This is a genomic window from Streptomyces sp. NPDC111507 (genome assembly GCF_055638955.1).
In genome coordinates this window covers 1-53,694 of record NZ_JBVKBU010000031.1, presented here as the reverse complement: position 1 = coordinate 53,694, position 53,694 = coordinate 1, and the positions used below count along the sequence as shown (strand labels likewise).

Below are 53,694 nucleotides of genomic sequence, written 5' to 3'. Positions count from 1 at the left end.
ACGGCGGTCAGACCACCGCTATCCGCGTACCTCATGACGAGGATGTAGCACCGCCAACGCCGACTGTCACCCCACCCTTTCAACCTCAGCGTCAGAGGGTCCTGATATATAGAGGTTGCTTGTAGGTCTCCTGCCACACTCCTCGGCTGGGGAAGCGGTGCTGTCGTTGGTCGGGCAGGCTGTGCCCGTCGAAGGGTTCTCGCCGGGGGCAATGCGCGGGTTTGAGGGTGAGGTCGACCGCAGGATCGTCGAAGGGCCCAGCGCGACTATCACATGGGTGCTTGACAGCAACTGAGTGAGGGTCGTCAGCGAGGCGTCCTCCCGTGCAACGCGCGGGAGGACGCCTCGCTGTGAGGGTTTAAGGGTCGGTCACTGCCCGGCCGCGCGCCGTCGTCGGTCTCGGCCTGCCGCACCAGCCGCGCAGGGCCTCGGGGTGGATGTCGAACTGGTCGGCGATGTGACACCACGAAGGGCTCGGAGGTCGTTTACTACGTGGGCAAGGAAGTGCTGGTGGTGAAGACGCCATACAACATCCACGCCTTCCAGTACTCCGTCGATCAGTGGGCGCAAGGTGTCCATGACGGCCGGTGCGTCTTGATAGACCCCGGAGGCACACCGTGAGGTCTAGGCCATTCGTACGGCGGGAGGGAACGGGTTACTCCGTCCGGTTCGTCGGCGAGCAGTGCACCGTCGTTAGAGACGCCCTGCTGTGGCTTGCCCATCGACGTGGGGAGGAACCGGCCCTGACTGTGCGAGCAGGTTGCGGCAGGCAGCGGTTGGAGCAGCTCCACGAGCGGCTCGTCACAGGCGAGACCGCGACCTTCTCGCTGGAGGAACTGCACACTCTGCATGCCGTCCTGCTTGAAGGTCCCCTCGAGCGTGGAGTCCGTGATACCAGGGGAAGTTGAGGTTCATGGGGTCCAAGCAACGGAAGTACGACGCGGAGTTCCGTGAGGGTGCTGTACGCATCGTGATCGAGACCGGGAAGCCGATCCCGGAGGTCGCCGAGGATCTCGGGGTGCATCCGGGGACGCTGCACAGCTGGGTCTCGCGGTGGCGCCGCAACGGCTCGGCCTCCTCCGACCGGCCCGCGCCCTCCGCCTCGGGCGGCCGGCTGCGCGATGGCGAACGCGCGGAACTGGAGCGGCTGCGGCGCGAGATGGCCGAGAAGAACAAGCGCATCGGCGAGCTGGAGATGGAACGTAATGTCTTCAAACGCTGCATGGCCTTGTGGGTGAAGTAGCTGCGGCGGACCCGGCCCAGCTGGCCGGAGTGATCAGCGACTGCAAGGCCGAGCAGAACATTCCGCACACCACAGCATGCCGCGTGCTGGGGGTATCGGAGTCGTGGTTCTACAAATGGCGGGATCGGCCCGTCACTGCCCGCGAGGTGCGGCGACAGGACCGGGATGACGGCGTGCATGCCGACGCCCAGGTCGGTGGACGCGGCCCTGTTGCTGGCCCGTTCGGTGACTCCGGCGCCGATGCGGCCGGGCTGGCCGGGGGCGGCGTCGTACACGCATCCGCGTGAGTCCAACCGGCCGCGGGTAGGAGTGCCGGGCCGCCCGGTGTCACCCCGAGGGTCGTTAGTGTTGCCCCATGAGCGCATTGGGCATGGCGGAGCTCGAGGCCATGATCGAAGAGGCGACTGTCGACGCCTACAACGAGGACGAGCAGCTGACCGGTCTGTTCACCATGCTTGAGGAGCATCTCGACCTGCCCTTCACTACCGTGATGCTCGGCGTCGAGGCGACCGTGGGCGGCATCGACCTCACGCCGGACGGGAGGATCGTCGCCCTGTGCTCTCGCGGCGGCATGCGGCAGTCGATCGGAATCCTGGATCTGCCTTTGCCCAGCCCGGCGCCCGAGGGTGCGCAGTGGATCGAGGCGTACCGTCACTGGGCCGCTTGAGGTCGGGCACCTCACACCCACGCGGAACCGGTTGTGTGGAAGGGCTGGACATGGTTGACGCCGAACAGGGCACGCATCAGGAAGTCGGAGAACGGTCGCTGACCGACCTCATCGAGCGCAGTGCCGAGTTGAAAGGGCAACTGGTCGCCTTCGGGCAGAGCTCCCGCTTCGACCGGTGGTTGACGCCCCTCCTGCTGGAGGCCGCAGGGCCTGAGCGGCAGCTGGACGAGGGCGAGGCGATCCGGATCGTCGACCACTTCATCCTGCGGTACCGCCTGCCGGACGGTTCGACCGTGGCGGACCGGTTCGTCGCCGGACGGAAGGACTTGACCGCGGTCGACCGGGAGATGCTGCTCGGCTGGCGCGACCCGGTCGAGGGCATCTTCGAGATCCAGCGGAAGGAAATGGATGCAGTCGTTCTGCTGAACCTGATCGACGACCTGGAGTACCGCACGTACTCGAATGTCGGGCGGGCGGCGTTCCGCGGAGTGTCCAAGGGGGACTTCCTCCACACCTGCCTGGTACCGGTGCACCCGGCCGACGGGGCGTGGCTGGTATCCGGGGCGATGTCGAGCTACCCCAAGTCCAGCGCGACCGAGATCGCCCAGGCCGCTCTCCAACTGGCCACCAGCCGACCCGAACTGGTCTTCCGCAACCCTCAGAAGATCGAGCAGGGGTGGCAGGGGATGCGGGAGGACCGGGCGGCGTTCGTCGAGTTCTGCGGCGGCGACGAACTGGTCCTTCAGCCTGCCGAAGCCGAGGATCTCCTCAACGCCTACTACCGCCACCGCCAAGAGGCCGCCGTCGCCGGACAGCCCGACCGCGCCCGGGGCAGGCGACTGCCCGGCCTGGACCTGCCCTTCTTCGAGTTGCCATCGGAACTGGCGGGCTCGGACACCATCGGTGTCATCTACGACCAGGTCGACGGTCTCAACTTCTACGCGGACTACGGAATGCTCCGGGACCTCTTCGTGGAACCGGCGCTCGGGGGCCGCAGGCAGTACCAGGACCTGCTGCGCACGTACCTGCGCGAGGAGTCGATCGGGCCGCTGCCGATCCGCCGACTGGCTACCGCTCACCCGGAGACAGCCGACGTGGTGTTCCGAAAGCTGCTGCGGAAGCCCGGATTCACCTGGAGTGAGCACGGCGAGGCGCTGCTGCGTCGACGTAAGCCCTGGTACTACGCGCACGAGCCCTGCCCTGGTGTCTCCGTCATCGGCGACCGCCTCAGTGCGCTTGCCGCCGACCGTCGACAGTCACCGTTCCCACGGCCGTGACTGCGGCCCAACACCGGGCGGTGCAGAGGGTGAGGCCGGAGGCGCTGCCGGTCTTTCCTGGGGCGGGCCGGTCCGTGAGGCGGCTGCCGGTGCGGGGCTCCCGAGCCGGGCCCGGGGCCCCGGCTGTGGTTGGCGTCACCAGGTGATCGCGCGCGGTGCGGAAGTGGAGCCGCAGGCGCGCCGGGCGGCCCCAGCTGTCGTGATCGGCATGCCGTCCACGCACCTGCTGATCATCGGAGACCGCGCCGCCCTGAGCTGGGTGGTGACCGAGCAGCGGATGGCGTTCCCGGCGGGCCGGTCCAAGGCGGCCCGTGCCCTGGAGGAGGCCGACGAGGTCTTCCTCTACACCACACGGGGCTGCTTCCGGAACCCTACGCGCGACCTGGGACGTGTCATCGGCCGGGCCTTGGCTGCCAGTTCCGTGCGGGTCCTGGACGAACCGGTCGTCTTCGGGGAGCGCACCTCCACGGAAGGCTGCCGCCTGGAGGTGTCCGGCCTGGCCGGCTTCCGTGAGGGGCTCGTCCTGCGCGACCTGGTTCCGCGGCTGTCCGTCTTTCCGGACACGGCCACGTGGAACGTCCGTATGCGGCGGGCATCGCTGACTTTGCCGCCGGGCGACGCCGACGTCGTGCGCACGGACCTGGAGCCGCTGTTGCGCCCCTACGGCGAGGCTGTAGAGGGGTACCGCTGGGAGTCGGCGTCGGCGTAAGTCGGTCGCCGGCTACGTCCTCGCTGCGGCGGCTTACCGGTAGTCGGCGGGGTGGGACTGCATCCAGGTGTTGACCTTGTCGCGGGTGCCCAGCAGGAGTTTCTGGTGCCGTTTGAGGTTCGGGAAGGAGAAGTCGCCCCTGAGGGTGTCCTGCATCGCGCGGATCCAGGTGAGAGGCCCGGCGAAGTGGCCACTTCCCTTCGGGCTGGCTTTCATCGATTTGTACAGGTCGTCGAGGTTGCTCAGCACCCGGGTGAGGAAGTACTCGCAGTTGCCCGGCGTCGTGCAGCCGTCGTTGTACGTAGCCTGGAGTACGGCGAAGGCGTCCCGGACCTGCGGCACCGCGGCTCCCGGCGCGGCCTCCGCGGTCGGGTAGCCCGCCGCCCTGGAAGGGTTCGTCGGCGACGAACTGGGATTCGCCCCGCTGCTCGCAGAGAGGATCGGCGCGGTCGGTGAGCCGCCACCGGGTGCCGCCGGCGTAGTGCTGTCGTGTCCGGACGAGCACGCCGCCAGCAGGACCGCCGTCAGCAATATCGGAGCTGCGCGACGCGCGGCTGCAGCTGAGTACACGAGTGTCCCCCCGGTTGATCGACTTCCTGTGATCACTTAACTAACAGCCGGAGCAGGGACTGTCCACCCGTTTGCTGGATCAACCGGGCCGGTGTCGATGTGAGCTCCGCCGCCTGGCCATAGTGCCTCTTCGGTCAGGCTCGCTGCCTGAGGGTCCGCAAGCCAGCCGTACGGCTATTGAGGGCGCCAGGGCGGGCCCGGCGGGCGTCGGGAGGGGACACGACTCACTGACCCGGCCCTGGTTTGCATGTGAGCTGCACTGAGATTTGTGGAGGCCTTGATGCCAGGGCTACGGCCCGGGCGGGCTCCCGCTGGGCACCTGGTGTTTTGCCGCGCAGTGGGAGAAGTGGGGCAGCAGGGTGCGGTTCACCAGCACCCGCGGATAGCCCGGCCTTGTCCGAGATCGGCAAGGCCGGACCGCGCGTCAGCCCTGCTTCTCGCCGAGCGCCGAGCGCAGCCAGTCCAGCGAGCCGGTTTCCAGGACCGCGTCCGCCAGGGTGTTCCCCGACTTGGTGACGATGCGGCCGTGGCTGTTGTCGATCCAGCGCTGTGCGTTCTCGTAGCCCTGGGCCTTGTACTCGATGCCCTGGATCATGCACTCCAATTTGTCTGCGTCGCGGGCGCAGATCGCCTCTGGGGAGTCTTTGGCCTCGTACTCGGTGACCAGCTCGGTGAGGGCCTCGGCCAGGATGTCCGGCATGCCGGCGACTTGGTCGGCGGTGATGTCGCGGGGGTCGGCCTCCCCGGCCGTGTACTTCTTGCCGAGGTGGTTCACGTCACCGGTGCGGGTCTCTCCGGTGTCGTGCCACACGGCGAGGAACGCCGCCCGCGCCGGGTCCGCGCCTTCGAGTTTGGCAATGATCGTCGCGATCAGTGCAGTGCGCCAGGAGTGTTCTGCCACTGTCTCGGGCTGGCGTACACCCGCCATCCACCACCCGGTGCGAGCGGTGTGCTTGAGCGTGCCCGCCTCGTACAGGAAGTTCGCCACCGCTGACAGGTCCTCTGCCACCTCGGACTCCTTTCACGCCTCGGCGAGGCGGATTGCGTACGGGATGCTCTCCAGCTCCCGGCGAGCGCGTGCCGACAGCTCCCGGCTATCCAACATCACGGTGAGGCGGTCGCGTAGGGCGCGGCCTGCTGCACCGGATCGCAGTAGGTTGGGGCGGATCTGGAGAAGAGACCATACGCTGTGGACGTTCAGGTCCACGTACCCGTGATGCAAGGCGAGGCCGGCAGCGAGGTGGGCGAGGAGCCGTTCGCCAGGCCATGGGCCGGGCGTGCGGCGTGCGATGAAGTCGTCGGACAACTCCAGGTGTGGGGTCTCCCCGAGCCAGTACGCCCAGTAGTTGAGGTTCGCGGCCTCGCCCGCCTCGTCACCTGTGAGGTCGTTGTCGATGAAGTAGTTCATGCGGTCGCGGTCGCCCTGCCGGGCGGCGACTGCCGCGACGGAGCGGCTGTTGAGCCAGCGGGTGAGCCAGTCTTGGGGCCGCTCGATGCTCTGCTGGTAGGCGAGCCATTCCGAGGTGTCGGCCTGGTTGTCGTATCCGGAGAGGTAGAGGGCTTGGCGGCGGAGGAGGAACTGCTGCTGGCCACGGGCCTCCTCGGCCGTACGGCGCATCTGCCGGAAGAACGTGGCCCGGTCGCCAGACGGCAGCTCGGGCCCGGCGGGCGCAGGGCCTCGGCGCGGCCGGAGAGGCGAGGGGAGCTCACGTACGGGCTGAGGCGCTACGCCGTTGAGAGGCCAGACCAGCACCTCGACCAGGTCGCGTTGCATCACCCAGGCCCCGAGCGGGCTCTCCTGGACTGCGGCCTCGTCGTCTAACGCGCTCGCGAGAAGCACGTCCGCTTCCAGGGCGCGCTCAAGGGCTTGGAGGAGAGCGGGCGCGGTGCTCATCTGCATGAGCCGGTGGCGGTGCATGAGCATCTGCCCGGTAGGTACAGCGGTCAGGGGGCGGCGTCCGGTTTCCCAGCCGGCGATCGTGTCCGCGCTGACCTTTAAGAGCTCGGCTGCCTCCTCCTGAGTGCGTCCCTGCTGCTCTCGTGTCACGCGAAATACGTAGCCCGAGATGACGCCGGCGCGGGGGCGGCTGGATGAACCCTGACTGCCGGTCAGGGTGGGTGGCGAACTCGGCCGCATGACTGCCCCAATCCCGGTGACGGACGGCAACCTACCTGTACTCCCGGTCACTTCAGCAGCTGAGCGAGGGTTTCTACCGTCGTAGTCCTCACCAGACGAGCCTAGTAGGGAGGCTCTCCGCATGTGCTCCGATGCTGAAGCCCGCCCCCCGATGGAGGCCGCCTCCGGGGGTGATGTTCCTCCCCGGCCGTCACCGAGGCCGGCGGTCGGTGCCCGGGCCTCTCATTTTCCGCCCCGGCCAAACGGAGCGGACCACCCCCGACGGGAGACCTCATGCACTCACTGATCGCGAGCCCGTTCCTGGACCAGCACATGCTGGTACGGCCGGGAAGCCGCGGCGGAGCCCTCCTGCCCGCGGCCCGCTACGAGGAGCTGCGCTCTCTCGACCCGGCCGAGCCGGCCCCGGCCTGGCTCGCGGACACCGTCCGGGACCAGTGGAACGACCTGGACGTGGCGGGCCGCCCTGCGGGCGAGTACCTGCTCGTCCGGCAGCCGTCCGCCTGGGGCTACTCAAAGGCCAGCTGGGAGGTCAACCTCGGCTGCAACTACGCCTGCAAGCACTGCTACCTCGGACTCAAGGTCAACTCGGGCATGCCGCTGGAAGAGAAGCTCCAGTGCCTGGAGGTGATAGCCGCGGCCGGGGTGCTGTGGCTCCAAATCACCGGCGGTGAGCCGACCATCGACAAGGACTTCATGCGGTCCTACCGCCGGGCGTTCGAGCTGGGCATGATGCTCACGCTCTCTACCAACGGATTGTGCAACTGACGATCAGCGATTACGCCTGGGTCGTGGTCTTCTGCTTGAGGCGTTCGTAGGGTGTCTGGCCGCCGAGGCCGCCGTGGGGGCGATGGTAGTTGTAGTAGTCCTCCCACTCGCGCAGTTTGTCGTTGAAGACCTCGGCGTCGTCGATGATGACGCCGTCGAGGAGCCGGTAGAACTCCTCGGCATCGATGCGGTGGGAGCGTTCTACCTTGCCGTTCAGCCGCGGAGTGCGGGGCTTGATGTAGGTGTGGGCGATGCCCTTGTCCAGGACGTGCCAGTGGAAGGCGGACTGGAACTCGGCGCCGTTGTCAGTCTGGATGACCTCGACCTGGAACGGCAGGCGTTGGACGACGTAGTCGAGGAACTGGATCGCGGTGGCCTGGTTCAAGGTCGGATAGATCCGCAGGACGCGCAGGCGGGTGCAGTCGTCGATTGCGGTGAATTGGAAGTACTTGTTGCGTCCGCCGCGCCGGCCCTGGGGCATCGAGGCGAGCGGTTCGATGAACTTCACGTCGATCTGGACGCGGTGGCCGGGCAGTTGCTTCTCGTACCGCTTCCATCTGCGGTCGTGCCGCTTGTAGCGCTGGGAGGCCGGCAGGCGGCCCATGTCGAGGCGGTTGAGGATGCGCCAGACGCCGGACTTGCTGATGGTGACGTCGTGGTACCGCTTGAGGTACATGGCGATCTTCTCGGGCCCGAAGTGGTAGTTCTGCCGCAGATAGATGATCTTCCCGACCACCTCGACGTGCGTCGCGTTCGGGCAGGTCTTCGGCGCCTTGGACCGTGTGCGCAGGCCTTCGACGCCCTCGGCCTGGTAGCGGCGGTACCAGGTGTAGTAGGCCTGCCGCGAGATGCCGAAATAGCGGCAGGACATGGCGACGTTTCCGCTGACCTCTTCGACATGGCGTATGACGGCCAGGCGCCGCTTGGCCTCACGGTCAAGCGGCGGGGTGGGATTGGACTTCGACATGCAGATCTCCGTAGTGACCGGAGGCTCAGGTGTCAACGATGATCGGCAGTTTTATATGACAGATGCTGACCCCCGTCCGTGTGTTTGGGCGGGGGTCAGCCCATTGTGCCGGGGGGGTTGTGGATCAGGCCCTGTCCTCGGATCCCTGCCCCAGCACCCGAGGAAGCCCCGTCGTCTGATTGCCGAGGCGCGCGTATCTGTGGATGCTCCGGCACAGCCACAGCGTGAGGGGCAGCGGTCGTTCATGTTGCGAGTTCCTCACGCTGTACCCGCAGCCGGCCGGTACTGGTAGCTCACAACGGCCGCGCCGAAGGTGCCAACACTCGCACCAAGGGGATCACGAGGCTTATGCACGGACGCGCCAGCTTCGACTTCCTCCGCCACCGTAGCCTCCTGCCCTAACAGACACCCAGCGTCACCACCGACTACGGGCCAGACCGAACGTCTTACACTCCCGCCCCTCGTCATCGATGACCAGCGCCGAGACACCAGGCAGCCGGTTCTGCGCGGAGCAGGGCTTGGGTTCGCCCGACGACATGAAAGAGCGGCTCAACGTCGGGGTGGACATGTCGATAGGTGTGGGGAACGGGTGTCGCTCAGTGCAGAGAACGCCTTGGGTTGAGACGGGTGGGTATCGGTGAGCCTCGGCAACACACGGTATTTCTGGACGATCTTGCGGCACGTGATTTTCTCCCAGCCCCTGAAGGAGGCGTTGGCGGCGGTCGCGGTCAGGGGCGGCCGAGGGCACGGAGGGTCCATCCGGCTTCGCGCCAGCAGCGGGGGTCGAGAGTGCCGCGGCCGTCAACGGCCTTCGTGCTCGCCACCCGGCTGGCGAGCCGGAGCGGGTCGATGCGGGAGAACTCCGGCCATTCGGTCAGGTGCAGAAGCAGGTCGGCGTCCTGGGCGGCGGCGATCGGGTCCTCGACGTAACCGAGTTCGGGGTGTGCCTTGCGGGCGTTGTCCAGGGCCTTGGGATCGGTGACGGTGACGGTCGCGCCCAGCTCGTGGAGTCTCTGTGCCACGGCCAGGGCGGGCGAGTCGCGGATGTCGTCGGTCTCGGGCTTGAAGGCGGCGCCCCAGACGGTGATGCGCCGGCCAGCGAGGTCGCCGTCGAGTTGTTCGCGGGCGAGGGTGACCACGCGTTCGCGGCGCCGGTTGTTGATCGCGTCTACCTCGCGGAGGATCGTCAGAGCCTGGTCGGCGCCGAGTTCTCCGGCACTAGCCATGAAGCCGCGGATGTCCTTGGGCAGGCAGCCGCCGCCGAAGCCGAGGCCGGGCCGCATGCCGGCGCGGCCGATGCGGATATCGTGGCCGAGGATCTCGGTGAGCTGGGTGACATCGGCGCCGGAGGCTTCGCAGACCTCGGCGATGGCGTTTATGAAGGAGATCTTTGTGGCGAGGAAGGCGTTCGCGGAGGTCTTGGCGAGTTCAGCGGTGGCCCAGTCGGTGGCGATCGTCGGTGTTCCCGCTTCGGTGATCTTCTCGAAGCACTCCCGGAGTACGGCTTCGGCCCAGGACCCCTCCTTCTCGAAGCCGAGGACGAGGCGGTCGGGCCGGACGGTGTCCTCAATCGCGCGGGCCTCGCGCAGAAACTCGGGATTCCACGCAACCTCGACTGCGTCCCCGGCGGGGGCGTACTCGTGCAGCAGATCACGGATACGAGGAGCCGTGCCGACCGGGACGGTCGACTTCACCGCGACGACGGCCCGGCGCGTCAGGTGGGGCGCGAGCTGACGGACCGCAGTGAAGAGGTGGCTGAGGTCGTAGGCGTGTGCGCCAGGCTGTTGTGGGGTGCCGACCCCGATGAAGTGCAGGTCGCCGAAGCCGGCGGCCTCTGAGTAGGAGGCGGTGAACCGGAGTTGGCCGCTGGCGGTGTGCCTGGCGAGGAGGTCGTCGAGGTCGCGCTCGTGGAAGGGGGCCTTGCCCGTGTTGAGGACGTGGACCTTGTCGACGTCGGAGTCCATGCCGAGGACCTCGTGGCCAAGCTCGGCCATGCAGGCGGCGTGGGTGGCGCCGAGGTATCCGCAGCCGATGACGGTGAGCTTCATGAACGAGGTGTCCCTTCCAATGAGGCCGCTTGGCGGCGGGGTGCAAGACGGGCCGAGCGGCCACACAGCGATGGATGTCGATGCGGATGACTGGCGGGTCGCGAGGATGCCCGGGAACTCGTGGGCGGAGAACCGGAGATCGACGTCCTCGGCCGGAGCAGAGTGACTCGTCCTTCAGGAACTCCGTCACCGGCACAACCACCTCGCCGGAGACATCCAGAAGTCGGCACGGCCCCCGAGGATCGCCGGAGCCACCGGGCGGGCAACTCCGCGCCGGGGCACGAGAACCGCGGTAGCCCGGGCTGGCCGGCAATCCTCCACCTCGAGCAGCTGCCGAGCAGTAGGAACCCGGGCCCAGCGGTGGGTAACGACGCCACTAGCCCGACGCGGATCCGGGGCAGCACCCGGTTCCGGGAGCGGATCGGGTCGCCGACGGTGAACCGGACCGTCAATTCCTGGCAGATGGTTCCACGGCTCGTGACAAATGACTGTACTTTTCCAATGAAGTCTAAATCTGCCGACATCAGATGCTTCCCGCACCAGTGTATTTCCGCAGGCTAACGGAGAAAAGGGATCTAGCGGCCGCGAAGGCGAGGATCCCGACGAGCGGCGCGACCGTCGCCAGCCAGGGCGAAAAAGGGAGTTCCGCTGTCTTGTCGGCCAGCTCAGCCGCCGGGACATAACCAATGAACGCTATCGGAATACAGAAGGTGAGCAATAATTGTACATTCATCGGAAAGATCTTAAGCGGATAACTTCCAAAAGTAGCGAGAAGCTCGTCGACCCACTGGGACCAAGGAATCGTTGATATCGAACGCAGTGCGAAACAGGCGATAACGGTATGCAGGGACGCCTCCAGGAACACGCCTCCGATGACGGCCAGGGTCAGGTAGCCGATTCGCGGGGCCGTCCAGTGCACATGCATCTCAGGCATAGCCATGGTGAACAGCGTGATCGCCACGACCAGGTCACCGATGGCGTTGAGGAATAGCTTGTCCAAAAGGATCTGCCGGTAGACTGAAAGCGGGCGCAGCATGAACGTATCGATCTTCCCTTCCTGGACGATGCGGGGAAGAGCTGCGAGCGAATTGAATCCGGCGACGTACAGGCTGTGGCTGAGCAGTCGGATCGCAGCCACCAGGAGGACCTCGCCCTTCGTCCATCCCGCCAGGTTCGGGAAGCGGTTGACCAGCACCGTGGCCAGCACCAGGACAGACGCCTGCCAGATGATCCCGGACGCGATTGCGAGCAGGAAGTCGCCGCGGTATTCGAGATTCGCCCGAAAGTTCACCTTCGTCACACACCAAGTGAGACGCAGATTGTGGAATCTACGGCGGCGGAGCCCTTCAAGCGCCACGACGCCAGGGGGATGCGCGAGTTGTCGAGCCTGAACCTCCCGCGTTTGTTTCACGTCTCCGCGCACGGTTATCCCCCCTCGATTGCCGTGCTCGACTCCGCTCGGCGCCACATCAGCCGAGTCAGAGTCATGAGTATCACTATCCACAACAGTTGAACGCCGATCAGCGGAACTGCCGCGCTCGCCGATGTCCGGCCCACGTAGACGGACAGCGGGGTATTGAGGACGTTCTGAAACGGCAAGAGCTCGTTCACCTCGCGAAACCATTTCGGAAAGAGCCACAGTGGCGCGATGGCGCCGGACATCAGGCTCATGACGAACTGGTATATGTTCAGCGCATTGGTATTCAACATCGTCCAGAAGCAAATCAGATCCAAGATCTGATTCAGGTAGTAAAGCGTGACACAGCCGAGCGCGAACGATCCGAATGCGATGACTGCCGTCGACGCGCTCACCGGCGCGGCGATGACGCCGGTGTACCGGCAGGCGATGTAGCCGATCGTTCCCCACGCCAGGCCGTATGCCCGGTCACCGATGGCGCGCAGGGCGTAGTAGCGGCGTGGAGGGATCGGCCGCACCAGCCAGTAGAGGATGGTTCCACGCTGGAGGTGCTGAACCATGCTGTCGCGGGAGAACATCCGGTCGATGCCGCCCGTCTGAGTCACCAGGACCGCGAGGACGGCATAACTCACGGTTTGGGTGGCGGCCGTGCTCTGTCTACCACCGGACGCCTGGTAGAAGCCCCGCCAGAAGCAGGACACGACGAAAAGCTGCATAGCCAGGCGGATGGCGGCGTTGACCACCCGGGCTCGCTGTCCGAGCTCCGCGCACCAGGAGATTCCGGCGATAGTGGTCAAGCGCCGCGCAGACCGTCCGGGTGTCAGCCTCGGCCCCGCCCGATGCTCATCGGGTTTCGCGGTAGGCAACGTTCATCACGTCCTCCAGATCGTGGGTGTCGGTCCCGTAGCGGGAGCGGAGATCCCCGATCGGACCGTCGAAAACCGTCCTGCCGTGGTTGACCAGGATCACGCGGTGAGCGAGCCGGTCCACCTCCGTCATGTCATGTGTCGTCAACAGCACTGTCCTGCCGCAGGATTCGACCTGGTGGCGGAGGAACTCCCGGACGCTCTCCTTGGCGATCGCGTCCATCCCGATCGTCGGCTCGTCCAAGAACACGACCGGTGGATCGTGGAGGAGTGCGGCGGCGAGATCGCAGCGCACGCGCTGGCCCAACGAGAGATGCCGCACCCGGGTCTCCCAGAAGGCGGACAGCTCCAGGAGTCGGTCGAACTCATTCAGCCGGACTTGGTAGTCGTGCTCGTCTATGCCGAACACCTCGCGCAGAATGCGGAAGCTGTCCCGCGCCGGCAGGTCCCACCACAGCTGGCTGCGCTGGCCGAAGACGGCGCCGATGGCCATGGCATTGGCCTGGCGGTTGCGATGCGGCACGAGTCCTGCGACGTTCAGGCTGCCCGCGGTGGGCTCCAGGATCCCGGTGAGCATCTTGATCAGCGTCGATTTGCCGGCGCCGTTCGGGCCGAGCAGCGCCACGAGTTCGCCCTCCGCGACGGTCAGGCTCACGTCCTCGACTGCGACCTTCGTCTCATAGCGCGGGTTCACGAGGTAACGCAGGCCACCGGCAAGACCCGGATCGCGCCGCGGGACCTTGAAAGTACGTCGCAGACCATGGGCGACGATCATCGGTCGCTTCTCGTCACTCACCGCTTGTCCCCACGCGGCCGACGCAGTACGGCAACCTGCGACGGACCGAGTTCGACGCTTCCGTCGTGCACGACGCCGCTCAGCAGATCCGTACCTGAGGCCGCGACCTCATGCGCCCCGGACCGGTCATGGTTGATCAAGAAGAGATACTCGGCGTGCTCGGCCTGGCGTACCACGGCCTCGACGGGCTCGGGCCAATCGGCCGATCGCACGCCCGCGTCCGCGAGTACCGTCTCCAGCAGAGCAAGCAACGCATCGGGCTCAAGCCGTGTGGCCACGTACCACGCAGTGCCGTCGCCGAAGGCGTTGCGGGTCACGGCGGGCTCTCCGGCATCGAGCCCGGTCGTGAAGGCAAGCCTCGGCTCGGCACTCGTCGTGACGACACGTTCCGACCAGACCCGAGCCGTCGTTCCGTCCGAGAGCAGCACCTGTTCCTCAAGGTCCAGCGGATGGAACTCCTCGGTGTAAGCGCCGAGCACCTCGCGCAGAGGGCCCGGATACGGTCCGGGGTGTACGTGATCGTGCTGGTCGACGATTCCGCTGAAGTAGGAGACGAGAACGGAGCCGCCGGTGGCGACGTAGTCGCGCACATTCGAGGCGCACGCATCGTCGAGCAGGTAGAGGCTGGGGAGAACGAGCAGCTTGTACGCGCCGAGTTCGGCCCATGGGGGCACGAAGTCGATCGTGACCTTGCGGCCCCACAGCGCCCGATAGTAGGCGCGCATGCGTTCCAGATAACGCAGGTCGCAACTGGGCTTGTCCTCGAACTCCATCGCCCACCACGACTGCCAGTCCCAGACGATCGCCACATCCGCCACCACTCGGGAGCCGCGGACCTCCGACAGGGCGCGCACATCGCCGCCGAGAGCGACCACGTCCCGCCAGAGGGCCGAGTCGGTGTGTGCCTGGGGCAGCATCGCGGAGTGGAACTTCTCGGAACCGAAGCGCGAGGCACGCCACTGGAAGAACATCGCCCCGTCGGAGCCGCGTGCGATGTGGGCCAATGTGTTGCGACGCATCTGGCCCGGAGCCTTGGCCGGGTTGCGCGGCCGCCAGTTGACGGCGCCGGTGGAGTGCTCCATCAGCAGCCACGGGTGCCCGCCGGCCACACCACGTGCCAGGTCGGCGGACATGGCGAGCAGAACATGGCTGTCCGGTTCGGCTGTCTGGAGGTAGCTGCTGGTGCCGACGTAGTCGACGTGCCCGGTCCACATCCAGTAGTCCTGGTACTTCGCCTCGCCGACCATGAAGTTCGTGGACACCGGTATGTCGGGGGTGATTTCGCGCAGTACGTCGGCTTCCGCGGAGTAACACGCGAGGTGTTCATCGTTCGAGAAACGAAGAAAGTCGAGGCGTTGGGTCGTGTTGACCGGCATAGGCGCCTTGCGCGGTGGGGTGACCTCCTCCCACCGCGTGTATGCCTGGCCCCAGAAGGCCGTCCCCCATGCTTCGTTCAGCGCGGTGATCGACCCGTAGTGGTGTGCAAGCCAGTCGCGAAAGGCCGTTGCGCTGCGATCGCAATAGCACATCGGGACGTGCGCCCCGTATTCATTGTTGACATGCCAAGTTCGTAGCGCCGGGTGGTCCTTGTAGTGCTCGGCGAGCGCTCGCGCGATCCCGGTGGCCGCCCGCCGGTATTCCGGCGCGCTCGGGCAGAAAGACTCGCGGGCACCCGTTCCGAGGGTCACACCGACCGAATTGACGGGCAGTACCTGCGGGTACCGCCGTAGAAACCACGCCGGCGGCGCGGCGGTCGGTGTTGCCAGGCTGGCGCTGATTCCGGCGTCGGCCAGCAGATCCATCACCTTGTCCAGAGCCGCGAACTCGTATCTGCCCGGCTCGGGTTCGAGCGACACCCACGAGAACGTATTGATGTTCACCAGGTTGATGCCGGCCTGCCGCATCAGGCCCATGTCCTCGTACCACGTCTCGGCGGGCCACTGGTCCGGGTAGTAGTCGGCCCCGAAGATCATTGTGTCCGAGTGGGGAAGGCGGGGCGCTGGGTGCAACCTGATCTCCTTGCCTACGTGCTTTGTGGGAACGATCCCAGTACAAGAAGCGCCATCTTGAGGTCTTCTTGAGTGGCTGTCAACAGATCATCGGGTGCACTGACTTGAGGCCGCCGGAGGAGCTGCCCGTGTTCGCGGCACCACGGCCCGCTGTCGCCCCGGCCGTGTTGGGTGATCTGAGGTGTTCCGCTGCAGCACTCTCCAACTGGGCTGATATCGCTGCGTGTCGGCATGAGTACGACGATGGATCCACGTGTGCTTCGTTCTGCGCATGTACGAGATCATGAATCCGGACATCCCCTCCAACTCCGGCGGTCCGGTGGGAAGTTGCCGCGGCATCCTCTTGATCGACTCGATAGCCGGTGTTACGTTGTGCACGTTCCCAGTCGGGATAGGGCATCGCGAAGATCACCGACGACACCGAGGGACTGCCGACGTGACCAGGGCGCCGAACTTGAGCGTGACGCCCGTGCGGACAGGGCGACGAGGTGGACTTCGGTGACCACGCGTCGACGGTCCTGGGCGGACTCGACGAGTTCAAACACCGTCGCGAGGGCCGGAGGCCGGACTTCCGGCGCCGGGCGACCTTCGAGCGCACGGGCGCCTCCGCTGCCTGATCACGAGCCACCGAAACAGCGACTCTCGATAATTGGTCGATTTGATTCCAGGAAGGCGGCGAGACAGTGGCGTTCCCAGTTGTTTTCCCTGTCGGCTCCAATACCGGACGAGCGGTCGGAAGGACTTTTGCAATCGCCGTGACGGCGGAAAGAGGTCAGCTGTCCCGGCGGCTGCTCGGTGCGCTCCAGGGTGGTAACGGGGAGGGTCGATGACGCGGGCCGCGCGCCGCGCAGTGGTGACCGGCGGAGCAGGCTTTCTCGGTTCGCACATGTGCGAACGGCTGCTGGCTCTCGGCTACTCGGTGGTCTGCGTCGACAACCTGAGCACCGGCACCCTGGACAACATCCGGGCACTGTCCCAAGACCCGAACTTCGAATTCCGGGAGGCCGATGTATCGGCGGGGCTGGACATCACCGGCTCTGTGACGGACGTCCTGCACATGGCCTGTCCGGCCTCACCGCGCGACTATCTCCGGCTTCCGCTGGAAACCCTTCGGGTCGGCTCGGCCGGCACCCAGCATGCCCTTGACCTGGCCGCCGCCCATGGGGCCCGTTTCCTCCTCACGTCGACCAGTGAGGTCTACGGCGACCCGCTGGTCCATCCGCAGCCGGAGTCCTACTGGGGAAACGTCAATCCAGTCGGCCCTCGCGCGGTGTACGACGAGGCGAAGCGTTTCAGCGAGACCCTCACTGTCACCTACCAGGAGCGGCAGGGCCTCGACGCCCGTATCGCACGGATCTTCAACACCTTCGGCCCGCGGATGCGCGGCGACGACGGCCGGATGATCCCCACGTTCATTATCCAGGCACTCGCGGGCGACCCGCTCACCGTCGCCGGCAGCGGTGAGCAGACCCGCTCACTCTGCTATGTGGACGACACGGTGGACGGTCTGCTCGCCCTGCTCACCAGCCCGGACGTACGTGGTCCGGTGAACATCGGTGGGAGCGCGGAGCTCAGCGTCCTGCAGACGGCCCATGCGGTGATCACGGCCGCCGGTTCGTCGTCCGATGTCGTCTTCGTACCCCGGCCCGAGGACGACCCCTCCCTGCGCTGCCCCGACACCAGCCTCGCCGCGGAGCGCCTCGGCTGGCGACCCAGGATCGATCTGGAAGAGGGGCTGCGGCGCACGATTCACTGGTTCGCGGAGTCCCGCGTCGCTAGCCCGGGGCTGAGCCGATGACGAAGCCGACCCCTTCGCCTGTCACCCCGGTCGATGCGGGACAGGCCGAGTTCAGCGCTCTGTCCGTCGTCATCCCGACCAAGGGAAACCCCTGGGCCGTCGCACGGCTCGTCGAGTCACTGGGCGTCGCCGTGACGGAGATGCCCGCCGGAGTCCGGACCGAAATCGTCGTGGTGGACGACTCGTCGTACGACGACGGCGAGCGAATCCGGGGAACCTGCGAGAAGGCGGGCGCACGCTATCTGCGCGGACCCCGCCGGGTCGGCGCCAAGCGCAACCTCGGCGTCGCCGAAACCCGCCATCCGCTCGTGCTGTTCATCGACTCCGACTGCATCGCGACGCCGACCCTGCTGCGCGAGCACCTGGACTTTCACAACGCCCACCGGGGCCGACAGGACATAGGCGCCGTGGCCGGTCCCACCGTGGTCGCGGGCGAGGCCGCCTCCGGACCCTGGCGCACCGTTCGGCACTCGCTGGTTGCCAATGCCCCTTGGAACTGGCCCTTGCGTTTCGAGCAGCTGTGGTGGGCTGCCACATCCAACCTTTCCGTGCGAAGGACGGCCTTCGAAACAATCGGTGGCTTCGACGAGCACACCTACACCGTGGTGGGCGGCGAGGACGTGGACCTCGGGGTGCGCATGGACGCCGTCGGGTACCGCACACTCGGGCACCCCACCGCCGTGGTGGTCCATGCCACGGACGGAATCACGCGGCTGCAGCAGTTCCGCCGCAAGCTCTTCCTGTACGGCAGAGCCTGCGTCTACAACTGCGCCCGGCAGCCAGAGCACACCCGCTGGTGGCCCAATCCCACGACGGTCGCCCTGGCCGCCGGTGCGACCGCGGCGCTCCTGCCGCGGCACCGCCTGCCCGTCCTGCTGACCGCCGCCGCAGGAACCGCCCTGTGGTTCGGGAACGACACACGGCAGACCGCTCGCCGCGCCGGCACCACCACGGGATCCGCCGCAGCAGCCGTCTCCGTCGACTGGAGCTACCACCTCGGGATCACGCTCGAGGCCATCCGGCGTGGCAAGCCGACGCTGGCCATGAAGCGCTTCGACTACTTCCCGGAGGAGCGCTTCGTGCCGACCGCTCCCGGCACGTCGCCCGAAGGTCAAGATGAGGAGACAAGGTGAATCCACGACTCGTCCTGCAAACAGGCATCTACGGCTACGGAATCCTGGGGCAGAGAGCCGAGACCGATCTGGAAGGCACACTCGATGCCATCCGTGCCGCCGGATACGACGGCCTTGAGGTCATGTCCTCCCTCCTGGGCGACCCCGCCCGGTTGCGGGACGCCTGCGCCGAGCGTGGCCTCGACACCGTGGCCGTGCATCTCTTCTGGCACGAGCTCGACGACTTCTCCTGGGAGACGTTGCGGGCGCTCGCCTGCGACCGGCTGATCCTGTCGGGACTCCCCGTCGACTCGGTGTCCAGCACCCTGGACACTCTGCCCGCGCTGCGCGACCATGTCGCACGCGCCGCCGACGTCGGCGCACGGGTGGCGGTGCACAACCACGAGGAAGAGGCCAGGCCGCTGCACGACGGCCGTACGCCGCTGGAGATCCTCTGCGCCGAGACGGCCCCCGACGAACTGGGATTCGTGGTCGATCTCCACTGGGCCTCGGTGGCCTGCGCACTCGAACGCACGCTCAAGGCGACCGCTGGGCGCTGCGACTACCTGCACATCAAGGACGGGCTGATCGCGGACCCGCAGGCACCGCACTCGTTCGACCTGGGTACCGGGGAGGTCGAATTGGCGCACGGCTGGTCCACCGCGCGGAGCACGGGGGCGATCGCCGTCACCGCCGTGGAGCGCGCCATGCCCGCGCCCGATCTCCCCGCCGCTCTGCAGCACGACGCCGAGTTCACCAGGCGACTCTGGCAGACCGGCACGGTGCAACGGGGAGCCATGCGGTGAGCCGGCCCGTTCGCGTCGCACTCGTCGGCTGCGGGGCCATCGCCGAACTCGGCCACGTTCCCGCGCTCTTGGGCCTGCCCGACGACGCCGTCGTCAGCGCCGTCGTGGACCTGGCTCCGGCCCGGCGCAACCTGCTCGGTGATGTGCTGTCCGTCGCTCCCCACCGTCGGTACGACAGTGTCGACGCGCTGCTCGCAGACGCCGAGCCGGTCGATCTCGCTGTGGTCGTACTGCCGCCGGAACGCACCCCTGCCATTGTCGAGCGACTTCTCCGTGGCGGCGTCCGCGTCCTGTGCGAGAAGCCCATGTCCGTCGCGGCCGACGAGGCCGCCCGGCTGGCGGGGCTCGCCCCGCACGATCGACTCGGCCTGGTGCACAACTACCTCCACCGCAGCGACGTACGCCAAGCGATGCACCATCTGCGCACCGCCGGACTCGGCCGCGTCCGCTTTCTGCGTCTGGAGCAGCCCGATTCAGGGCACTTCCCCGGCGCCGGAGTCAGTCCGCACTGGCGGCGGCAGAACACCGGTGGAGGTTGCCTGACCGACAACGCCTACCACTGGGTGTACGTCGCGCGGGAACTCACGGGTTCACCCGTCGCACAGGTCACGGCGCGCCTTGCGCGGCCGGATGCCACGTCCGCCGTGGACATCGCCATGGTCCTTCTGGACCACGAGAACGGCGCACTCACCAGCGTGCAGACGGCGTGGTGCGCTCCTAGCGCCCAACGCGTCCTCGAAGTGCACGCGGAGCACGGGTCGCTGCGCCTGGAGGGCGACTGCGGACCGTGCGAGGTCTTTCCGGCCGCCGGTCCGACACAGACGCAGCCGGTCGAACCCTCGTACACAGGTCTGTATCGAGAGGTTCTCGCCGCGGTACGCGCCGGAGAACCCTTCGCCGCGCCCGCGGACGCCTGCGTCGATGTCCTCGCCGTACTGCAGGCCGCCGATCTTTCCGCACGCCAGGGCCGGACCGTGCCGGTCGTTCCAGCAGGCGCCGCATAGCCGGGCAGAGCCCGTCACCAACCGCGCCCGGCGCTGCCGTCAGTTGCGCGCCTTTCCCCCTCCACCGTCCCCATCCTGGTAGGAGCCAGTTGCCGTATGCCGACCTCCGTACCCGTCAACACCGCGCTGACCGTGGCCGTTTGCAGTATCGGACGCCCCGACCTCTTTCGGGCGCTCAGCCGGATCGCCGCAGATGACACCAGCCTCATCGCCGAACTGATCGTCGTCGACAACACCGGCGGCTCGATGGACCGTGAGGCCGTCGCCGAGGCCGTCGGGAGCCTCCCGGTGCGAGTGCTCGACGGCCCCGGTCCCGCCGCCGTCGGACGCAACCTGGCCCTGTCCCAGGCCCGGACGGATGTGGTGCTCTTCTTCGACGACGACTGCCTGCCCGAGCCCGGCTGGGCCACGGAGATGGCCGCCTACATGTCCGCCGAGCCCGAGGTCGCAGCGGGCTTCGGCCGGGTCGAACCCGTGCCCCTGCCGAACTGGCGGCTGGGTAGTGAAGTCGTGCCCCTGCTGGGCGAGAACGCATGGGGAGAGGTCGAGACGCCCGACGGCGACCTGTGGTGCCCAGCCGTATCGGGCCCCAGCTGGCAGCCGGGTGTGTACACCGGACCTCCCACCATTCCCGTGTCCGTGGTCGGTTCCTCCAACAACCTGGCCCTGCGCAGGAGCCTGCTGCTGCCCGACCGCCCCGTGTTCCTCCCCCATCTCGGCCCTGGAACCGCTCCCGCTTCGGGCGAGGACACCGAACTCGGTTACGCACTGATGCGGGAAGGCCGCAAGGTCGCCTACGTCCCCCAGGCCAAGATGGTTCACAACTCGTGGCTCGGCACGGACCGCGCCGAACAGAAAATGCGCTGTTACCTCCGCGGCAATGTGGAGGCACTCGGCTACCACGCCCTGCGGGGCGACGACCACGCGGCGCGGTTGCTCGCCGCGTACTTGGGCCAATTCCGTGTCGGCAACGGCCGCGGGCTCGATGAGTTCGGAGACATCTTCGCGTGGGGATACGGCTCCCTCGCCGGCGGCACGGCCGGGACATCCTCGCGCCAGGCCGAGTCGGGCTGATCCGAAAGACCCGGCCCGGATCCGGTCTGATCTCCACCGAACGTCGCCCGCATGCCGCCGATGCCATCCGTTTCTTCGAGATGCCATCCGTTTCTTCGAAAGGAGAAGTTCGTGACCGTCAGCGTGCCCGCTCCCGAGGGTGCCCTGCGCTGGGGTATCCTCGGCGCCGCCCGTATCGCGGCGAACTTTGTCGGACCGGCCCTCGCCCGTTCACCCCACGCCGCGGTGCGCGCCGTCGCATCACGCCGCCCCGAGGCCGCGCGACGGCTCGCCGAAGCGGTGGACGCGCCGCGGGTTCACAGCGACTACCAAGCTCTGCTGGACGATCCTGACGTCGACGCGGTCTACATCGCGCTGCCCAACGCACTGCACGCACCATGGACGCTCGCCGCTCTGGCCGCGGGGAAGCATGTGCTGTGCGAGAAGCCGCTCACCACCACGCCGCACGACGCCGAGGCGATCCGCTCCGTCGCGCGCGAGGCAGGCCGCGTCGTCGCCGAGGCGTTCATGTACCGCGTCCACCCTCAGTTCGCGGCCTTCGTGGAGCGGATCCGGGCCGGCGCCGTCGGCGAGGTCCGCAGCGTCGAAGCCGCACTGTCCTTCGTCCTGGAAGACCCCGCTGACATCCGGATGTCGGACGAACTGGGCGGCGGGGCACTCCTCGACCTCGGGTGCTACATCGTCGACGCCGCCAACCTGGTGTACGGCGGCCTCCCCGTCGCGGGCTCCGCCGTCAGCCACCGCAGTGACTCCGGCGTGGACCTTCACACCTCTGCAGTTCTCGACTACGGCCGTGGCAGGACCGCCCAGCTCTCGGCGAGCTTCCTGCTCCCCTGGCACGACTCTCGGCTGGTGGTCCGTGGAGACAAGGGCAGCCTCAGCCTTGACCACTGCTTCAACCCCGGTACGGGAGAGGGCCGTCTGACCCTGCTGACGGCAGACGGCCACCAGGAGCTGACCACCTACGCGGGTGTCGACATGTATGAACGGATGGTCGACCGCTTTGCCCACATGGTGAGTGGGCGCGGGGAAAGCTACGTCACTCTCGACGATTCCGTGGGCGTGCAGCAGACGCTGGCGCTACTCACCACGCCGCGCACCGATCGGTGACGCGACACCTAACCGTCTTCACTCCGGCAAGGAGATCGATATGCGAAAAGACGACCGACTTCTGACTGCGCCGGTGCATCCGTTCGAGGTCACGGACCGGCGCCGCGACAACCAGGCCCTGAACATCGAGGAGTATCAGCAAGGGGCGGTCGAACTGCGCAGCCGGCCGCTGGCCCTGTTCGTCGAGCTCACCGAGAACTGCAATCTCAAATGCCCGATGTGCCGCTTCGGGGAAAAGTATGACCCGGCCTTGAACATGAAAGAACAGATGTTCGACCGCCTGGCGGACGAACTCTTCCCGTACGCGCATCTGGTGGACGTCCGCGGCTGGGGCGAGTCCACCATGCTCAGCGGTTTCGGGGACATGGTGCTGCGCGCCCTGGAGCACCGGGTCCGGGTCCGGGTTGTGACCAACGGCCAGATCAACCGGCCTGCCGTCTGGGACGCCATGATGCGAGGGCAGGGCATCGTCACCGTCTCGTGCGATGCCGCCTCGCCCACCCTGTTCAAGAAGTTGCGGGGCGGCGGAACCCTGGAGAGGCTCGAAGCGACCTGCCGCGCCCTGGTGGAGGCGCGCGACCGCTATCAAGTCCCGCGCGACCATGTGAACTTCAATGTCGTCTCCAGCATGGACAACCTCGACGAGCTCGCCGACATCGTGCGGCTCGCCAGTCGACTGGACGTTCCGCTGGTGGTCATCCACCCGTTGGTCGCCCCTGCCGACGACCCCTCCCATCTGCGCCAGGACCTGGGCCGGACGCGCGAGGCGTACGCCGAGGCGGCCGAGGTCGGCCGCGAACTCGGTGTCGTCGTGCAGCTCGGTGCGGCGCCGGATCCTTCTCTCGCGCTGCCGGAGATGGTCCGCAAGCCGGCCTGCATGCACCCGTGGAGCTATGCGTACATTCGGTACAACGGAGATGTCGGGTTCTGCGACCACCTGATCGGCAACGGCGAGTACACACTCGGCTCCCTGCGCGAGAACACCTTCGAGGAGATCTGGAACGGCGAGGCATGGCAGTCGCTGCGCCGCGCTCATGTGCAGGGTGAGATACCCGACGCGTTCGCCCCGTGCCGCTACACCTACGCGCAGCGCTACATCGACTTCGAACACCTGGTACACCCCGACCGGGCGGAGATGATCGTGAGCAGTGCCACCCACGCTGAGGTCACACGGACCCGGGATCCCCGGCAGGTGCCCGTAGTGCCGTTCGGGCTTGAGCCCACATCGGAGGTGCTGGTACCCACGGCCATGCTCTCCGAGAGGCTGCGGCAGCTGCCCGGCTCACAGCGTTCGTGAGTGAAAGACTAAGGACAGGAGATACGCCATGAATGAAATCGAGAAACTCCCCGGCGGCTTCATAAGTGGCGTGGTCCTGGTGGATGGCACGGTGCGGCGTTGTCCGACCGGGAATTCCGTTTTCGTCAACCGCCTGCTGCAGCACTACGAAGCGAATTCCTGGAACGGCGCGCCCCGCTATCTCGGTAGAGACGAGGAGGGTCGGGACACGCTCAGCTATGTCCAGGGGTATGTGCCCTGGCAGGGCGGCAACCCCGCGGTCGCCTCCTCCGCGGCCTTGACCGCGCTTGCCCGCCTCGTCCGCGCGGCCCACGATCTCACGGCGGGCCATCCTCTGGCGGACGGGCATGAGGTGGTGTGCCACAACGATCTGTCGCCCAAGAACACGGTGTACCGCTCCGCGGATGAACCACTGGAGCCGATCTCTCTCATCGACTGGGACCTGGCGGCACCAGGTCGGCGTGTCCACGATGTGGCGCATCTGTGCTGGCAGTACTTGAGTCTCGGTCCTGGCGCGGATCCGGTATGGGCGTCCGGACGGATCCGTGAGGTTGCGGATGCCTATGGTCTGGCAGCCGCTGACCGCCAGGAGTTGGTGTCAAACGTGGCCGGGTGGCAGGAACGCTGCTGGCGGGGTATCGAGAGCGGAGCCGCCGGCGGAGACGCGGCCTTGATCAGTTTGCGTGAGGCGGGCGTCCCGGAGGAGATAAGGGCTGCACATGCCTGGGTGACGCATCACCAGCAGACTCTGGAGGCCGGTCTCGCGACGAACTGATTTGTGCAGGACGTCACTTACCGCTTCTCCGCCCTCGTCAGGCCCGGCGGGAGCCGGTGACGTCCATCCGCGCTGGTCGTTCGGTTCCTCCGCGTCCGCCTGACGCGCCAGGCGGATGCCCATAGATATTCGATTGCGCTTGCGGCTCTGTTCGCACCGTTTTCCGCCGACATCCGGCACCCAGGTAGAAGGAGTTACGTATGCCAAATGAGCGCCCTCAGACCGTCCTTGTCCTCGGTGGGGACGGATTCTGCGGCTGGCCCACCGCTCTGGACCAGTCTGACCGGGGTCGCAATGTCGTCATCGTCGACAACCTCAGCCGTCGCAAGATCGATGCTGAACTTGGAACGGCCTCGCTGACCCCGATCCAGAGCCCTGAGCGACGGCTGGAGGCATGGCGTGCCTTGTCGGGCCGGACCATCGACTTTGTTGATCTGGATGTCTCGGCGGACGTTGGGGCTCTGAGTAGACTCCTGGACAAATATCGGCCGGACGCCGTTGTGCACTTTGCCGAACAGCGCTCCGCGCCCTATTCGATGCTGTCCACGACACATCGGACCTACACGGTGCGCAACAACTTGATGGCGACGCAGAACCTGCTTGAGGCAATTCGCCTGTCAGGGGTGCCCACGCACATTGTGCACCTTGGGTCGGTCGGGGTGTACGGCTATTCGTCGAAGGACTGGACGATGCCGGAGGGCTATCTCAAGGTCGCCATCCCGTCATCTGCGCACCCGGACCGGCAAGTGGAGATACTGCATCCCTTCGAACCGGTTTCCATTTACCACCTCAGTAAGTGCATGGATGCGCAACTCTTTGAGTTCTATGCCCGGTATGACAACCTGCGGATCACCGATCTGCACCAGGGTGTCGTCTGGGGAACGCAGACCCGTTTGACGAGCCAGAGCGATCTCCTGGTCAACCGTTTCGACTACGACTCCGTCTGGGGCACCGTGGTGAACCGTTTCCTCATGCAGGCGGCGCTCAACCACCCCCTGACCGTATACGGCGTGGGCGAGCAGACTCGCGCGTTCATCCACCTCGAAGATGCCGTGAACTGCGTCAACCTCGCCCTGGAGAATCCGCCGGCGCCGGGTGATCGGGTGCGGGTCCGCAACCAGGTGGCCGAGTGCCTGCGGGTGCTGGATGTAGCCACCGTGATTTCGGATCAGACCGGTGCCGAGATTTCTTACGTGAACAATCCGAGGAACGAGCAGGCGCAGAACACCCTCAGCGTGACCAACGAGAGCTTCTCGGAGCTTGGTTTCATCCCCACCCTTCTGCGCGACGGGATCTGGCGCGAGTCGGTGGAGATCGCGCAGCGGTTCCGCGCCGATGTCGATCTCGATCGAATCTTGCCCGCGCGGCCCGGTGCGCACGTGGGCGAGCGCGTATGAACGGCATGCGGCAGGACGTAGTGGCGGAATTGTCCGCGGTGGACACTGATTTTCTTGAGCGGGCCCGGCGGGCCGCAGGTGATCCGGCCGAGCATGACCGGCTGTTCGGTGAGGCCGAGATCTTCGGCCAGATCGAAATGCGTCAGCCGAGCAATGCTGTCTCGAAACATGATGGGCCGGTACGGATAGGCACGTGGAACGCGGAGCGCTGCAAGTACGTCGGGGCAAGCGCGCAGCTCATCAGGGAATCGGGCTGCGATGTCGTGCTGCTGTCCGAGATGGACGTGGGCATGGCCCGTTCCGCCAATCTGCACACACTGCGTGCACTGGCTGAAGAGCTCGGTTTCGGCTATGCATACTGCGCGGAGTTCCTTGAACTGGGCATGGGCAATCAATCCGAGCAAGTGGAGTTCGCTGACGAGCGCAACCTGGCCGGAATCCATGGCAACGGAATTCTGTCCCGTTTCCCCTTGTCGGAACCGGCGGTCGTGAATTCCCCCGCACAGGGCCTGTGGTACTCACTGGATTGGCACCACCGCCGGATCGGTGGCCGGCGGGCTCTGTTCGCGACCGTCGCTGTCGGTACGGAATGGATCAGGGTGGGCAGCGTCCATCTGGAGAGCCTGTCCGATCCCGACTCGAGGTCCGCGGAGCTTTCGGCGCTCGTCGACTCGGCCGATTCGACGCTTCCCACCGTCATCGGCGGTGATTTCAACACAGCAGACGTACCGGACGAGGAAGCACCGGACGACTGGTTCGCCAAACCTGGTCACCACGAGCCGCTGTTCGACGTGTTCGCAGCGGCGGGTTTCGACTGGCTGGACTGCAACTCGGCGGTCCCGACTCGTCGCACCCTGGGCAACGGCCTACCCCGCGCCCCGCACCGCAGGATGGACTGGCTTTTCAGGCGCGGCCTGGCAGCACGGAATCCCCTGTGCCGGCCCGCGGTGAACTCGGCCGGCCATCCCATCTCCGACCACGAACTCGTCAGCGCTGACTTCCTGCACGGGCTCCCCGACGGCCGTGGCAGGGCTCGCGGGTGGTGACGACGGGGCCTCGCGAGCCCGTTGGCGCGTGAGAAGGAGACCGCGGAGCGGAGTGCACCCGCGAGCCGCACGACGTCCGGTGAGGCCAGATGCGTGGGCCTCGTCCTCCGCCGGTCCGGTTGATCAACGCTTCACCCATCGGTGACGCAGGGTGTATGGCACAGTCGAAAGAGAGTCCAACGGTGACCAACATTCTGGTCCACACACTCAACGACGGAACGGCGAGCCCAGCGATCGGTCTGGGTACCTGGCCGATGACGGACGCGGAGGCGGAGGAGGCGGTGGCCGGAGCCCTCGCCATGGGCTACCGCCTCGTCGACACGGCGACGAGCTATCGCAACGAGACCGGCGTCGGCCGCGGTATAGCCCGCAGCGACGTCCCTCGTGAGGAGATCGTGGTGACGACGAAGGTCCCCGGCCGGCACCACGGATACGAGGAGACCCTGGCCTCCTTCGAGGCGTCCTGCGCACGGCTCGGCGTGGAGTACGTGGACCTGTACCTGATCCACTGGCCGCTACCCCGCATAGACAAGTACGTCGAATCGTGGCGGGCCATGATCAAGCTTCGTGCGGAGGGGCTCGTCCGTTCGATCGGCGTCTCCAACTTCGCCAACGAGCACATCGAGCGGCTGGAGAAAGAGACCGGCGTCCTGCCGTCCGTCAACCAGATCGAACTGCACCCCTACCTGCCGCAGGACGGCCTGCGTGCGTTCCACGAGGCCAAGGGCATCCGTACGGAGAGCTGGAGCCCCCTGGGCTGCGGCAAGGACCTGCTGGACGAAACCGAGATCGTCACCGTCGCCGAGGACCTCGGAGTGACCCCGGCCCAGGTGGTGCTGCGCTGGCACACCCAGCTCGGCGCGATCGTCATCCCCAAGTCCGCGAGTCCCGAGCGGCAGCGCGAGAATCTCGACATCTTCGGCTTCACTCTCAGCCCCGCCCAGATGCGGTCCGTTGCGGACCGCGTCTCCCGGCGGCTGGGCGGGGACCCTGAGGTCTACGAGGAGTTCTGACTCCGCGGCAGGGTACCCATTACCTCCGGGGCCCGCGGGACGACCGGGAGCGCTCGCACATGGCACGCCGTAGTCCGAGGACGCGCCGAACACAGGCTGCCCATTCGAGTGATCACAGCGTCGGCGGCACCACGATTGCCCGCGCGCGGCGAGAAGGCCGGATGGACCTGAGTCTTGCTGCGGACGGAGAGTTGATCTACGAAATATTGCCCAACGGATCAGCATCATCCGGCACGGACTCCGGGCCGGGATGCTGCGCCTCCTCGGGCTTCGCCTGGGCGGGTGCGGCGTTCCAGATACCTGTGATCGCGGCGGTGGCGGCACTGCCCACGGCGCGTACACGACCTGCGGCTACGTTCTCCAGCGCAGGGCTCCGTGCGTGAGCGATGCGTGAGCGGACGGTCCAACACAAGGCGGGATGGAGTAAGAAGCCGCATGGCGCTGATCAGGCAAAACAGCGCCACGCGGTAGCGTCGAGCACCCCGGCAAGGATTCGATCCCACTCCTAAAGCGGGGTGTCGCAGGTTCGAATCCTGTCGGGGGCACAGAAAAACGCCTGGTCAAAGGCCCTACCGTCCGACGGGCGGCGATGATCCTGCGCAACCACGGCCTGCTGACCGTCGGCGAAACCCCCGCCCACGCTTTCCTGCGCATGTACTACCTGAACAAGGCATGCGCGATACAGACCGCGGTCACGGCCGCCGGAACCAAGCTCGTCACCCCCACCCCGACATCTGCACACTCACCGCACGCCAACTGGCCGGCGAAGACGACAGCTCCGACCTCCAGGACGACCACGCATACGACCTTGCCTGGTCGGCACCGCTGCGCCTGGTCGACTACTGGCTCACGCTCGGATTCGTCGCACTCCGCCTGTGTGTCCTCGTCGCCCGCATCGCCCGGACCGCCACGCTGCCAACCACACATCCGCTGTCCACGGCCCTTGTGTGCATCGGGACCGGACTGGCCGTTGCCGCGGGCCAGAACCTCCTCGCCACCGTCGGCACCGCTCCTCGCCCGGACGCCCTTGCCGTGACGCCGTCGCTGGGTCTTCTGGCCGCTGGAGTGACCCCAGAGCGGCCGTCCGCACCAGTTCGGCGAACCCGCCAGCATCGCGCGGGACAGCGGGTCCATCGCGGCGGGAGGCGGGACGCGTTCGACGTAATCGGCGGCGACCGTGTCGTACGACTCGCGCACCGCGGTCAGAAAGGGGGGCTCAGCCATGCGGGCGACCTTAGGTCAGGGAACTGACAGGCCGTGTCACGACCTTGAGTTGACCTCCGCGACATCCACCGCCGGCAGACACCCAGCCATCACACCACTCCAGTGATCGTTTCCGGTTACAGCACGGGATGCCCTGGTCGGGTGTGCCGGTCATGACGATGCGGCCGTCGGCTGCACAGCTGACTGGGCCGAGGGCGACTACGTGGCCGGCGCCCGCGATCATGTCGAGGTCGTCGGCCCCTGAGGTGAGAGGGCGTGGCGGCGGGTACTGGCCTGAGCGTGATCTCGGTGGAGCCGTCCAGGACCGTCCATCCAGTCCTATGCAGACATGTATGTCCAGTTTCGGGATCCTGTGCCGGGAGGGTGTCCACGGGGTCTGTGATTCGCGTGTGACACCTAACAGCACGACGAAGCCCCCTCGGTCGGGGCTTCGTCGTGCGGCTCGTCAGGATGGATTGGTACTCGTGCTGACGGCTCCGTTGTATTCGGGCTCATCGCCTTTGAACCGCTCCGGGACGGATGGCAGCCGGGCTGTCGCCCAGGGGTAGGACGCCCATCCCTGATCAAGGACCGGGTTGCGGCCTCCTTCGTGTCCGGTGAGGCATTCGTTGAGAGCCCAGGTGGAGCGCTGGGGGTCTGCCGCCCGTTCCAGGAGCAGTGAGCTGGGCGTGATGTCGGTCAGGGTCACCAGGCGTTCGATCTCCTGGGCACCGACGACCGTGGTCGGAATATCGGGGACGGGCAGGTCCACGTGGGGCAGGTTGGCGTTGGCGATGGGGAACGGCTCAAGGGTGACGATCAGCGCCTGGCGCGGCCGGTCGGCCGGAATGCGGGCGAATGCCGGGTTGCGCTCGTCGATCTGGGCCGAGGTGGTGTTGACCTGTCGGTAGGCGCGAGCCAGTTTGCCGTCGGTCTCTGCCACTCCCTCTTCCAGGCCCAGCCGGGCGTTCTCGGTCGGCATCATGGACTTGACCTCCACCAGCAGCACGAGGTCGTCGAGGACGACGATCCAGTCGACGCTGAGCCGCTCGTCGCGCCTGACCCGGTAGGTGATCTCACCGATGACCTCAGCCTCCGGTATCAGGCGGAGCTGGCGGCCGACGTACCCTTCGAAGAGATAGCCGGTCTCCCGCAGGAAGCCAGTTCCGAAGTGCTCTCGTCCCGTGTGGTAGATGCCGGCCGGGGTCCCCTTGCGCCAGACCAGCTGCGGTGAGGGACACAGCAGGCCGGGGCCGAAGCCGGTGACCGCCGGCCGGCCGAGCAGCGGGTTGTACGTGAAGCGCCGCAGCTGGGCCGCCTTGCCACCGGCCAACCTCGCCAGGTTGTCCACGGTCTGCCTCTCGGCTGCTTTGACGGAAGCCACGTCGGTGGCGAAGTGCCGTTCGATGACGCTCAGGACCGTCTCCCGGCTGACCGTCCGGTTGAACCTCTCCCCGTCCGGGCCGTCGAAGATCGCGGGGTCGAACCGCCCGGCGTCGAAGAGCGCACATCCCCAGAGCAGTTGCGCGGTGCCGACGTAGTCGGGCAGCGGACAGCCGAACACCTCGGTGTCCCAGCCCGGGACCACGCAGCGGGGTTGCCGGCGTTCGGGGAACGAGGTGTGCAGGTACAGCGCCGCGGTACGGGCCAGGCTGTTGAACTCCGGGGCCTGCCACGCTCCCTGCTCGCCTCCCAGGCGCATCATGAAGTCCCGCAGGCGGACGGTGGGTTCGTCCGTGCCGTGCAGGGTGGGTTCCTTCAGGCTGGAGTACGCCGTCAGGATCTCCAGCAGGTCACGCTCGGTGGCGTCCGACCGCTGGTATTCGGTGCCGTAGGCCAGGCAGACGCGGGCCGCGTCAGCCAGAGCCCAGGGCGTGTACTTCATCGACGGGCTTTTCAGCCAGGGCTGTGGCTGCTGGGGCGTGCCGTAGCGGGCTGCCGCCGCGGCGATCAGCGGCAGCAGTGAGCTGGGACGATGGCGTCGGATGCGCTGGCGGTATTCGTCCTCGGTCACCAGCCGGTCGTACAGATACGCAGCCATCCCGCCATGATCCTCGCCGCGAAGGGATTCTTCGAGGGGTTTCTCCTCGCTCGGCTATGTATGTCAACCGGGCCCACCTGTCGGCGCTCCGCGCCTGTCGACACATGGACCAGTCTGCTGCACCCCGGGGTGGGAGTGACGTCGTAGATTCACGGAGCTGGGTCATCACTCAGGCCCCTACGAGGGCGACGTCGGCCATCGGCAGGAACACGGAGGCGAAGGCGGCCGGATGGGAACCGGAGTTGGCCGTCCTCGTCATGTTGCCGCTGCCGAGGGGGGGCGAAGGCCGTGCCGGGCGCGGCGAGCAGGACGACGTAGGGGATGGCGTTAGAGATCTGGAGGGCCGTGCATTTGGCGCCGGCCTCCTGCGTGGTGGAGAGCCGGAGGACCAGCAGGCTGGTGGAGGTGATCAAGAAGTCCATCCGGAAGGAGCCGAGTATCCAGGCGACGGCGATGGTCCAGTTGGTCACGCTCGTCAGAAGCACGCTGGGCGCGGTTGCGGTCACCGCAGCGACCGGCGTCTTCCCAGGAGCATCAGCCGCTCCCGGTACGGTCGGTGACCGCACTGATATGCCCATGCACCAGACCCCTCAAGCCGGGTAGCGTCGTAAGGCATGACCGACATCGATATTCAGTCCGAGCCCGCTGAGGAGGCGGCCGCCGCCCAAGATGGCTCGCGGCCCTCTCTGGTGGACTGGCAGGGGCAGCTTTTGGCGTCTCCGGGCTATCGGGCTTTGGCGCTCCAGGACCGCGTCAAGCGGATGGGATATGTGTTCCAGGGAAACGTCGCGCAGTACCAGTCCCTTGTGGCAGGACTGCAGAACCCGACGGTCTCCGGGCCGATACTCGATGTCCGTAACCCCGGAGCGCACGACGATCTTCTTTCCGAAGCCGAACGACTTCTGCATAACGTGCTGACGGCGATGAGCACGCGTGTCGATCAGCAACGACGTTTCATGACGCAGTACTTCGCGGACGACCCAGTCCTAACGAATGACTACCGGGAAAAGCTCACCTCGGTGTTCAAAACTGACGTGCAGGCGAACTTCCTCAAGGGGTTGCGCAACTACATCACCCATTCCCAGCTCCCCGTGTCGCAGAGCAAGCAGACGCTGGGCCCCGCTTCCTTCGCGATCACCTTCACGCTGCCCGGCGAGCCTCTCCTCCGGGCTGGCGTGTGGAACGGTGACCAGCGAGCCTGGATCGCCGCTCAGGGGGAGGCCGTTGTCATCGTCGACGTGGTCGACTCCTATGCCCGAAAGGCGGGAGAGTTCGACAAGTGGTTGTGCGATCGGATCGGCCTCAAATGTAGGGCCGACATCGATGCCTACCTTCGTGAGAGAGCGGAGTTCGATCGCGAGGTCGACCGGCTCTTTGGAGTGTAGAGGGCGGGGACGCATCGAGCGAAGGAGAGAGGTCTCTGACCTTCTCCACGCCCGCAGCTTGAGGCAGCGCCGCCTCACATGAGGTACTTGGCCCGCGTGCGCAGGGTGCAAACTTGTTTGGGTGGTTGCGTGACGTGACCTTAATGATCACTTCCTACGGTTTCGCAGCGGATCACGACGTCGTCGGACGCGCTGATTGCGCCAGATCCGGACGCTGAGCGACCCCGAGGAGTTCACTCGTGATGACCCGTTCCGTGTGCCGGACCCGGCGGACGCTCCAGGTGGCCGGTGCCTCGGTCGCGGCCCTGCTGGCCCTGAGCGCCTGTTCCTCCTCCGGCGACGACTCGTCCGCGACGACGAAGTCGGACACGTCGGCGGCGGCGACGCCCAAGTTGTCGGGCTCGATCACCGTGTTCGCGGCGGCCTCGCTCCAGGAGAGCTTCACGAACCCGAAGGCCGACTTCGAGAAGGCCCACCCGGGCACCAAGGTCAACTTCAGCTTCGGCGGCAGCGACACCCTCGCCGCGCAGATCACGAGCGGTGCACCGGCCGACGTCTTCGCAGCCGCGAGCCCCAAGACCATGGCGATCGTCACAGACAAGAAGGACACCGCCACCACGCCGGCCACCTTCGTCCGCAACCAGCTGGAGATCGCCACCCTGCCGGGCAACCGGCCCAGCCTCACCAAGGCCAACGCGTTCCCAGCTCTCGTCGCGCATTCCGCGACGCACATTGCTGCGCCTTGCTGAGGCCGTGGCGGGGACAGCTCTCGCCGGTTCGGACTTCCTCTCGGGCCAGGCCAGGCCGGAAGTCTTCACGAAGGACAGTCCAGGGGCTGTCGGTCGTGCACGGCTTCCCAGAAGTGGGGTCGCAACTGCGGTGCAGGAGGGCGCGGCTGACTACAGGGGTGGGGCGGCGCGTCAGTCTGACTGTCAGTGGTGCCGCATACCCTGAATGAGCACCTCGGCCGGCTACTTGCCGACGGGTCGTGTCCAGCAAGGAGGATGAGGCGATGGCTGATCGCAAGACGGTGACGCGCCAGACGTTCATCGGTGAGAAAGGCATCGCCCTGATCGAACGACGCTGCCTGGAGATGGGCCACCTCTTCCATCCCCGGCGCGTCGATCACGGCATCGACGGACACATCGATCTGGTCGACCCCGACAGCCGTGCCGTGCTGAACCTGACCCTGCTGGTCCAGAGCAAAGCGCAGGACCGACGCTTCTCCGGCGAGACGGACGACGGCTTCCACTACCTCTGCGACCAGCGCGATCTTGATCACTGGCTGTCCGGCAACTCGCCGGTCATCCTGGTCTTTTCCCACCCCGAGAGTCATGAGGCGTGGTGGGTGGAGGTCAAGGCGGCGTTCCCGGACGCGGTCAGCCGTGCTGCCCGCCGCGTGGACATCGACAAGCACACCCAGCGCTTCGACCGGGACGCCGCCCAGGCACTGCTGCGCTTGGCGATGCCGCGGACGTCGGGCCTGTACCTGCGGCCCGCGCCGATCACCGAAGTGCTGACCACGAACCTGCTGCCCGTCATCGAGATGCCGCCGACCGTGCATCTGGCCCCGACGGCCTTCACTGACTACCGCGCGGCCGGTGGTGCACTGGAGCCGCAGGGCCGGCGTGAGTCCGGCTGGATCCTGCGGGACAACCTGGTCCTGTCGTTCCACGACCTGCGGGACTCGCCTCTGCGGGTGCTCTGCGACGGAGATCCCGAGCGGCACGAGACCAGAGAATGGGCGGACAGCGACGACCTCGACACCCAGCACCGCTTCGCTGACCTGCTCTCCCGGACCGTTCAGGGCTCCTATCCGGAACTGCGGTGGCACAAGGACCGCAAGCACATGCACTTTCGCGCGACCTCGCACCTGGGGCCCCGCAAGGCGGGCAAGGGACCCGGATCACGCGGCCGGACCGTGTTCGGTCCGCACACCTCGAAGTCCGACCCACAGTGCGTCGGCTACTACCACCACGCTGCACTGCGCACGAGATTCCGGCGCTTGGACGGTGTCTGGTACTGCCAGCTGGAACCGGACTACTGCTTCACCACCGACGGGTACACTGAATACCCTTTCGCCGACCGGCTCCTGGCGGGGATCAAACGTCTCGACCGGCATCCGGCGGTCCGAGGCTGGACCCGCATGTGGGCCAACTATCTGCGCCAGGAAGCCGACTTGTTCACGGAAGCACGGCCCGTCCAGTTTGGCGAGCTGGCCACCATGACGGTCGAGCGCGGTATCGACGACCTGTTGTGGGGGCCGGCGCCGTCCGGGGCCGCACCCGAGGACGACCGGGACCCGTCCGCCGGAGGCCAGGAAAGTCTGGACGCTGTACTGGCTGTCGCGGATGCGGACACCCAGGATCTCCTCAGCCTGCTCCAGGACGGCGAGAGCGACGAGGGCGCTCCTCGGCGAAGAAGCCCTGGAAGCAAAGCCAGGTCTGCAGGACTGCGAACGCCCCGTCAGGGACGGGCGAGCGGTGCGAGGCGAGGCCGTTGATCAGCTCGGTGATCCTTGACGAACCAGAACTGGAATTCGGCGGAGCGGCCCGGCACATCGATCCACGGTTCGGGATCACGAACTACGGCCCCGCCGATCTCGGTGCGGCCGACGCGCCCAGGGCGATCCGCGTCGGCCTGGTCGGTCCTGCGGACCAACTCGACGGGCTGCGCCGATGGCTGGAGCGCTGCCGGGAACCCATCGCGGCCAAGGACGAGAAGTACCCGCATCTCTTCCCGGAATTCCCCGGCTGCGACACCGACCGCGGTCTGCACACCACTCTTGTCTTCAGCGACCGCAACACGCGGGCGATCAGCAGCCGCGACCTGCGCGCCATCGAGACCGCCGGCCAGCCGGCAGCCCTGACCAAGGCCGTGAGCATTTACGCGGAAGAGATCAGGACCCTGGCTGACGAGAACCGTGTCGACGTCCTCCTGGTCGCCAGACCCGAGCAGCTCATCGACACCGCCGGCCGATCAGCCCGCGGCCCGAAGGAGGCCGACGAGCTTCCAGCCCGGGACACGCTCGACGAGCCGCCCCCGGCCCAGTTCGCCAACTTCCACGACCTGCTCAAAGCCCGGCTGCTGCACCTGCGCCAGCCCATCCAGATCATCCGACGCAGCACCTGGGACGAAGCCACCCGGCCTCCCGAGGGCCACAGTCGCCAGGACGAGGCCAGCCGGGCCTGGAACCTGCATGTCGCCCTCTACTACAAGGCCGGTGGAGTCCCGTGGCGCCTCCTGCGCAGTCCCGCTGACCTCACGGCCTGCTACGTCGGTGTCGCCTTCTACCGCAGCGACGACGGGAGCTCTCTGAGCACCTCCGTCGCGCAGGTATTCAACGAACGCGGGGACGGCGTGATCGTGCGCGGAGGGCCGGCGAGGATCAGCCGCACCGACCGCCAGCCCCACCTGGCCCGCGCCGACGCGCACGCCCTCCTGGTCCACGCCCTGGACGCCTACCGGCGCGAGCACCACACCGCACCCGCGCGCATCGTGCTGCACAAGACCTCGGCCTTCACCGACGACGAGGCAGGCGGCTTCCAAGCCGCCGCGGACGAACGGTTCATCGACACGCTGGAGATGAGCTGGATCACCAGCAGCGAAGGAGCCGCAGCCTTCCGTCCCGGAGACGCACCGCCCCTGCGCGGCACCGTCGTCACCCTCGGCGAACGCGAACTCGCGTTGTACGCCACCGGCAGCATCGAGTTCTACCGAACCTACCCCGGCATGTACATTCCGCGCCCGATCGGCATCAGGCCCGTGACCCCCACCCGCAACCCCCGCGAACTGGCCGCCGAAGTCCTCGCCCTGACCAAGATGAACTGGAACCAGACCCGCCTCGACGGGCGCCTCCCCGTCACCCTGCGCACGGCCAACCAGGTCAAATCCGTCCTGCGCTTCTGCCCGCCCGACCAGGCTGTCGCCACCCGCTACGCCCACTACATGTAGTCAGCCGACCGGGCGATTCGCTTTCCGCTGGCCGGGCCCGCACGCCGATCCGTTCCGGCGCGTCGCACGCCCGTGGTGCGGGTGCGCGGCCGGTCCTGGCGCGCTGGTCGATCGCCGCCACGTGCTGCTACCGGCCGGGCGACTCCTCCCGGTTGATCTACCGGCTGCGCCAGCACCGCAAGCACCGGGGTGCAGTACGCAACAGCCTCGCTTGGACCGACTACCGCGACCTGGTCCTGCGCCCCACATCCAGCTCAAAGCCCCCATCGTCCTGATCTGGGACGACCTCAACACCCGCCGGTCCGCCGGGATGCGCGAGTACGCGAACAAACTCGACTGGTTCGCTATTGCCCAATTGCCTTCCTACGCACCAGATCTGAAACCGGTGGAGGTGTCTGGCCGCTGTTAAGGCGCGGTCCGCTGGCCAACACCGCCTTCACCGACGACGACCATCTCGAACGCACCCTCCGCTGGGGTCTGCGTCATATTCAGCTCCGCCCAGACCTGAGCGGCGGGTGCCTTGCCGGCACTGGACTCAAGCTCACGCATCAGCCGACAACACTCCGAAGAGTTCAGTGACTCAGACACCAGGGGACAAGTAACTCGCCGGTACTGGTCGGGGCCGTCACGCTCCGCCCATACGATCGACCCCACACGGACGTTGGGGGGGGATGCATGAACCCGATAGCGCGGAGCCCGTTTGGCCCCGCAGCGGAGCAGCACTGCAACATCAAGGCCCATGCTGAGCTGGCGTTGCTCGACGAGAACCATAAGAACCTGTCCAAGGCACTCGTGGAGGAATACAGGAAGGAGACCGCGAAGTACCAGCACCTTGCTGAAATGGAAAGGGACGCGCGCCGCGAGGCCGAGACTAGGGCAAGGTCCTACGCCAAAGTGATCGACCAGCATGATGACCTCAAAGCGAAACTCGAATCGATGATCCCTGACTTGGTGCAGGAAGTGCAGCACCTGCCGAAGGAACCCGAGGTCGCTGAGTTGGAAGCTCAGCTCAGGGCGGCGGAGAAGGAGCGGGGCAGCCTCGCCGAGCTGCTCAGAGCTGCAGAGGAGGAGCGAGACGCAGCCCTGCGCGCCCGTGACACTGCCATCGCACGCCTGCGACCCCGGCAGGAGGACGGCATTGTGCTGGGAGACGCGGAGGCCCTCCAGCTGAGGTTGGATGCACCCACCCTTTGCGGCGTCCTCGAACAAGCGAAGCACTATTGCACGCTGCTCGTGATCACCGCTGACCCTGACGAGGCCGAACGGCTGGAGCACCATCAAAAGGCGTCGCTCTGGAGGAATCGCCTTGCAGACGCCCTCGCGATGATCCAGGCGTACGCCGAGGATAAGAATCTGACCAGGGCGCGCGGCCGCGGGGCGGGCCCTGACTTCGCCAACCTGAGGGCGTACTGCGGCAGCCGCCCATCCTCGTTGCTCTCACCAGGCAAGGTGATTCTGAACGAGGGGAAGTTCGCCAGCAGCAGCCCTCGCGGCAAGGCTGACAGGAGACTCCGGGTCCCCGAGGACATCGACCCGTCGGGATACGCGGCAATGCTGGAACACATCCGCATCGGCGACGGAGCGCCACCTGCACCGCGCTTGCACTACCTCGATGACACGGATCAAAGCGGCCTGGTCGTCGTGGGATTCTTCGGTGAACACCTGCACAACGCCAGCACCAACTAACAGGGGAGACCAGAAAAACAGGCCCCGAACTCCCCTCTGCTCCCAAAGGCAAGGTAGCCGTCAGGGACTCAGCGAGTGGGATCTGCGATTTCGGCTGGCGGGGCGCAGTCTTCCTGTCGAGGTGTCCGTAGGCCGAGGACCAGGGCACTCCGAACAGAACAGGTATGCGATCTGCTGGACGGTCTTCTCCCGGGCGTCGTAGAGCTGCTGGGCGAGCTTGGCCTGGTGGGGAGTGAGCTTGAGCCCGGGCTCCTGGACCGGCAGCGGGCCCTCGCGGAGGCGAGCCCGTCGGTGGTGTTCGCCACGATCAGCTCGCGCTGGGGTCCGGCGAGCACGGACAACATCCCGAATATCGCCTGCCCTTCCATAGTGGAGATGACGATGCTGCCCTGCTCGATGAGCAGAACTCGCCAGCCCGCTGGCTGGGCTGGACCCGCGATCGGCATTCGACCACGCGCGCGGAAGCTGGTGGACGTATGTGGGCGGCGCTGCCCGGCCGTGCTGGAAGGCCGGAGGCAGGGCCAAGGAGAGCGAGTCGGTGTCAGAGGCGTCGCCGATACTCGGGTGGTTTATCAGGTGAGAGGGTGTCGGTGTGAAGGAGTTGCAGGACGGCGTAACCCGTCTACTGCCTGACGTGGTCAAGGCGGAGATTGAACCAGAGAGCTGTCCGACCTGGTTGCGGCGGCCAGGGCGGACCGAGTGCGTCGGCATGTGGGAGACGGTTGCGGCCATCTACGGCGCGCTCACTGGGCTGGTCCTGCCGGAGCAGGCCCCTTCTCGTGAGCGGCGGAGCCTGGACGTCCTGCTGACCTACGAGAACGGGCAGCAGCAGATCCTGGAGGTTGACGAGAAGCAGCACTTCACCGCGGCCCGCGCTCTGACGCTGGAGTGCTACCCGGCAGGCGTGAAGCTCGGCTTCGACGCTTCTCGATGGTTGGCCCGCTCGCAGGCTCTGACGGGGCGTGAACCCGGCGGCGGCTTTGGCAAGTCAAAGCCGCCGTTGTTCCCTGGCGAGGGCGGGCGCCATCGGCAACGCGCCTTCAGGGATGCACTGGCGGATCTGCTGCCGCCCGTGCACGACTGGCTCCCGACCATCCGGATCAGCGATACGGAGGTTACCGCCATCACCGCTGCACCGGATCCGGTCTCGTCGCTCAGGACACTGCTTGGTGAACGCGGCGTACCGGTTGCGTGTCTCGCCTCTGAGTGAGACGGCGCGGCGGCCCTCCGTTCAATGACAGAAGCGAAGCGCCCGGCCAGCTCATCTGCCGGCCGGGCGCCCTGCTGCCGCCTGTGAGGCGAGGAAGCTCGCTGGAAGGCTCCGGCGGGGCGTCTGCGTGCGGCGGGCTACGACGGCGTGCAGCCCATTCCTGACCTGGTGTAATGGCCAAGACGGCACGAAGGTGTGACCGGAAACGAACACGGTGGGAAACGAAAGCTGGCGCAAACCCAATACGGCCAGGGCTGCATTGTCAGACCTCTCCGATAGTGGGGCTTAGCGTCCGTCTGCCGGAGCGCCGGCCTCGCCACACATAGACGACACGGCCGCAGAGCGGCCTGGATGACCGACCGGCACCGCTCCAAGAAGTCGGGACGAGGCGCCCGGGCACATCGATCGTGGCCTGATTGATTATCGACCGAGGCAGCGGGATACCTCGTGGACCGGGATGCCTTGGTCGAGGGCAGTAGAGGCTAAGAAGTGGAGCAATGTAGCCACTTACTCAGCCATCAACCGCCCCATTCGACCCGTACGGGCTCCTGGGCTGCGGCGAGGGCGCCGTCGAAGTCGGCGAGGCGTTCGGCGAGGGTGGCGGTGGCGATACGGGGAGGCAGGGCCACCGAGAACTTCAGGCCGCGTACGGCGCGAGGGTCGACCGTGGGCAGCGTGAGGGAGTCGGGGAGTTCGGCTCGTGCGGCTTTCCAGTCTGCGAGGGAGAGGTCCTGGCGAAGCCGGACGTGGGTGTCGGTGGGGCGCTGCACGGGGTCGGCGAGGTTGCCCAGGGAGGCGGCCAGGGTGGCGTTGGCGCGGTAGCCGGACCAGGTCCACCAGCGGGCGGCGTCCGCGTCGCGGACCAACAGGGTGCCCGCCGGATGTACTTCGTGGGGTGCGCGGTCCATGCGGAGTTCGGCGAGGGTCGCTGTGGCGCGGCGAGTGAGTTTGACGTCCGGGTCGGTGCCGAGCAGGACTTCGCGCATGGCGCGCGTGAGCGCGTACGACAGGCCGCGGGCCTCGCTGCCCTGCCATTTGGCGACTCCGCCGTCCTCGACCGGTTCGACGAAGGCGCGGCGCCGTGCCCAGTCGATGAAGGTGACCTGCCAGCTGCGGCCGGCCAAGAGTAGCCGCCGTGGGCCCTGACGCTCCTCAGTGAGGACGGACGGGTCCGTGGTGCCGATCTCCGTGCGCCCGGCGAGCACGGTGAACTCGGGGGGCGCGGTGAACGAGGCGGTCAGTTCCATGAAGTGCCGTCGGCCGAAGTGCTTTTCGGCCTCGGGGCCGACGAACAGCATCCCGCCGTCGCTGTCGAGGAAACCCTCGGAGACCAAGTGCGACAGGATCGGCGTGGCGGAGCGGTCGAAGGGAGCGAGGCCGTTCCATTGCTCGGGCCACAACCGGTCGCCGATGCGGTTTTCCTGCAAGGTGACAGCGAGGAGCTGCTGGGCGACGAGGTGGCGAGGCGAGGGCGGCGGGGTGACGGGTTCCACCCAGCCGCGAGCCCACAGAGAGAGCAGTCCCGCGGCTTGGAGCAGCATGTCGGGGCGGGTGGCGAGGAACAGGCAGTTACGGGATGTGCCAGCGCGCCGTCCGGTGCGGCCGATTCGCTGCAGGAAGGAGGCCACGCTGCTGGGGGAGTCGATCTGTATGACGCGGTCGAGGTCGCCGACGTCGATGCCGAGCTCCAGGGTGGAGGTAGAGACGATGACGCAGTCACGGGCTTCCGCGAACGCCTGTTCGGAACGGGCGCGTTCGTCCATGGAGAGGGAGGCGTGAGAGAGGAACACAGTGACGTCGCGGACGCGGAGTGCCGCGCCGAGTTCTTCCACCTGCTTGCGGGAGTCGCAGAAGACGAGCCGCTTCTCGCCCCGGTGCAGGGCGGAGATCACCTTTGCGGCGTTGGCGAGGGAACCGACGTAGTCGAGCTCCACTTCTCCTGCGGGGCGGGGGAGTTCAGTGGTGCTCGCAGCGTCGGTGGTGGCGGGCAGAGTGACGCCGGGTGCGACGACTCGGCCGGGCCGGTCAGCGGTGCTTGCGCCCTGCAGCCAGGTGAGGAGCGTGTCGGGATTGCCGACGGTGGCTGAGAGGCCGACGCGCTGGATGCGATGGCCGGCCAGTCGCTCCAGGCGTTCCAGTACGGCGAGTAGGTGCCAGCCGCGGTCGTCCCCTGCGAAGGCGTGCACCTCGTCGACGACGACAGCCCGTACCCCTCCCAACATGTGAGTGTGGTCGGTCTTGACGCTGATCAGCATCGCTTCGAGTGACTCGGGCGTGGTGAGCAGGAAGTCGGGGGAGTCGGTGTACGGACTCGGGTGTGTCGCCGTGCCAGAGGGCGGCTCGGCGTCCCAGCCACTGGGCGTAGCTGTCGACCCGGTGCACCAGGTTGTTCAGGAGCGCTTTGAGCGGGGCGAGGTAGAGCACGGAGGTGCCGGTCCAACGCTTCTCCCGCATGGCGGAGAGCAGGGGGAACGTGGCGGCTTCGGTTTTTCCGCCGGCGGTCGGCGCGAGCAGGATCGCGTCTTCGCCGTCCATCAGCGGGCCTACGGCAGCCTTCTGCAGGGGGCGCAGATCGGGCCAGCTAAGCGTGTTGACGATGTGGTGCAGGACCACCGGGTCGAGGCGGTCCACCGGGTCGGTACCGCTGGGCTGCTCCTGCACGTCGGTGACTCCAGTTCGGGACTCCGGGGGATGGGGCTTCGGCGAGTCGGCCGTCAGAGGTCCAGGTCGAGATCGTCCGCCGAGGCGGCCGGTGCCGGCGCGGCGAAGTTCCGCTCGGTGGCGGTGAGGTCACCGCTTGCCACGGTCAGCTTGTAGTGCGTGCGTGGGTCGAAGTCGTCGAACTGGTCGATCCGGTCGAGTACGTCCCCGACCAGCTTCTTCAGGTACAGCCGCGGTGCGACTCCGACCTTCCCACCAAGGGCCCCGCCCACAGCTCGAGCCAGGTCGGTGAGGTACGCGTCATCGGCGAGCTGCTTGATGCGATCGGGGGACTGGGATCCTTCGGCATACAGGTCACGGATGGTGGAGCCGAGTCCAACCAGCGATTCCTCGGTGAATCCCGGCAGGCGGATCTGGACGGCCCGGGGGTTGTCGAAGCGCGGGTCGGTGGTGAAGTCCGTGGCGAGCCGCTGGGCGAGCGGGGCGAGCCGCTGCACGCCCTGCTGCCCGTCGTAGAAGGCGGGGGTGCCAGTGATGACGAGATACAGGCCGGGGAAGCGGCCGGAGTGGACCTCGTCGATGAGCTGGCGCAGGGCGTTGAGTGCCTTGTCGCGGGCGTCGGAGCGGACCCTTTGCAAGGTTTCCACCTCGTCCAGGACGAGGATGAGTCCCGCGTGTCCGGCGTCCCGGAGCACGGTGAGCAGGCCCTGCAGGAAACCGAAGGCGCCGAAGTGGTCGAGGTCGCCGCGCACACCTGCGCTGCGCCGGGCGGCTGCTGCGACGTGCGGTTGGCCGCCGAGCCAAGCCATCACCGCGGCGGCAGTGGCTTCGTCGCCGGCGTCCAGGGACTGCTTGTATCCGCGCAGAGCGGTGGCGAAAGCGGGTGCATGCCGGGACACCTCGGCCAGACGGGCGGTGAGCAGCCGGTCCACCGCCTGCGCCAGCTCCTCCTCGCCCGAGCCGTCCGCCAGGGCGTCCTCTTCCAGCGCGTAGAACCAGGCATCGGCGACCGGACGCAGGGCGCTGGGCGGGAAGCTCGCGGTGCTCAGGCGTTCGGTGAGTCGCCGGTAGACGGTCTCGAGCTTGTGCAGGGGTGTTTCGGTCTCCGACACCAGTACTTCGGCCACAGCAAAGGTGCGCCGCTTGGCGCGCTCGCCGAGCCAGCGGGTGAAGAAGGTCTTGCCGGAGCCGTACTCACCGCGTACGGCCTTGAAAACCGAGCCGCCGGCGGCGACGGTGTCCAGTTCCTCGTCGATGGCTTGCTCGAACCGGCCGAGTCCGGTGGCGAGCAGGTCGAGTCCGCTCTCGGGGACGGCTCCGCGCCGCAGCGCGTCCACCACGGCGCGTCGGCGTACGGCCCCGATAGGGGCGGCGGCACCGGAGGCTGAAGATCCAAACCCGTTCACCCGAACAGTCTCCCATCCGGCATGACACGGTCCCGTCGGTTCGACGAGTGGCTGGGTCGGTGGTGCCGGTTCACAGGCCGAACTGCTCGATCAGCTGGGCCCGGTGTAGGCGCAGGGTGCGGTTGTCGGGGAGGATCTCCAGGATCTGGGCCCCGTCGTAATTGAGGAGCTGGGCGAGCGTTGCGGCGAAGCCGGGGGCGCGGGTGGCTGGCTGGCCGGCGCGCTCGGCGAGGGCGGTCATCGACAGGGTGCCCGCCTCGACGAGTGCGGTGAGCGCCTTCGGGAGGAGCGTCTTGTCGCGCGGCGGACGGGCGAGCAGGCCCAGCTGCGCCTGGTACAGCTCGGTGGACATGAGTCGCTCCACCAGGGCGGTGGCGGGGTCCGCTGCCGGGGCGGGTGCAGTGGCCGTCTCCTTCGCCGGATCGGTAGTCGTCCGCTGCGAGGGCTCAGTAGTTGCCTGCGGTGCCGGGGGCGCCACCTCCTCTTCGCCGAAGAGGCCGATGACACCCTCGGGCACGGGCGGGGCGGACTTCTTGGACTGCTTACGCTGTGGGCGCACTGTGGCAGTGTCATGGACGGAAGCGGCTTCCGCCTCCACTTCGTCTGCGGCCTCGGTGCCCTCCTCCCACCACACGGGCGCAGGGTCGCCCAGCTCGCGCCAACCTGCGGGCGGCTCGGCGCCGAACGGCAGCAGGGCGAGCAGCGGGATGGTGAACTCGGCGAGTGTCGCTCCGCCGTGATAGCCCGCCTTTAGCGCGGTGTACCGGGTGTCGTGGTCGCGCAGGGCGACGATTCGCGCTCCTGGTTCCGGCCAGACGACTCGGCGCCCGGACAGCTCGATCTCGGCGGGGGCCACAGGTCCGCCAGGGGTGCGATGGCGTGCCGAGCCGACGGTGCCGCTGGCCGCATCGAGTTTGCTGCCGCGCCGCTCCACGACATGGCCGTGGTCCGAGGTGATGAGCACGGTCATATCGTTCGCGCGGGCGGCGCGCAGCAGCGGCTCCAGGCCGCCGATCTCCTTCGCCGCCCATGCGCCGTCGCCGAGCTTCTGCTCCTTGCCGAGCCGGTCGTCCACGGTGTTGAGGACGACCGCGACGTGGGTGCGCTCGTCGGACAGCGCCTCGGAGAGAGCGGTTGAGAAGGGCGAGCCGGTGTCGGGGCCGCGCAGGTCGTCCTTGTGGAATACGGCAGCCGGGGCCCCGTTCCAGCAGGAATGGAGAGGCAAGAGCCGCCTCTCGTCATTCTGGTCGCCCTTCATCAGGGTGCCCGCGAACAGCGAGGTGCGAGAGATGGTGGTCAGGGTGGGCAGCGCGGCAGCCACCGCGCGCCGGACCGGTAGGCCGGTCGCTTCGGTGTGGGGGTCGAACTCGGCCCACTGGTCACGCAGTTCTTCGCCGAGCTCGGCGGCGATCGCTGCACTCATGCCGTCGATGAGGAGCAGCAAAACCCGCCGGCCTGGACTCTCGACGACAGGCGTGACCACGCGACTGAGCAAGCTCTCCACGGTGAGCATGGAGCGGGGATCGGTGCCATCGGCGGTCCACACCGCGAGCCGCTCGGAGAAGGTTCGGTCCAGTTCCTTGCGCCGCTCGCGCACCTGGGTGCCGATCCGGCTGTACGCATCAGAGAGTGCAGCGTCTGCGTCGCCGCCTGCCTCCAGGTGTTCCAAGGCTCGGTCCACCCAGCCGAGTTCGCGGACCTGACGGGCGGTGCCGTCGGCCACCGAGGCGATCTCGGATCCGGGCTCGGCCGTGAGCCACCGCCGCAACCGTGCAGCCATCCGTACCCGCTCGATACGGGCCCGGTTGGTGCCGTCCGCGGCGAGTGCATGCTCGACCAGTGCGTACCCTTCGGGACGCTCCCCTCGGGGATGCGGCCGAACCCGGAACCGTCCTGGCCCGGCGCGCAGCCGGTCGTACTGGTCGACGGCTCCCTGTCCTGGTCAGTGTCCTTGCAGTCCGCGTCAACGCTGCCGGGGAAGGTCTTGGCGATGGCGGCTTGCAGCGCGGTGGCCAGCTTCTCCCACTGCGCGTACGCGTCTGGCAGGCCGGACTTCTGCACGGCTTGGGCGGCCTGGGTGACGGTCATCTGCTGCCACCCGCTCACCTTGAGCAAGTGCTTGTAGAACTGCTCGCTCGCGTAGGTGGGGTCGCGGATCTGCTCGGCGCTGCCCCAGCCCTGGGAAGGGCGCTGCTGGAAGAGGCCGAGGGAGTCGCGGTCGCCGTAGGCGAGGTTGCGCAGTCGGCTCTCCTGCATCGCCGTGGCGAGCGCGATGATCTGTCCCTTCTTGGGGGGACGTCGAGGGAGAGACCGGCGGCCACGATCGTCTGGGCGTTGGGGACCTGCTCGGCGGGCAGGTCCAGGCCCTCGACGTGCACGTCCTTGCCGGAGGCGCCGTCGAGGATCTTGGTTACCTGTTCGGCGACCTTGTCGCTGTCGATGTCGGTCAGGCAGCTGCTGAAGGGGCCGCTGCTCTGCACGGCGTCGGCGGAGGAGGCCAGCATCATGCTGGTGCCGGCGATCAGGATCGGGGAGAGGCTTGGTCCTGCTGTCGATCGCCGATCGGGCGGCCGACGAACAGTGCATCGCCTGGGCGTCCCTGGCCAGTCTGTCAGTCGCCCCTGAGCGCTATGCGGGACTCACCGGCCGACTCCCGGCGTGCAGCGTCGGAATCGGGTAACCCAGTGTGTTGGGAGGGTCGGGCGCCGGAGCAGAGGAGAAAATCGGCAGGCTGCCCGCACCAAATGCCCTGTCAGGCTCGGGACTTGGTGTGATGGTGGTGCTCGACCGAGTCGCCGCGGGCGACGAACACGTCGGCGACCAGCGTCGGAGGGAACAGGCCGTGCTCGACGACGCCGGGGGTGGCGCCGAGCAGCGCCGCCAGGCCCGCGAGGTCGTCGACGGCACCGTGGTAGTCCGCGATGACGCCGCCGTCGGGGCTGCGTGGCGCGTCGCGCAGGGAGACCGGGTGGAGCAGGCGCATGGTCGCGGCCAGCCCGAACTCGAGCAGCTCGAGCGGGACCGGCGGGTGCAGCGCTGTCACTGGTTTGCTCGAGTCGGCGATCACGACGAAGCGGTCGGCTGCCGACGCGACAATTTTCTCCCTGGTGTGCGCGGCGCCGCCGCCCTTGACGAGCCAGCCGTCCGGAGCGATCTGGTCCGCACCGTCAATCGTGATGTCGAAGCGGTCGATGCTGCCGAACGGCTCGACCCGCAGATTGAGTGTCAGGGCCGCCTCCTCGGTCTGCGGCGACGTCGCGACGCACCGCAGTGACAGACCGCGGCGGGCCAGCGCCGGAAGGAGGTGGGCGACGGTCGAGCCGGTACCGAGGCCGACGGTCATGCCGTCCTCTACCAGTTCGGCCGCGGCTTCGGCGGCACGTTGCTTCTCATGCTCCACGCTCACGGTTCTCCACCTCCTTGGGCCCAGTCTCAGGCTGAGGAGAGCCAGGCCCGGGCATGCGGTGACGCGGGTCAAAGGATGAACTGCTCGACCGCGTTCGCGAAGCCCTCCTCCTCGTTGCTCGTCGTAACCCGCCTCGCCGCGCGCTGGACCTCGTCGCTGGCGTTGCCCATCGCGATGGACAGTCCCGAGTGGGCGAACATCAGTACGTCGTTGGGCATGTCGCCGATCGTGGCGATCTGGTCGGGGGAAATCTGGAGCTTGGCGGACCAGTATTTGACGACACCGCCCTTGTTGGCCTGCGGATGGGTCACATCGAGGTAGTAGGGCTGCGAGCGGGCGGCCGAGACATGCTCGCCGAAGCGCGCGCGAGCCGCGACCGCGGCCGCCTCGACGACCTGGTGGTCATCGCTGACCCCGACGACCTTGGCGGTGCCCTGCTCGAGCCCGTCGAAGTCGGGAACGAGCGTGGGCGCGAACTGCACCGTCCAGCTCTCGCGATCCACGTGCGGCCCCTTCACGTCGCGGACGTACCAGTCGGCACCCCGGTAGATCCAGACGCTGAGGCCGAACGACTCCATCAGCGCGACGACCGGGGCCACCACCTCCGCGGGAACGACCTGCTGCTCGACAACGGTCATATCCGGGTTGACGATGAGACCACCGTTGAAGGCGGCGAGTTCAGTGACCAGCGCCAAGGGCTCGATGATCATGGACATGCCGCGGGGCGGTCTCCCGCTGGTCACCGCGAAGAGGACGCCGGCGTCGTGGAGCTTGTGGACCGCACCGACGGCGCGGTCGGTGAGGACCTTGTCGTTCGTGACCAAAGTGCCGTCGACGTCGGCGAGAAGCAGGCGGATCGGGCGGGTTGGCATCGCGCCTCCGTAAGCTCTGGTTGCGGCCGGTCCGGGTGGGAAGAGGCAACGGCTCATGGATGTGGGGGACCTGCGGGACGGGTTCCCAGTCGGCTTGATTTCCGAAAGTTGCTGGAGGGCACCGCCGCGGCTCGCATGAGTCGCAGTCGCGTTCCTCTCGAACGGAGGGGCGGAGGGGAAGGTCAATGCCTTTGAGGGCGCGCAATGCTTCGATATACCCCTTAGGCCTCGATGTAACCCTTTAAGAGCGATGTGGCGAATATAGGGGATATGTGCGAGCGTTAAGGATTACATGGCGAAGCTCTTATGGGGCCTGACGTCCAAAATTCACACAACACATTTTGGGCCGGCCCCTGAGGGGAGCGGGCAGTGGCGCAGGCAAGTCAGGACAAGGCGGCCCATGCGCTCGGGATCGACATCGGCGGAACCGGTATCAAGGGAGCGCCGGTCGACCTCGAGCTCGGCAGCCTCATCGGTGAGCGGGTCCGGATCCCGACCCCGCATCCGGCGACCCCCGGGGCAGTCGCGGACGTGGTCGTGCAGGTGCTCTCCCAGATCGGCGTCCCAGGACCGGTCGGGCTGACGCTCCCGGCAGTCATCCGGGGCGGCAAAGTCCAGACGACGTCCAATATCGACCCGGCCTGGATGGAGACGGACGCGGCCCAGCTCTTCGCACGAGCGACCGGCCGTGACGTGAGGGTGGTGAACGACGCCGACGCGGCCGGGATCGCCGAGATGCGCTTCGGCGCCGGCAAGGGACGCGAGGGCGTCGTCGTGATGGTGACGCTCGGCACCGGTATCGGCAGCGCTGTCTTCTCCGACGGGTTCCTGGTGCCCAACAGCGAGCTGGGGCACCTGCCGCTGCATCACGAGGACGCCGAGGACTGGGCCGCGGAGTCGGTGCGCGAGCGCGACGACCTGTCCTGGAAGAAATGGGCGCACCGTCTGGAGACGTATCTCGAGCTCGTCCAGCGGCTGTTGTGGCCCGATCTGATCGTCATCGGCGGCGGCGTCAGCAAGAAGGCCGACAAGTTCCTGCCGCACATCGAGCTCAGGACCGAGATCGTGCCGGCGCAGCTGTTGAACGATGCGGGCATTGTCGGCGCGGCGCTCTTCGCCCCGGCCGGGAAAGCTCAACCCTAGTCTGCCGCGCTCGACATGAGCGCAGAGGCAGCACCTTCAGGGAGGCTCGCATTGAGCGACAACGGCCTGGAAACACCGTCCGTCAACACGATCCGCACTCTGTGCGTGGATGCCGTCCAGGCGGCCGATTCCGGCCGGCCCGCCCTGATCCTCGGCGACCTCACTCAGGATCAGCGGCGTGGAGAGCACGACCGGCGCGCTCGGCCAGGGCGTTGCGACCTCAGTCGGGACGGCGATCGCCGGGCAGTGCCTCGCCGCCCGGTACCACCGTGACGACTACACCGTCTTCGGCTTCGAACGCGCTGATCGGCACTACCGCACGCTCAAGGACTAGGAGGCGCCACATGGCGACGGACAAGCCCATGCAGCTCGGGATGATCGGACTCGGCCGGATGGGGGCGAACCTGGTGCGTCGGCTGATGCGAGACGGCCATCATTGCGTCGTGTCCGACGTCAACGCGGCCGCCGTCGCCGAACTGGCCGGCGAGGGCGCGACGGGCGCGGACTCACCCCGGGACTTCGTCGCGAAACTGGACAAGCCACGGGTCGTATGGCTCATGCTTCCGGCTGCGATCGTCGACTCCATCCTCGACCAGCTCGAGCCGTTGCTGGAGCCCGGCGACATCCTGATCGACGGTGGCAATTCCTACTACCGCGACGACATCACACGCGCCAAGCGTCTTGCCGGCAAGTCGCTGCACTATGTCGACTGCGGGACCAGCGGTGGGGTCTGGGGTCTGGAACGCGGCTACTGCCTGATGATCGGCGGCGAGGACGAGGTCGTGGCCCATCTGGACCCGATCTTCAAGACGATCGCTCCCGGCGAGGGCTGCGCCGAGCCGACGCCGAGCCGGACCCGGACCGACGGCACCGCCCCGCTCGGGTACCTGCACTGCGGGCCGAACGGCGCCGGGCACTTCGTGAAGATGGTCCACAACGGGGTCGAGTACGGGATGATGGCCGCGATCGCCGAGGGCCTCAGCATCATCAAGAGCGCGGACGCCGGCAAAAACCGGCAAGAGGTCGACGCGGAGACGACACCCCTGCGCGATGCGTGGGCCTACCAGTACGACATCGACGTCGGAGAGGTGGCCGAGGTCTGGCGGCGCGGCTCGGTCGTCGGCTCGTGGCTGGTCGACCTGATCGCCGACGCCTTCGCCGGCTCGCCCTCACTCGACGGCTTCGCCGGGCGGGTCTCCGACTCCGGGGAAGGCCGCTGGACCGTCCTCGCCGCGGTGGACGAAGGCGTCCCGGCACCGGTCATCACCACCTCGCTCTACGAGCGCTTCGAGTCCAGGGAGGCCGGGGAGTTCACCGACAAGATCCTCTCGGCGATGCGCTCGGAGTTCGGCGGGCACGCCGAAAAGACGGGCTGAGGGCCGTGCATCACGAACTCCAAGTCGTCGCCGACCCCGATGCGGTCGCCGGCACCGCGGCGACGTTCGTGGCGCGGCTGGCGCGGGCGTGCGTGCAGGCCCACGGCCGATTCACGTTCGCCGTCAGCGGGGGGCACACGCCATGGGCGATGTTCGCGCGGCTCGCACACGAGCACGTCCCCTGGGAGCACGTAGTGGTGTTCCAGGCCGACGAGCGGGTCGCGCCCGACGGCGACCCGGACCGCAACCTCACCCACCTGCGGGAGAGCCTCGGAGCGGCCCCGGCCGAGGTCATCGCGATGCCCGTGAACGACGCCGACCTGGACGCGGCGGCCGCTGCCTACGGGCGGTCACTGCCCGGACGTTTCGACCTCGTTCACCTGGGCCTCGGCCCCGACGGGCACACCGCCTCGCTGGTGCCACGGGACCCGGTGCTCGAAGTCTCGGACCGACTGGTGGCCCTGACGGCGCCCTACATGGGCCACCAGCGCATGACACTCACCTATCCTGCGCTCGCCCGCGCCCAGCAAGTGCTCTGGCTCATCACCGGAGCGGACAAGCGCGAACCGCTCTCGCGGCTCATTGCGGGAGACCGGTCGATTCCCGCCGGCCGGGTCGAGGCAGCGGCGTCGCTCGTCCTCGCGGACGCGGCGGCCGGCCAGGTCCCGGCCAGCGCCGACGCCCAGTCGCCAGCATGACCATGACGCCCGACCCTAGTGCCGTGCCGGCCCCGTAAGGGGGATCAGATGGCTTTGAACTCGTCGAACGTTCCCGCAGACGTGCTGGTCATTTTCGGGATCACTGGCGACCTCGCGCGAAAGATGACGTTTCGCTCGCTCTATCGGCTCGAGCGGCGCAAGCTGCTGACCTGCCCGATCGTCGGAGTGGCGCGCGACGGCTGGTCCGACGACGCGCTGCGTGAACACGCCCGCGCGGCGATCAAGGCAACGGGCGAGCCGCTCGACGACAGCGTCTTCGCCCGGTTCGCCGCCCGACTGAGCTATGTGCAGGGCGATTACGCCGACGAGGAGACGTTCCATCGCCTCGCCCGGGCGGTCAACGGCAGGCGGCGCCCCGTCTTCTACCTGGAGATCCCACCGTCGCTGTTTGCCCGGGTGGCCGGGGGCCTGGCAGGCGCCGGCCTGACCAAGGGCGCCCGGGTCGTCGTGGAGAAACCATTCGGGCATGACCTCGCGTCAGCGCGCGCCCTCAACGCCGACCTGCGTCAGCTCCTCGACGAGGAACAGCTGCTGAGGATCGACCACTTCCTCGGCAAAGAGCCGGCGATGGACATCCTGTTCCTGCGGTTCGCCAACTCCGTGTTCGAGCCGGTGTGGAACCGCGACCACGTCTCCTGCGTGCAGATCACCATGGCCGAGGACTTCGGGGTCGAGGACCGCGGCCACTTCTACGACCCGGTCGGCGCACTCCGCGACGTCGTGCAGAACCATCTGCTGCAGCTGCTCGCCCTGGTGGCGTCCGAGCCGCCGTCAGCCGCCGATGCGGACGCGCTCCGAGACCGCCGCGTCGATGTGTTCCGGGCGATACCCGACGCCGACCCGGCCCACTACGTCCGCGGGCAGTACGAGGGGTACCTGCAGGTCCCCGGTGTGCGGCCGCACTCGCGCACCGAGACCTTCGTCGGGCTGCGGCTGGAGGTCGAGAACTGGCGCTGGTCCGGGGTGCCGTTCTTCATCCGCGCCGGCAAGTCGCTCCCCGAGCGAGTGACCGAGATCCGGATCATGTTCAAGCGCCCACCGCGGCTTGCGTTCGCGGAGCGGTTCGCGCCCGAGCCCGACCAGTGGATCCTGCGGATCGATCCGAGCCCTGGCATGAACTTTCGCATCCAGGCCAAGCAGCCGGGCAAGCAGGACACGCAGCTGGTGGACCTCGACCTCCTCTTCGCGGCCGAGCTGGGTGAGGCACCCGAACCGTACGAGCGCCTGCTCAGTGATGCAATGCAAGGCAACGCGAGCCTGTTCACCCGGGAGGACTCGGTGGAGGAGACGTGGCGCATCGTCCAGCCACTGCTGGAGGCGCCCGGCGACCCCGAGCGCTACCGGCAGGGGACCTGGGGACCGGCGGGCGTGAGCAAGCTCGTCGCCGGATATCCGCGATGGCACGACCCATGGCTGACGGCGATGTCTCCCGACTGACCCAGCCGCGCCCCAGCCCCGGTGAACCGCCGGTCGCGCCCCTGGAGAGGGCGGGTCAACCACCGCAATGCACGTCGTCGCTGTCGAAGGGGAACCGGGTTCGCCCATGCCTCGGCCCGGCTCTGAGGGGCGCATCGGGGACGCGTCGGGGACGCAAGGAGAGGAACAAACTCTCGTCATCCACGGCCGCGTCCGGTCCGACGACGCGGGGCCCGACACCGTCAACCCACACGTCCACGTCCCCGACCCGCATGCTTCTGGGGGAAGCTGCCGAGCAGTCAGCGCAGTGAAACTCGCTCGACCTGCGTACCTCCTTGACGAGACGCTACGGGCATGGAGTTCTTCTGCTACCACCGCGACCGACCCGGCTCCGTCGCATTGCGCGACGAGCTACGGGAACAGCATTGGTCCTACATGGACCAGTACGCGAAGGAGCTGATCGCCCGGGGTCCGACCCTTACCGGCGACGGCGACGACGACGCTCCGACCGGCAGCGTGCACATCATCGACCTGCCCGATCCCGTCGCCGCCCGCGCGTTTGCCTTCGACGAGCCGGTCTACCAGGCCGGCGTCTACCGGGACGTGCTGCTGCGACGGTGGCGCAACACACTGGGGCATACCATGTGGGACTTCTCCGGTGGCCGGACCGGCGGCAACCGGTACTTGGTGCTCGGCCTCGGCACAGGGCAGGCCGCTGACCTCGCCGTGCCGGCCAACCGGGACGAGCTGATCGCCTACGGGCCGCTGTTGTCCGACGACGGCACCACCTGGCTGGGCACGGCCGCGCTGCTCCGGGCGCCGGACCCGGATACGGCAGGAGCCATACTGACCCGGGACCGATACGCCGACATCGAGGTGCACAACTGGCAGTTCGGTGGGCGGCCGTCATCACCCGAGGACGTCTAGACCGACGTCACACCGCAAGCCTGGGATCGCTCCGTCCTCGTGTTTCATCCGAACCCACGGGGGCTCACCCGGGGACAGTCCCGCGGTGTCCGCCACCGAGGTGTTCCGGGAAGACCACGCCATGTGCGTCTGCCCACAGCCCTGTCCAAGGCCGTAACCGGTGACCTGCGGCAGGTTGGGCTCCTCGACGAGTTGGGCGCGGACTTCGTCCGCGATCCGCCACGCGTCGGGGCGTCCGGCACAGCGTCCCCGCTCGGGCAGGCATCACAGCGCGGGCGCGGGGGCGGTGGTTTCACCTGATACCTCCGAGGATGCGCCGGCCTTCAGGCCGGGGAGGAATCGGACCCCTGCGGAGCAGGGCAAGGAAAGAGCAATCGCCGTCAGGG

General features: G+C 67.4%; 42 protein-coding genes and 7 pseudogenes. 32 read left to right on the top strand and 17 right to left on the bottom strand.

Annotated elements, in window-relative coordinates:
* Window positions 1-913 precede the first annotated feature (913 nt).
* The 5 genes from ACZ7M2_RS50655 (at window position 914) to ACZ7M2_RS50635 (ending at window position 3,896) form a co-directional block, all read left to right on the top strand.
* Complete coding sequence (locus tag ACZ7M2_RS50655; RefSeq protein ID WP_352052232.1) at window positions 914-1,243, top strand: transposase; 330 nt, start codon at window positions 914-916, stop codon at window positions 1,241-1,243.
* A 29-nt stretch (window positions 1,244-1,272) separates the two neighbouring features.
* Complete coding sequence (locus ACZ7M2_RS50650) at window positions 1,273-1,530, top strand: hypothetical protein (RefSeq protein ID WP_355589126.1); 258 nt, start codon at window positions 1,273-1,275, stop codon at window positions 1,528-1,530.
* Between the two features lie 68 nt (window positions 1,531-1,598).
* Window positions 1,599-1,910: a calcium-binding protein gene (locus ACZ7M2_RS50645; protein ID WP_471601079.1), complete on the top strand. Its 312-nt coding sequence runs from the start codon at window positions 1,599-1,601 to the stop codon at window positions 1,908-1,910.
* Window positions 1,911-1,960: 50 nt separating this feature from the next.
* Window positions 1,961-3,187 carry a hypothetical protein gene (locus tag ACZ7M2_RS50640; RefSeq protein ID WP_355589124.1) on the top strand — a complete coding sequence of 409 codons (1,227 nt, stop codon included), beginning with the start codon at window positions 1,961-1,963 and terminating at the stop codon, window positions 3,185-3,187.
* Between the two features lie 208 nt (window positions 3,188-3,395).
* The gene (locus ACZ7M2_RS50635) at window positions 3,396-3,896 is read left to right on the top strand and encodes a hypothetical protein (protein ID WP_471601078.1); all 501 of its coding nucleotides are present in this window, start codon (window positions 3,396-3,398) and stop codon (window positions 3,894-3,896) included.
* A gap of 33 nt (window positions 3,897-3,929) precedes the next feature.
* On the opposite strand, the gene ACZ7M2_RS50630 is transcribed toward ACZ7M2_RS50635, so the two are convergent.
* From ACZ7M2_RS50630 to ACZ7M2_RS50620, 3 genes are all read right to left on the bottom strand, one after another.
* On the bottom strand, window positions 3,930-4,238 hold the full coding sequence (locus tag ACZ7M2_RS50630) for a hypothetical protein (RefSeq protein ID WP_352052228.1): 309 nt from the start codon (window positions 4,236-4,238) through the stop codon (window positions 3,930-3,932).
* A gap of 652 nt (window positions 4,239-4,890) precedes the next feature.
* Window positions 4,891-5,475 carry an HD domain-containing protein gene (locus tag ACZ7M2_RS50625; RefSeq protein WP_352052227.1) on the bottom strand — a complete coding sequence of 195 codons (585 nt, stop codon included), beginning with the start codon at window positions 5,473-5,475 and terminating at the stop codon, window positions 4,891-4,893.
* Between the two features lie 12 nt (window positions 5,476-5,487).
* Window positions 5,488-6,603 carry a helix-turn-helix domain-containing protein gene (locus ACZ7M2_RS50620; protein WP_471601077.1) on the bottom strand — a complete coding sequence of 372 codons (1,116 nt, stop codon included), beginning with the start codon at window positions 6,601-6,603 and terminating at the stop codon, window positions 5,488-5,490.
* A gap of 273 nt (window positions 6,604-6,876) precedes the next feature.
* Here ACZ7M2_RS50620 and ACZ7M2_RS50615 point away from each other — a divergent pair, with 273 nt between their 5' ends.
* Window positions 6,877-7,368: a radical SAM protein gene (locus ACZ7M2_RS50615; protein WP_471601076.1), complete on the top strand. Its 492-nt coding sequence runs from the start codon at window positions 6,877-6,879 to the stop codon at window positions 7,366-7,368.
* Window positions 7,369-7,378: 10 nt separating this feature from the next.
* On the opposite strand, the gene ACZ7M2_RS50610 is transcribed toward ACZ7M2_RS50615, so the two are convergent.
* The 6 genes and pseudogenes from ACZ7M2_RS50610 to ACZ7M2_RS50585 form a co-directional block, all read right to left on the bottom strand.
* Window positions 7,379-8,335, bottom strand: coding sequence for an IS481 family transposase (locus ACZ7M2_RS50610; protein ID WP_471601075.1), 957 nt, complete (start codon window positions 8,333-8,335; stop codon window positions 7,379-7,381).
* 728 nt (window positions 8,336-9,063) lie between these two features.
* The gene (locus tag ACZ7M2_RS50605) at window positions 9,064-10,383 is read right to left on the bottom strand and encodes a UDP-glucose dehydrogenase family protein (RefSeq protein WP_471601074.1); all 1,320 of its coding nucleotides are present in this window, start codon (window positions 10,381-10,383) and stop codon (window positions 9,064-9,066) included.
* Between the two features lie 523 nt (window positions 10,384-10,906).
* Window positions 10,907-11,683, bottom strand: coding sequence for an ABC transporter permease (locus tag ACZ7M2_RS50600; RefSeq protein ID WP_471601073.1), 777 nt, complete (start codon window positions 11,681-11,683; stop codon window positions 10,907-10,909).
* Between the two features lie 125 nt (window positions 11,684-11,808).
* On the bottom strand, window positions 11,809-12,597 hold the full coding sequence (locus ACZ7M2_RS50595) for an ABC-2 family transporter protein (RefSeq protein ID WP_471601072.1): 789 nt from the start codon (window positions 12,595-12,597) through the stop codon (window positions 11,809-11,811).
* A 100-nt stretch (window positions 12,598-12,697) separates the two neighbouring features.
* A pseudogene (locus tag ACZ7M2_RS50590) lies at window positions 12,698-13,441 on the bottom strand (ABC transporter ATP-binding protein); the annotation flags it as partial.
* Between the two features lie 17 nt (window positions 13,442-13,458).
* Entirely contained in the window at window positions 13,459-15,435 is a 1,977-nt protein-coding gene (locus tag ACZ7M2_RS50585) for a beta-galactosidase (RefSeq protein WP_471601080.1), read from the bottom strand.
* Between the two features lie 524 nt (window positions 15,436-15,959).
* Here ACZ7M2_RS50585 and ACZ7M2_RS50580 point away from each other — a divergent pair.
* The 13 genes from ACZ7M2_RS50580 to ACZ7M2_RS50520 all read left to right on the top strand — a co-directional run bounded on the left by ACZ7M2_RS50580 (window position 15,960) and on the right by ACZ7M2_RS50520 (window position 28,939).
* The gene (locus ACZ7M2_RS50580) at window positions 15,960-16,088 is read left to right on the top strand and encodes a hypothetical protein (protein WP_471601071.1); all 129 of its coding nucleotides are present in this window, start codon (window positions 15,960-15,962) and stop codon (window positions 16,086-16,088) included.
* A 209-nt stretch (window positions 16,089-16,297) separates the two neighbouring features.
* Window positions 16,298-17,269, top strand: coding sequence for a UDP-glucuronic acid decarboxylase family protein (locus ACZ7M2_RS50575; RefSeq protein ID WP_471601070.1), 972 nt, complete (start codon window positions 16,298-16,300; stop codon window positions 17,267-17,269).
* Complete coding sequence (locus ACZ7M2_RS50570; protein WP_471601069.1) at window positions 17,266-18,402, top strand: glycosyltransferase family 2 protein; 1,137 nt, start codon at window positions 17,266-17,268, stop codon at window positions 18,400-18,402. The genes ACZ7M2_RS50575 and ACZ7M2_RS50570 overlap by 4 nt, the downstream gene beginning before the upstream one ends.
* Window positions 18,399-19,187: a sugar phosphate isomerase/epimerase family protein gene (locus ACZ7M2_RS50565; RefSeq protein ID WP_471601068.1), complete on the top strand. Its 789-nt coding sequence runs from the start codon at window positions 18,399-18,401 to the stop codon at window positions 19,185-19,187. Before ACZ7M2_RS50570 ends, ACZ7M2_RS50565 begins: the two co-directional genes overlap by 4 nt.
* The gene (locus ACZ7M2_RS50560) at window positions 19,184-20,191 is read left to right on the top strand and encodes a Gfo/Idh/MocA family protein (protein WP_471601067.1); all 1,008 of its coding nucleotides are present in this window, start codon (window positions 19,184-19,186) and stop codon (window positions 20,189-20,191) included. The genes ACZ7M2_RS50565 and ACZ7M2_RS50560 overlap by 4 nt, the downstream gene beginning before the upstream one ends.
* 96 nt (window positions 20,192-20,287) lie before the next feature.
* The gene (locus tag ACZ7M2_RS50555; protein WP_471601066.1) at window positions 20,288-21,265 is read left to right on the top strand and encodes a glycosyltransferase; all 978 of its coding nucleotides are present in this window, start codon (window positions 20,288-20,290) and stop codon (window positions 21,263-21,265) included.
* A gap of 111 nt (window positions 21,266-21,376) precedes the next feature.
* On the top strand, window positions 21,377-22,375 hold the full coding sequence (locus ACZ7M2_RS50550; RefSeq protein WP_471601065.1) for a Gfo/Idh/MocA family protein: 999 nt from the start codon (window positions 21,377-21,379) through the stop codon (window positions 22,373-22,375).
* Window positions 22,376-22,415: 40 nt separating this feature from the next.
* On the top strand, window positions 22,416-23,672 hold the full coding sequence (locus ACZ7M2_RS50545; protein WP_471601064.1) for a radical SAM protein: 1,257 nt from the start codon (window positions 22,416-22,418) through the stop codon (window positions 23,670-23,672).
* A 28-nt stretch (window positions 23,673-23,700) separates the two neighbouring features.
* Window positions 23,701-24,447: a phosphotransferase family protein gene (locus ACZ7M2_RS50540; protein WP_471601063.1), complete on the top strand. Its 747-nt coding sequence runs from the start codon at window positions 23,701-23,703 to the stop codon at window positions 24,445-24,447.
* A gap of 200 nt (window positions 24,448-24,647) precedes the next feature.
* Window positions 24,648-25,844: an NAD-dependent epimerase/dehydratase family protein gene (locus ACZ7M2_RS50535; protein WP_471601062.1), complete on the top strand. Its 1,197-nt coding sequence runs from the start codon at window positions 24,648-24,650 to the stop codon at window positions 25,842-25,844.
* Window positions 25,841-26,890, top strand: coding sequence for an endonuclease/exonuclease/phosphatase family protein (locus ACZ7M2_RS50530; protein WP_471601061.1), 1,050 nt, complete (start codon window positions 25,841-25,843; stop codon window positions 26,888-26,890). The genes ACZ7M2_RS50535 and ACZ7M2_RS50530 overlap by 4 nt, the downstream gene beginning before the upstream one ends.
* 182 nt (window positions 26,891-27,072) lie before the next feature.
* Window positions 27,073-27,903 (top strand): aldo/keto reductase, encoded by an 831-nt coding sequence (locus tag ACZ7M2_RS50525; RefSeq protein ID WP_471601060.1) that lies wholly within the window; start codon window positions 27,073-27,075, stop codon window positions 27,901-27,903.
* A gap of 589 nt (window positions 27,904-28,492) precedes the next feature.
* A complete protein-coding gene (locus tag ACZ7M2_RS50520) occupies window positions 28,493-28,939 on the top strand; it encodes a class II aldolase/adducin family protein (RefSeq protein ID WP_471601059.1) in 447 nt (148 codons plus the stop codon).
* Between the two features lie 33 nt (window positions 28,940-28,972).
* On the opposite strand, the pseudogene ACZ7M2_RS50515 reads toward ACZ7M2_RS50520, so the two are convergent.
* Together ACZ7M2_RS50515 and ACZ7M2_RS50510 are read right to left on the bottom strand one after the other, a co-directional pair.
* A pseudogene (locus ACZ7M2_RS50515) lies at window positions 28,973-29,127 on the bottom strand (SAM-dependent methyltransferase); the annotation flags it as partial.
* A 445-nt stretch (window positions 29,128-29,572) separates the two neighbouring features.
* The gene (locus ACZ7M2_RS50510) at window positions 29,573-31,147 is read right to left on the bottom strand and encodes a hypothetical protein (protein WP_471601058.1); all 1,575 of its coding nucleotides are present in this window, start codon (window positions 31,145-31,147) and stop codon (window positions 29,573-29,575) included.
* Window positions 31,148-31,761: 614 nt separating this feature from the next.
* On the opposite strand from ACZ7M2_RS50510, the gene ACZ7M2_RS50505 reads away from it, so the two are divergent.
* The 7 genes and pseudogenes from ACZ7M2_RS50505 to ACZ7M2_RS50475 all read left to right on the top strand — a co-directional run bounded on the left by ACZ7M2_RS50505 (window position 31,762) and on the right by ACZ7M2_RS50475 (window position 39,382).
* A complete protein-coding gene (locus ACZ7M2_RS50505) occupies window positions 31,762-32,532 on the top strand; it encodes a hypothetical protein (protein WP_471601057.1) in 771 nt (256 codons plus the stop codon).
* A 242-nt stretch (window positions 32,533-32,774) separates the two neighbouring features.
* Window positions 32,775-33,203: pseudogene (gene modA, locus ACZ7M2_RS50500) on the top strand (molybdate ABC transporter substrate-binding protein); the annotation flags it as partial.
* A 341-nt stretch (window positions 33,204-33,544) separates the two neighbouring features.
* Complete coding sequence (locus ACZ7M2_RS50495) at window positions 33,545-35,035, top strand: DUF4365 domain-containing protein (protein ID WP_471601056.1); 1,491 nt, start codon at window positions 33,545-33,547, stop codon at window positions 35,033-35,035.
* Window positions 35,032-36,486, top strand: coding sequence for an argonaute/piwi family protein (locus ACZ7M2_RS50490; RefSeq protein ID WP_471601055.1), 1,455 nt, complete (start codon window positions 35,032-35,034; stop codon window positions 36,484-36,486). The genes ACZ7M2_RS50495 and ACZ7M2_RS50490 overlap by 4 nt, the downstream gene beginning before the upstream one ends.
* Window positions 36,487-36,546: 60 nt before the next feature.
* Window positions 36,547-37,065, top strand: a pseudogene (locus ACZ7M2_RS50485) (transposase); the annotation flags it as partial.
* 96 nt (window positions 37,066-37,161) lie between these two features.
* Window positions 37,162-38,172 (top strand): hypothetical protein, encoded by a 1,011-nt coding sequence (locus tag ACZ7M2_RS50480; protein ID WP_471601054.1) that lies wholly within the window; start codon window positions 37,162-37,164, stop codon window positions 38,170-38,172.
* A gap of 592 nt (window positions 38,173-38,764) precedes the next feature.
* Window positions 38,765-39,382: a hypothetical protein gene (locus tag ACZ7M2_RS50475; protein WP_471601053.1), complete on the top strand. Its 618-nt coding sequence runs from the start codon at window positions 38,765-38,767 to the stop codon at window positions 39,380-39,382.
* Window positions 39,383-39,900: 518 nt separating this feature from the next.
* Here the strand turns inward: ACZ7M2_RS50475 and ACZ7M2_RS50470 are convergent.
* From ACZ7M2_RS50470 to ACZ7M2_RS50445, 6 genes and pseudogenes are all read right to left on the bottom strand, one after another.
* A pseudogene (locus ACZ7M2_RS50470) lies at window positions 39,901-42,043 on the bottom strand (DEAD/DEAH box helicase).
* 53 nt (window positions 42,044-42,096) lie between these two features.
* The gene (brxD, locus tag ACZ7M2_RS50465) at window positions 42,097-43,449 is read right to left on the bottom strand and encodes a BREX system ATP-binding protein BrxD (protein ID WP_471601052.1); all 1,353 of its coding nucleotides are present in this window, start codon (window positions 43,447-43,449) and stop codon (window positions 42,097-42,099) included.
* Window positions 43,450-43,519: 70 nt separating this feature from the next.
* On the bottom strand, window positions 43,520-45,229 hold the full coding sequence (gene pglZ, locus ACZ7M2_RS50460; RefSeq protein WP_471601051.1) for a BREX-2 system phosphatase PglZ: 1,710 nt from the start codon (window positions 45,227-45,229) through the stop codon (window positions 43,520-43,522).
* Window positions 45,230-45,290: 61 nt separating this feature from the next.
* Window positions 45,291-45,956 (bottom strand): annotated as a pseudogene (locus ACZ7M2_RS50455) (hypothetical protein); the annotation flags it as partial.
* Between the two features lie 245 nt (window positions 45,957-46,201).
* Window positions 46,202-46,855 (bottom strand): ribose 5-phosphate isomerase A, encoded by a 654-nt coding sequence (gene rpiA, locus ACZ7M2_RS50450; RefSeq protein ID WP_471601050.1) that lies wholly within the window; start codon window positions 46,853-46,855, stop codon window positions 46,202-46,204.
* A gap of 68 nt (window positions 46,856-46,923) precedes the next feature.
* Window positions 46,924-47,727: a Cof-type HAD-IIB family hydrolase gene (locus ACZ7M2_RS50445; protein ID WP_471601049.1), complete on the bottom strand. Its 804-nt coding sequence runs from the start codon at window positions 47,725-47,727 to the stop codon at window positions 46,924-46,926.
* Window positions 47,728-48,096: 369 nt separating this feature from the next.
* On the opposite strand from ACZ7M2_RS50445, the gene ppgK reads away from it, so the two are divergent.
* The 6 genes and pseudogenes from ppgK to ACZ7M2_RS50415 all read left to right on the top strand — a co-directional run bounded on the left by ppgK (window position 48,097) and on the right by ACZ7M2_RS50415 (window position 53,308).
* Entirely contained in the window at window positions 48,097-48,870 is a 774-nt protein-coding gene (ppgK, locus tag ACZ7M2_RS50440) for a polyphosphate--glucose phosphotransferase (RefSeq protein ID WP_471601048.1), read from the top strand.
* Between the two features lie 172 nt (window positions 48,871-49,042).
* Window positions 49,043-49,168 (top strand): annotated as a pseudogene (locus tag ACZ7M2_RS50435) (hypothetical protein); the annotation flags it as partial.
* A 46-nt stretch (window positions 49,169-49,214) separates the two neighbouring features.
* Window positions 49,215-50,246 (top strand): phosphogluconate dehydrogenase (NAD(+)-dependent, decarboxylating), encoded by a 1,032-nt coding sequence (gnd, locus tag ACZ7M2_RS50430; protein ID WP_471601047.1) that lies wholly within the window; start codon window positions 49,215-49,217, stop codon window positions 50,244-50,246.
* 5 nt (window positions 50,247-50,251) lie between these two features.
* The gene (gene pgl, locus ACZ7M2_RS50425; RefSeq protein ID WP_471601046.1) at window positions 50,252-50,944 is read left to right on the top strand and encodes a 6-phosphogluconolactonase; all 693 of its coding nucleotides are present in this window, start codon (window positions 50,252-50,254) and stop codon (window positions 50,942-50,944) included.
* 48 nt (window positions 50,945-50,992) lie between these two features.
* The gene (gene zwf, locus ACZ7M2_RS50420) at window positions 50,993-52,402 is read left to right on the top strand and encodes a glucose-6-phosphate dehydrogenase (protein WP_471601045.1); all 1,410 of its coding nucleotides are present in this window, start codon (window positions 50,993-50,995) and stop codon (window positions 52,400-52,402) included.
* Between the two features lie 333 nt (window positions 52,403-52,735).
* Window positions 52,736-53,308 carry a YciI family protein gene (locus ACZ7M2_RS50415; RefSeq protein ID WP_471601044.1) on the top strand — a complete coding sequence of 191 codons (573 nt, stop codon included), beginning with the start codon at window positions 52,736-52,738 and terminating at the stop codon, window positions 53,306-53,308.
* Window positions 53,309-53,694 lie beyond the last annotated feature (386 nt).

Bases quoted from the DNA above. Each gene is read 5' to 3' on its own strand.
- ACZ7M2_RS50655 (WP_352052232.1), top strand. From the start codon at position 914: ATGGGGTCCAAGCAACGGAAGTACGACGCGGAGTTCCGTGAGGGTGCT.
- ACZ7M2_RS50645 (WP_471601079.1), top strand. From the start codon at position 1,599: ATGAGCGCATTGGGCATGGCGGAGCTCGAGGCCATGATCGAAGAGGCG.
- ACZ7M2_RS50640 (WP_355589124.1), top strand. From the start codon at position 1,961: ATGGTTGACGCCGAACAGGGCACGCATCAGGAAGTCGGAGAACGGTCG.
- ACZ7M2_RS50635 (WP_471601078.1), top strand. From the start codon at position 3,396: ATGCCGTCCACGCACCTGCTGATCATCGGAGACCGCGCCGCCCTGAGC.
- ACZ7M2_RS50620 (WP_471601077.1), bottom strand. From the start codon at position 6,603: ATGCGGCCGAGTTCGCCACCCACCCTGACCGGCAGTCAGGGTTCATCC.
- ACZ7M2_RS50615 (WP_471601076.1), top strand. From the start codon at position 6,877: ATGCACTCACTGATCGCGAGCCCGTTCCTGGACCAGCACATGCTGGTA.
- ACZ7M2_RS50610 (WP_471601075.1), bottom strand. From the start codon at position 8,335: ATGTCGAAGTCCAATCCCACCCCGCCGCTTGACCGTGAGGCCAAGCGG.
- ACZ7M2_RS50605 (WP_471601074.1), bottom strand. From the start codon at position 10,383: ATGAAGCTCACCGTCATCGGCTGCGGATACCTCGGCGCCACCCACGCC.
- ACZ7M2_RS50585 (WP_471601080.1), bottom strand. From the start codon at position 15,435: ATGATCTTCGGGGCCGACTACTACCCGGACCAGTGGCCCGCCGAGACG.
- ACZ7M2_RS50575 (WP_471601070.1), top strand. From the start codon at position 16,298: ATGACGCGGGCCGCGCGCCGCGCAGTGGTGACCGGCGGAGCAGGCTTT.
- ACZ7M2_RS50570 (WP_471601069.1), top strand. From the start codon at position 17,266: ATGACGAAGCCGACCCCTTCGCCTGTCACCCCGGTCGATGCGGGACAG.
- ACZ7M2_RS50555 (WP_471601066.1), top strand. From the start codon at position 20,288: ATGCCGACCTCCGTACCCGTCAACACCGCGCTGACCGTGGCCGTTTGC.
- ACZ7M2_RS50545 (WP_471601064.1), top strand. From the start codon at position 22,416: ATGCGAAAAGACGACCGACTTCTGACTGCGCCGGTGCATCCGTTCGAG.
- ACZ7M2_RS50540 (WP_471601063.1), top strand. From the start codon at position 23,701: ATGAATGAAATCGAGAAACTCCCCGGCGGCTTCATAAGTGGCGTGGTC.
- ACZ7M2_RS50535 (WP_471601062.1), top strand. From the start codon at position 24,648: ATGCCAAATGAGCGCCCTCAGACCGTCCTTGTCCTCGGTGGGGACGGA.
- ACZ7M2_RS50530 (WP_471601061.1), top strand. From the start codon at position 25,841: ATGAACGGCATGCGGCAGGACGTAGTGGCGGAATTGTCCGCGGTGGAC.
- ACZ7M2_RS50520 (WP_471601059.1), top strand. From the start codon at position 28,493: ATGATCCTGCGCAACCACGGCCTGCTGACCGTCGGCGAAACCCCCGCC.
- ACZ7M2_RS50510 (WP_471601058.1), bottom strand. From the start codon at position 31,147: ATGGCTGCGTATCTGTACGACCGGCTGGTGACCGAGGACGAATACCGC.
- ACZ7M2_RS50505 (WP_471601057.1), top strand. From the start codon at position 31,762: ATGACCGACATCGATATTCAGTCCGAGCCCGCTGAGGAGGCGGCCGCC.
- ACZ7M2_RS50495 (WP_471601056.1), top strand. From the start codon at position 33,545: ATGGCTGATCGCAAGACGGTGACGCGCCAGACGTTCATCGGTGAGAAA.
- ACZ7M2_RS50480 (WP_471601054.1), top strand. From the start codon at position 37,162: ATGAACCCGATAGCGCGGAGCCCGTTTGGCCCCGCAGCGGAGCAGCAC.
- pglZ (WP_471601051.1), bottom strand. From the start codon at position 45,229: ATGGCTGCACGGTTGCGGCGGTGGCTCACGGCCGAGCCCGGATCCGAG.
- ACZ7M2_RS50445 (WP_471601049.1), bottom strand. From the start codon at position 47,727: ATGCCAACCCGCCCGATCCGCCTGCTTCTCGCCGACGTCGACGGCACT.
- gnd (WP_471601047.1), top strand. From the start codon at position 49,215: ATGGCGACGGACAAGCCCATGCAGCTCGGGATGATCGGACTCGGCCGG.
- zwf (WP_471601045.1), top strand. From the start codon at position 50,993: ATGGCTTTGAACTCGTCGAACGTTCCCGCAGACGTGCTGGTCATTTTC.
- ACZ7M2_RS50415 (WP_471601044.1), top strand. From the start codon at position 52,736: ATGGAGTTCTTCTGCTACCACCGCGACCGACCCGGCTCCGTCGCATTG.